We start from the raw sequence: 57,671 nt of genomic DNA, 5'->3' as shown, positions 1-57,671 counted from the left end.
AAGGCATGAGCATCTTCCCAAGTCGGGAATCCAGCCTGAGCCATTAAAGGGCTGCCTCCACCTTTTCCGTTGTAATTCCCTAAATGCTCTTTGAAGAATGCACCGCAGGAATGCCCAGCGTCACTTTTCTGAGATAGAACAACTTTATTCTCGGCAGCGGTAGCCAGTAGTACCGGTACATTCGTATGTGGTGTGATTTTCGCGGCCAAGCTTTGCAACTCTTTCATATTTTTATCTTCAAAAACATGTGCAATAAGAGGGCCATCTTGTTCTGCCAGTAATTGCTTTGCCGTATACTCAGCATCTTTTTCCTTAAGAATGGCGAGTTCAGCCTGAAGCTGTTTATGCTCCTTCTCCCATTTTTCAATTCGATCCATAATTTCATCTTTGCCGGTATTGAACTTGGCAGATACCGTACCCAAGATTTGCTGGCAATCATTAAATTCCTCTAGAGCCCGGTATCCGCATTTAAAATAAATCCGAGTATTCCCCTTATGCTTTTCCGTTCTGAGCAGCTTGATCATTCCAATTTCGCCGGTTGAATGGACATGTGTTCCACCGCAAGCGTTATGTTCAACATCTTTGATTTCTACAATTCGTATATTCTCCGTCACTTTAGGTTGTTTCACAAGGCTTAGCTGTTTAACCTCATCTTCGCTAACACAATAGCTTAAAATACTATGGTTCTTGTAAATGCGCCGATTGACTTCGCGCTCTATAGAATCCAGCTGACCTATGTTCAGCTCGGCAGCTTCCACATCAATCGTGCAGTAGTCGGTACCAAGATGAAAGCTTAATGTCATGGCTTGAACCAGTTCCCAACAAACCGCGGATAACAAATGCTGTCCACTGTGCTGCTGCATATGATCAAATCTTCGATTCCAGTCTATCGAGCACGCTACATTCATCTCTTCGGGCACACGCTCAAGCTTATGAAAGATATGCTCGCCTTCATTAAAAACATCCAGAACCGGAACATCTTGAATATATCCGTAATCACAAGGCTGCCCTCCCCCATGCGGGTAGAACGCCGTCTCCTCTAATATGACATAATAACCGTCATCCTTCTTTACCGTCTCTAAAATCGTAGTATCCCACTGCGTAAGATAAGAAGAATCGTAATATAGCTTTTTCGTCATGGCGAAGTTCCTCTCTGATTCCTTGGTTTTAATCTTTAACCTTTAATACTTAATCCTAAATATATAGCTGTTTGATTTCACAGTCAAAAGAGAGAATATTTTCCCCAAGCTTTATAAAAAGCTTGACATTGATCTAATATTGAATTAGATGAGTTCCTTTTTATACATGCATAAGTTTTTAAGGATATTTATTATGTGGTTTTTTGAAGGTATGTTCAAAGGAGAGTTAAAATATGATTTTACTATTATGAATTTTTCATATGTTGTAATTTTCGAATGGATAATCCGTCAATATAGACCCAAGAAAAAAGCCATCCCTCAGTCAACTTAAGTGACTTCTGGAATGGCTTTTTTAAGAAGAACATTTATTCCTTCATAATGTTTTATTTCACTGGAATTGTCATTTCCAGATCCTTCAGGTATGTCTTATCGCCAACACTGTCCTTGTCTTGTCCAACTACGCTCCAATCCTTTTGGTTAACAGTCAAAGTAAACGGCTTGATTGTAATCGATTTTGGCGTTTCGTTAAAAGGACTGTACAGCTTATCGATCTGGTATTCTGTTTTTGGCTTGCTGTGGAAATATTCAAATCTGCTAGGCGTCAGTACATTTCCTTGGTCGTCCACAATATCGTAGTAAACCATGCTAGGACCGTACTCGCCCTTTTGCTCTGGAGATGCTGGAACCATACCTTTACTATCCAGTACAAGACGGGTAGATACTGGTGAAATCTTCAGTTCTTTTATCGTATAGCTGAATTGTCCATCAGATTTGGTTGCATTTTTCGGCTTCACAACTACCGCTTTATTGTCGATATTGACTGGAATTTTGAACTCGAATGTTTCCTTTACGCCCGTAACATTCGCTTGAATGGTCAGTTCAAATTGGTCAGGCAGTTTCAAGCCTTTTGACAGCTCTACCCTGTAAGCATTATCCTTCACCGGATAATCACCAAACACAGCTTCGCTGTACTCCATTTTTTTACCGTCAGCGAGTAGAGTCGGAGTTTGGATATAGCCTTTCTTCTGATCCTTTTCAGGAATCATTCTGGATTTAACATATTCGCTATCCGGATCACCAATGAACTTGGTTCCTTCAGCAATATAAGGAGAAGCTGTCGCCTTCAAGTCCACCCCTTCACGTTCCAAAATGACTGACAACCGATCTCCGTCATACAGTAATTCAGCTACTGTCAACGTCACTCCGTCATGCGTTACGCTCATGTTCGGCTCAGATACAATCCCTTGTTGCTTGGCAGCTTGCAAAGATTTTTCACTAGTTCCTTTATAAATCGTTCCAACCAGTGGAACATTTTTCAAGCTGTCCGCCATTACCGGCGATATAAATCCTGACCCTATTACGCCTGCACCAAGTACTGCTGCGGCAGATGCCACCATAATCGTTCTTTTCATCAAATTAGGCTTTTGTTTGGATGCTGTTCTTGTCAATGTACTTCTCTCCAATCATATTTTATAGTTTTTGCAGTTCATTTTCCTATTAATTAGCTTCGGCAAATGCTGCCTGTGTCACGACTTCGGTTTGACTAACATGCTCCATCAGTCTTCGACGCAATCGTTAATATTTTGTTCGTACGGTAACAGCCTCAAGATCCATAATTTCACTGATATCATCAAAACTGTTCTGTGCAGCCGCATAGTAACAGTAAGTGTACATTTGCCGCTCAAACTGGATAATGATCTTCCTGTAAGCCTGTTTGTCTCCTGCTTTGACCTGCTTAACAAGCCCTTCAATTCCTTCAACTGCGTTTCTGGTTTCATCCGCTTCCCCGGGGATGGGTGACTGCAAGAGTACACCTCCTCTCTTCTTTACTTATATAACAATCTAAAGCCCATCATTTGTGACACCCGCACATGAATGTGAGAAACAGATATTCTTATTTTCTTTTAATCATTCGATTCTGAATCTTATAAAAAAAGAATCCACACTGAATATCAGTACGGATTCCCCTTAAGCAACAAACGGTCGTTATTTAACCTTAATTTTCATTTCCAAATCCTTGTAGTACGTTTTGGCCCATCTAATTGAACCACTCTCTTCCACAATCTCACCTTTTTTGTCTATGGTATATGTAAACGGCTTAATTGTGATTGTTTTTGGCACGGCTTTGAAGGATGTATATTGTAACATCACTTTATTGGTTGCACCGGGCTTTTTCTTGATCTCAGTATCGCTAAGGTTAGCCTGAATAACATTTCCTTTTTCATCTGCAATATCATAAAACATTTGGCTTGGCTTGCCCTTCGACTTCGTTTTTGCAGCGGCCGGAACTTTGCCTTTACTGTTCACAGTGAGCTTCGTCATTAAAGGCGTCATCTCAAAATAATCAACGGTATAGCTAAAATCTTTACTCTTTTTAGTGATACCCGGCTGTAATTTCACAAGAGTACCCAGCTTTTTTACCGGCACCTCAAAAACAAATGGTTCCTTGACATTTTTGGCGTTCATTTTTAATGTCATATCGAACCGATCCGGGGCTTCTGTTTACCAGTCGTTGGGTAAATCCACAGTCCCCCCCACTTGTCGAACCGTTATATCCAGACGGTTTCCGTCATACATCACTTTCGGCAAGCTGAGTGTCACTTTGCCATGTTTTATGCCTTTTGTAGCAGAGGTAGTGGAACTGGCAGTAACGGCTTGATTGTAAGCATCGGCACTAACGTGTGTAGGATATGCACTGCCTATAACCGTCACGCCCATCGTTACCACCAATGAAGTTATTGCAATTTTATTTCTAATGTCATGGAATTTATTGGTCAATAGTCTCTCTCCGTTTCATATTGGGAATGAATCATCAAAACATTATTGTCTAACCGGGATGGTCAATTCCAGATCCTTCAGGTACGTCTTATCGCCCAAGCTGTCCTTGTCTTGACCAACAACACTCCAATCCTTCTGATGAACAGTCAAAGTAAACGGCTTGATTGTAATCGATTTTGGCGTATCATTTAAAGGACTGTACAACTGATCGATGTGGTATTCTGTTTTGGGCTTGCTGTGGAAATATTCAAATCTGCTAGGCGTCAGTACGTTTCCTTGGTCATCTACAATTTCGTAATAAACCATGCTGGCACTGTAATCGCCTGTCTGCTCTGGAGATACAGGAACCGGACCTTTACTGTCCAGAACAAGACGTGTGGAAACTGGTGAAAGTTCCATCTCTTTAACGGTGTATGTGAATTGACCGTCCGATTTGGTCGCATTCGGCTGTAGAACAAGTGATTTATTCTCTACCTTTACAGGAACGTTGAACTCAAACGTTTCTTTTACTCCTGTAACGTTAGCTTGTACCGTCAGATCAAATTGATCTGGTAAGTTCAAATCTTTGGAATATTCAATAATATAGGTGTTATCCAATATGGCTTGATCTCCATACAGGGCTTCACCGCTTTCCACTTTTTGTCCGTTAACTAAAATAGTTGGTGTTTCTATATACCCTTTTTCCTGATCTTTTTCAGGAATCATTCTGGATTTAACAAACTCGTCATCCGGATCTCCTATGAAATGGGTACCTTCTTTAATATAAGGAGAAGCTGTCCCCTTCAAATCTACCCCTGTACGCTCCAAAATGATAGATAAGCGAGTTCCATCATATAGTACATCGGCTACTGTCAGTGTGATTCCATCATGCGTAACGCTCAGATTCGGTTCCGATACGATTCCTTGATCTATAGCAGCTTGCAGCGCTTGCTCACTCGTGTCCTTAAACAGCATTCCGATCATTGGAACCTTTTTCAAGGCATCTGCCATGACCGGAGATACAAATCCTGTGCCAATCACACCAGCACCGATTATTGCCGTAGCGGCTGCTGCTAATACCGTTCTTTTGACTACACTTGGCTTTCGTATGGAGGTTCTTCTTGACAACGGACTATCCCCGATTTTGTTCATAATTTGATAACTCATCGTATTCTTCGGTAATGAAGATTCACGAATCATTTGTTCAATGGCATCCATATCAGCGAATTCCGTCGGTTTTCGCAATTTGTCCATGCATTACCTCTCCTTTCTGGCTTGTGCGATCCATCAATTTTCTGCGTAATCGTTCATATCTCTTCCGTAAGGTGGCTGACTTAACGCCCATGATTTCACTGATTTCATCAAAGGTATACTGCTCTACTGCCTTTAGAAGCAAAATATGACGCTCTTCCACTGTAAGATAAGTCAAAAGTTCACTAACAACGGTCTCATGCTGGGAGATTTGCATGACAGGCTGCGATTCTTTATAATGCTCAACCAATTTGAGCCAGCGGCTCTGCTTTTTCTTTATATTGATCAAATGGTGATAAGCCATTTTATACAGCCAGGCAGAGAAGGATACTTGCCTACGGTACTGATAAATATTTTCGTAAGCGCGGATAAAAATTTCCTGAACGGCATCTTCCGTTTCCGTATGATTTTTCAAAATATAATAGCAGTATGTATACATTTGCCGTTCAAACTGGATAATGATCTCTCGATAAGCCTGTTTATCCCCTAATTTGACTTGCTCCACAGCTGTTTCGATTGCCTTTCTCTTTTCATCGACTCCCCCAGGGGTGGTTGGCTGCAAAAGCTCACCTCCTCTCTTCTTTACCTATATAACAATCTCGAACTATCATTTTGTGACACGATATGAAGATCAAGCTGATCTATAAATAGAATTTACTTTCGCAAGAACAAAAAACCCGCCATTTGCGGGTTTAAATATATGCTTTCTCATGATCGTTAGTTCGTTCTTCAATGTATCTAAAACTTGCTCTTATTTCGTATGTATCAAAAATCTGTTCAATTTAGCCTGGGCAGCCAGTATAGTTGAACTCAAACTTTCCCTGCGGCTAAACGGCTCTCTTCTAAAATAAAGACTCCGCAGAAAATTTTTGCTGTTCACTCTAGCAATGTTCTGATTACGGCTTCTAGGCCACTCACTGCATTGTGCCAAGCCATGAATCCAGTTCATGATCTCCGGCTCTGATAACAGCTCTTGATCAATCATTACATCCACAATGCTTGCGATTCTCTCATCTTCCTCTTCATTAAAAATATGAATGCCATTATGCAGCATCCCTTGAATCGATTCAAGAACTTCAAGCCGCAGCTCTATATCACATTCCGGACATTGTACAAGCTCCTCCAAAGCATCTGCACCGTGGGCCGCGCTATGCGCCCATCCTCCTTCCGGTAAAAAACCTCTGAGATCTTTCTCCTCCCTATAATATCGAAGTAACGAATCTTTTAGGTTATAAAAATCTGCAGTACTTAGAAAAGGCTTTTGATTGTGACGATGCACAATTAATGCTAAGGGCAGCACGGAAAAACTTCTCGTAAATACTGACGGCTCCCCAACACTGCCGATTCGATAGAACAAATGCTGATCGTCGGTCAGGATTGGCAGAAGGTTGCGAAGCTCCTCTTCCGTCATCCTGTTCTGTACATGAATCCACTCATAAAATGTCGAATAAATAAGATTATCCCGCAATACGGGATCAGCATCGCCGATATATTGGAGCATCAAAGTTACGTAATCCTGCATTCGTTCACCTTCACGAAGCTGGTAGTTTTCCTGCTCGATTCTTTGCAAATCCAATATAAATTCAGACCTTGATTTGTTCATTCCTGCTTCCCCCTTCAGCATGACAATAATCCAGCTATATAAGCTGAACAAAAATAAATTTATTTAGCTATAGCATCACTTCTAGCTTTCAAATGCGAATTATTCTTTTAATCGCTCTTGTCCCCAGATTTCTTATATGTATGCATATAACGTTGAAATGAAAACGATTCTCCCGTCTGGAAACTCCCTTAAAAAACCGTTCTTCCCAGAGGAAATGGCCCTGTTAACAGTATACTTAACACCATATACCCTTACCAGCAAATGATTGGGAGTCATCGATTGTAAGGCCATATTATATGTTGAACCCGAAATGCAAAAAAAGTGCTGGCAACAAAAAACGAACTGCTTTCGTATAAATAATCAATGGAGAGATCATATTTAATTGTTTGTTACTATGAATTTTTCATATATTGATATTTTCATTTATTTCTAAAAATGAATTTAGCAAAACAATATGAGTACCAAACTAGCTGCATCCGAAAATTGAAACTAAAAGTTATTTTTCGAAATTGGACGTGAAAAAGAAGGAGTCTCGCTCCCTCTTTGTTAAAAACTAGTATTCCTCCATTGCTGCCTGAATCGGTCTTGCTTCAACACCCTCCAGGGTCATCTGAACGGGCCTGATCGTTCCATCCTCATCAAATATCAGGCGGTCTATGCACACGACACGATGGTTTCGATCCGTTTCTCCCAGCGGTCTGCGATGATAAACGATATACCATTCATCGGTACCCGGAATTTGGAGCATGCCATGGTGACCGGCGCTTGTTGCGATCTTGGGGTCCTGCTGAAGAATTTTCCCGATCCGTTCAAATGGCCCCAGCGGCGAATCCGATATGGCATAGGCAACAGAATAATCCGGGCAACCCCAGCCTCCTTCAGCCCACATGAAATAATAAACGTTATTGCGCTTTATCATACACGGACCTTCAACGAAATGCTCTGGAGTAACCTCCTTATATATTTCTCCGTCATCAAAAGTGCCGAGACTGATCATATCGTCATTTAATTTGACCACGTTGCAGTGTCCCCAACCTCCATAATAGAGATACGCTGTGCCATCGTCATCCATAAATACATGAGGATCAATTGGCTGTGCTCCGAAATGGAACTGATTGATCAATGGTTTGCCGAGCGCATCCCGGAACGGTCCTTCCGGTTTTTCCGAAACTGCAACACCGATACCGCCTACATCCTGATCGGATTGAATATCGTTGGCGGCAAAATAATAATAGTATTTGCCATCTCGTTCAATAGGTGAAGGCGCCCATAATGCTCGCCATGCCCAGGAAATGTCCTCCATTGTCAATATTCGTTCCACCTTCGTCCACTCCACCAAGTCAGTCGAATAAAAGGCATCAAAATGTCTCTGCTCTTCATAGGGAGCCGAATACGTCGGATAAATCCAGTAACGGCCTGCAAATACTCTAGCCTCCGGGTCTGCATACAAGCCTGGAAACAAAGGATTGCCCGATCTCTTTATTTGTTCTTTCTTCATTTATAATTCCTCCTATAAGTTAGAATTTAGCGGGAGTACAATGTTTCTTCTTTTGTCTCCGGTATCCACACCTGCATGAAGCCTGGCTCCCGATTATCCCAGGCATAATAGGGGATCATGATCACTGGTTTGCCGTTCTGATCGCGGCTGGATAACGCAACCACTCCTCCCAGCAGGTCAGGACGGTAGTTCACCGCCAACGGCAGGCGAGCCGACAAAGAGAAAGAGTCATAAGCTAGCTGCGGGTTGTCCACTGCTTCTATACAATAGACGATCGGACCACGCTGGATGGCGATCCGTCCATGATTCGCTTTTACTTCTTCTCTTGCCCTTATGGTCTCAACTGGCATATCAAGCTCAAGCACAACCGTCTGACCGTGTGCCCATTGACGCTGTAACACGACATACCCCCGATCAGTTAAGCACTCGTGGCCCTCAAGAACGACACCATCTACAGATAACTGATAGCTTCTGCACCAGCCTGGAATTCTTAGCCTTAACGCAAAAGCGGTCATGTGTTCCGGATGCACCTCCAGCTCGATCCTGCCGTTCCAAGGGTAGTTGGAGCGCTGGATAATCCGGACAGAAATTTCATCACTGCCGAGATCGAGGTCCATAGCTCCTTCACCTTGAATATATTGATTAACAACAATACCGTCGTCGGTGAGCGCATAAGCATATTGGCCGATGGACGGCAGGAATCGCACCAAATTCGTTGGACAGCAAGATGTATCATACCAAGCCGTGCGATGATGATCGCCATTAGAGCCCAGCGGATTGACATAGAAAAATGTATCGCCCGACAATGAAATGCCTGCCAGAGCCCCGTTATACATCTCCCTTTCCACCACATCAGCATATTTGGCATCACCGAACAGCAGGTTCATTCGATGATTCCAAAATACCATGGCGATGGCCGCACAGGTCTCACAATAGGCCGTTTCGTTCGGCAGATCATAATCCTGCGTAAAGCCTTCATTATGCTGAGAAGGCCCAATACCGCCTGTAATGTACATGTTTCGCTCAACTGTATTCGACCATACTCTTTCAAGAGCGGCCACATACGTCTCATCTGCAGAAGCGAGCACCACATCAGCCATCGCTGTATACAAATACATCGCTCGAACGGCATGGCCCGTCACTTTTTCGATATCCTTAACAGGAATATCATCCTGACAGTATGCGGGGCCCCATTCCTCTCTGTCCCAGATCGTGCCGACACCATGACCATGTCCACGCTCTTCAAGCAGCCACAGGGCTAGCTTCCAATAACGTTCTTCACCCGTAATTCGGTACAGCTTGACGAGTGCCAGCTCAATTTCTTCATGTCCTTCGACCCAGTGACGTTTGCCAAGACCGAACAAGCGATCATAATGATCAGCGAGCTTGCAAGCAACATCCAGCAAAACCCGCTTGCCCGTCGCCTCATAATACGCGACTGCGGCTTCAATCAGATGACCGCCATTGTACATTTCATGCCGCTCCATATCCGTCCATTTCTGATCTGGCGCTTCAAGCGTAAAGTAAGTGGACAGATATCCGTCCTCTTCCTGAGCTGCTGCAATCAGATCAATAATCCGGTCAAGCTCCTGCTCCAGCTCCGGATCAGGATCGGTCATCAGCGAATAGGCAGTGCCTTCGAGCACTTTATACACATCCGAATCATTGAAATATATGCCTTCAAAGCGGCCCTCCATCAACCCGGCAGCTTTGGCAAAATTCGAGATGCGCCCCGTCTGCTCGCATTTATCCAGACAAGCCTGCAGCGTCACCTGCTTCACCACTTCCAACCGGGGACGCCAAAAGCCGTCCTCGATGTGAACTTTGGTAAAAGGAACCGGCTGCCAATAAGACAACCCTTGTGCCGCTTGCTTCATTTTCGCTCTCCTCCTTCATCGCTAGCCTATAGCTCGACAATCTTTAACTTGACAGTCCTTAGCCTTTTAATCCGGTTAGCGTAATTCCTTCTAGGAAATAACGTTGCCCGATCAAAAACACGATCACACAAGGCAAAACAACGACGGCAGAAGCGGCCATCAGTAAATCCCACTGCGCACTGTATGAGCCCTGAAACATTTGCAAACCAAGTGCCAGTGTAAACCGGCTTTCGCTTTTCAAATATATTAACGGTCCCATAAAGTCGTTCCAAGATGCCAGGAAAGTAAACAAGGCAACAACAATGACCGCTGAACGGCTAAGCGGCAACATAATTCGGGAATAGATTTGAAAATAACTCGCACCATCCACAAGCGCCGCTTCGTCGAAATCTCTAGGAATCGCCATATAAAATTGACGCAGCAAGAAAATGTTAAACATCCCTCCGCCGAAAAAAGCAGGAACAATGAGCGGATAGAACGTATCGTAAAAGCCAAGCCATTTCCATCCCAGAAATGTCGGAATCATCGTTACCGCTGACGGCAGCATCATGCTGGATAGCAAAATGGAGAAAACGACATCCCGGCCCTTCCACTTGATACGTGAAAATCCGAACGCACAGATGGTGCTTGTCACGACGGTTCCAATCAATGTTGCAACAACGATAATAATCGTATTGATAAAAAACTGTCCAAACGGCAGCACCGTCAACGCTCTTTCGAAGTTATCCCAGCGGATCGGCTTTGGAATCCATTCCGGTGGCATAATGAAAATTTGCGATAAATCCATCAGTGCGCTGCGAATGAGCCAGACAAACGGTAAAAGAAACATGATCGAGATCAATATCAAAACGGTATATCCGGCCGCCAGTTTGATTTTAGAATCTTTCATCAGCGTCCTTCCCCCTCGTAGTAAACCCAAGTTTTAGAAGATCGGAACACGATAAACGTAAAGAACAGAATGATAACGAAAAGCACCCAGGCCAAGGCAGAGGCGTAACCCATTTCCGTATTGCTGAACGCCGTTCTCCATAAATAAAAGACGTAGAACAAACTCTTGTTATTAGGTCCCCCTTGTGTCAATATGTACGCTTCGTTAAACACTTGAAAGGACCCGATAATCGTCATAATCGTATTAAAAAATATCGTCGGTGTGACCATCGGAATGGTGATGGTGAACAGCTTGCGGAACCAGCCGCCTCCGTCAACCTCAATCGCTTCATAATAGGATTTCGGGATGCCGGACAATCCTGCAAGGAAAATAATAACCGTACCGCCAATCCCCCATAACGTAGTCAGCACGATGGATGGGATAACACTCTCTTCACCGAACAGCCAGTTGCTGGTAGGCAAGTTCAGCCATTCCAAGATCGTATTCACAAGTCCGAGATCGGGGTTAAGCAGCCACAGCCAGATCATAGCTGACGCAACAGCTGGTACAATACTCGGTAAATAAATGATGGTGCGGAACAAAGCCCGTGCCTTGATGTTCATATTAAGCAGCAAGGCGATACCAAATGAAATAATAATAACAGCAGGGACCCGCAAAATTACAAAGTAAAACGTAGCGCTGAGTGATTTATAAAATAAGTCATCCTGCCCCGAAAACATCGTTTTAAAATGATCAAACCCTACAAAATTGATGTCATCTCTAAACACGCTATAGTCTGTCAGACCTAGCACAAAACTTGCAATCATCGGCCCGGCCGTGAAAAGGATAAATCCCAGAACGGCCGGAGCCGTAAACAATATGCCGTACCATAAAGCTTTTCGTTCTCGTATATTAGACTTATGTCTTACAGTAACGGTATTCACAGATGTCTTCATTCAAACCCTCCTAACTTCAGATAAAGGAAGGTGGAAGGCGTCTTAGATTCAGCAATTCAACGCCCTCCTCTCCATGTAGAAATGAATTATTCTATATCCCGGCGCCCTTTGACCTGAGCCTGTGCTTTCTCCGCAATGGAATCCATAGCCTCCTGAGCGGTCTGCTGTCCAAGCCATACCTTATCCAAAGCCGGGGTGACAATATCCATGATCTTGTTGAAGTTTTTCACATATCCTGTCGGTGTCTGATGGCTGTAATTCAGCATGACGTCAATAACGGCATCCCGATAGCCGGACGGTCTGGACTTCAAGTTATCGGTCCATCTGGAAATAAGCGCTTCGTCGGTATACCAGGTTTTCAACGAAGGCATCCATATGCCATCTTGCAGCATGTCAATGGATGATTCCGGATCGATCAGCGCCTTTACAAGCTCCCATGATTCTTCAGGATGTTCAGTCGATGCGAAGACAGAGAACATGGCAGCCACAACCGTTGACACCGGTTCCTTCATGACCGGAAGGACTCCGACATTAAAATTGACGTTGGAATTTGCCAGCGCGCTACTGTGCCATTGCCCATCAACGACCATCGCCACTTTTCTCGTTTGCAGCGCAACGTTCGTCGCTGGAATGTTTTTGGATTGGACTGGAGACGGCGCCACATGGTGGACGTTGACAAGGTCAGCCAGCATTTGCAGTGCCTCCACAGCTTCCGGCTGATTCAGGCCAAAGGTCTTGCCATCGGCCGAGATAAAATCTCCGCCATTCGAATAAATAAAGTTGCTGTACTGCCCCCATGCGGTACCAATGTTAACCCCATACTGTTTAATGTTTTTTGGATCGAAATTCGGATCGGTTGCATTGCGCCCTTGATTATCGAGCGTAAGCTGTTTGGCTACCTCGACAAACTCATCCCACGTCCAGGCTTCGTTCGCTTTGGAAGGCGGCATCGGAAGTCCCGCATCCTTGAAGGCGTCCTCATTATAGAATAGGGCATACGTTTCCGGCCCTGGAGCAATCCCGATGATATTGCCAACTTCGGTAGAGTACGTAATATTTGGAACGAGACTGTCTAAATTTAATTCCGGATCTTTGTCTAGAAACGGTTTCAAGTTCAAAAATTTTCCTTCTTCTGCAAGCGGATAGGCGATAGTTGCGGATTCCATCATAGCCACGTCCGGCTCATCATTGCCCGCAATCATCGTTGTCAGCTTCGTATCATAATCTGTTGGAATGAACTGCATATCAACCTTCACATTAGGATTTTCAGCTTCAAAATTCGCCACCGCTTTCTTGTTCACTTCCACTTCACTCGGTGATCCCCACAGTGTCAGGCGGAGAGTAATCTGTTCCCCTTCTTCCGCCCCCCCTCCACCTGAAGCACTTTTACCTGCATCCGATTTCGTGCAAGCAGTCAGCACCGTGGTCGTTATAAAAAGCATAGCGAGTAATACAAATATGGCTTTCTTGCTTCGTTTAACGTTCATATTGATGATCCCCTCTTTCGACTATGCACTCTCACACAGCTGCAGCCTATATGATGCCTTCATTATAAAATTTAGAATGCGCTTTCAAAACCCGAACATCTTTGGAATGGTGGACTTTTATTGGGACTTCTACGGAAGTCTGATTTTCACCGTCGTTCCTTGATCTGGGGCCGATATAATTTCAATGCCGTATTCTTCACCATAGGTCATCTGAATGCGGGCCATCGTATTTTTGATGCCTACCGACGTCGATTTTTTGTCCAAAATACGCTCTATCATCTCTTCGCTCATACCACGCCCGTTATCCGTCACTTCAAATATGCGGTATCCGTCTTCCCTTCGTCCGCTCACCGTAATTAGACCGCCAGACTCTAGCTGATCAAAGCCGTGAAGAATCGAATTTTCAACAAACGGCTGGAACAGAAGTCTCGGAACCTTCAATTCATACATTTCCGGTTCGAATTGGTACTGAACGTCAAATTTATCCTCAAATCGGGTCGTCATAATATAAAAATAATGGGTCATCCATTCGATCTCCTCGGACAAATGAACCGCCAGCCAGTCTTTCCGTGACGTATAATGAAGCATGGTCGATAATCCAACCAGCATTTTGCTAAGTTCCTTCTGCCCTGCTTCTATCGCCATCCAGTTCATAATGTTCAGCGTATTGTACAAAAAGTGAGGATTCATTTGCATATTCAGTGCCTGTATCTCGGCTTCCTTTTCCTTGAGTTGAATTTCATAATTTTCCTGGATCAGCATTTGAATCCGGTTATTCATCCGGTTGAAACGAAGCAGCAAAAAGCCAAACTCGTCCTTGGCCTCAATCTCTACCCGCGTGCCAAAATCCCCCTCTCCAACCGACTTCATAGCGGCAACTAGCTTGCGAATCGGCCCGGTAATTTTCCCGAGAATGAAATAGGCAAATATCGCCGCAATCAGTCCGAGCAGCCCCGCCGTAACTATCGTCGAAATCTTAACCGTGCTCACAAGCTGGCCGACGAGTGCAGATTCCGGCGTCATCACAATCGACAGCCAACCGGTAACCGATGAGCGGTCAAAACAAACAAGCACCCGCTCGCTGTCCATCTCTATAGTGCGTGTGCCTGTGCCCGCCTCCCTCAGTTCATCCAGCCAGGCTTCATCCAATGTATTTGTAATTTGAGCGGAGTTGGAACTTGCAACCACACGACTTTGCGGATCAACGACCAAAAATTGCGAGTCTGATGGAATGCTGTTGTTGAACAGCGATTGAAATACATCCGCTTTGAAGCTTATATTCAAAACCGGACGCTCAACATCCGGCTTCATACTGACAATCGAGGAGTTGTCTAAATGCGAAAAATTCAGCAGCCGGGCAACCGAAAACATATGCCGGTATTCAATATCACTTTCAGCAAGCCAAGGCTGGTTAAACATGCTCGTAAAATCATAGGTCGGATACCAGACGATTTTTCCCCCGGCGCTTACCGCCTCTTGGTAAATATCCGAGCGGGTCGGGTCGCCATAGGGCAGCACACGCTGTGTACCAAACGAATAGTATGATGTCCACAGCTGGTATGCATAGACATCCTCATTCTGCGTAAAATACTTGCTCAGAATCGAAGATATTTGCCGATCCGCATTCAATAATTCTGCATTGTTGGCAGGGTCCAGCTCATTAAAGATCCGGTAGAGATCCTTGTCTACAAATAGCCCCAATGTGCCCTGCTCCACTTTTCGCAGCTTGGTGTCCATCACTTCATTGCTTTTTTTGACAATCTCATATACATTCTGCTGTGCTTGCTCCGTCACCATACGAAGGCTTGTACGGTAATAGACGATCCCCAAAATAAGCAGTGGAAGTGCAATCAGTACAATATAGCTGGCCAGCAATCGAAAACGTAGTTTCATATGTTCTCATCCTTTTGTATGTCAAGTCTGGAGAGATGCCTGAACTTTTCCGGGGACACCCCCGTATGTTTTTTAAACACCCGTGCAAAGTACTTCGTATCCCTGTAGCCGCAATGAGCGGCGATTTCGTAAATTCTCATATCGCTTTCTGAAAGGAGTGCCTTGGCTTTCTTCATTCGAACTTCGATTACATAATCGGAAAAGTTCTTCCCCGTATAGTTTTTGAACATGGTGCTAAAGTAGGAAACGTTAAAATGATACCGTGCGGCAATCGCCTCCAGGGTCAAGTTATCCATGAACCGTTCATGAATCAGCTCCATACAGCTATCGATGACCAGCTCCCTCTTATCTTCCTTTTGCCTTTGCCAATAGCGGTGAGCCTCCGTCAGATAAATATCCAAGATCGTCATTAAATTGGAAAATGACTCACACCCGGATATGGATACTAAAGAACTTTCCGTAAGATTCTGAAACGACTCTGTGCCGAGACGTCCTTGCAAGCTGCTGCTCAGCTTTAATAACATCCCGGAAGCATATTCTCTCATCGTATCCGGATCGGTGTGACCTTTTCTGGCAAGCTTTTCAAAAGAATTGCGCCAAAGGTTCAGCACTGAGCTTGTTTCCCCGTACTCTTGAAGCGACTTGCTGAGCATCTCTTCGTCCAGCTCCAATCGGAACTCTGTGGAGATGTTATCGAGCTCGTCGCAGAACAGCACTCCACTCCAGCATTCATAAAACAAATATCGGCTGGCTGCCGTCACCGAGCGGTAAACGTCAGGAGCTTTGATATCCAAGTTTGAGACGATCACTCCAACGGTATGCGTCAAATTTCCATAGCTATCCCATTTTATAGAAAGCGCTTCCAGTTTGGATCGGATATCGTTTCGATTTTGGTTCAACTCATGCTCTCTTGTATAAAGAACTGTGATTACCTTGAGAGTATAGCTGTGATCGTCTAGGGAACCTGTTGCCTTCAAAATAATGCTGAGTGCCTCACCAAAATCAGACCAGGTTGATTCGATATCCTGTAACAGCTTCTCCGTACCCACACTGATCTCAGCTTGTTCAAAAGACTGAAATCGGCTATAGATAACAGTCCCCTCTTCTTTTAAAAGCCCGGCTGAATCAAGTTCCCTTCGCCCTTCGGCTGATAAGGTTCCGAGCAGCCATTCCTGGATCAGCTGTTTCCGATATGCCGTAGAGGCAATCAACAGCCTGTTATGTAACCATTCAGCTTTACTGCGTTCTGCGTTTTCTTCGGAAAGCTGAATTTCGATTCGGGTCAGAACATCCTCCAGCTTGTCGATATCTACAGGCTTCAGTAAATAATCATAGGCGCCGTGGCGCAGGGCTTGCTGTGCGTATTCAAACAGATTATAAGCGCTCAGCATAACCACCTTAGGCTTGTAGTCGCCTTCGACAAGCTCTGATAGCAAGGTAAGCCCATCCATATTGGGCATGCGAATATCGGTAAATATTACTTCTGGCCGTTCGGACCGCGCCACCTTCAACCCTTGAACACCATCCTTGGCAATGATCACCTCGACATAGGATCGGGTTGATTGGATCATACGGGCCATTCCTCGGCAATGTCTTGGCTCGTCATCCACAATTAATATTTTCATTACGCATCGTCCTTCCCTTCTGTACACATCATGATGTTAATTTACTATGAACCAACTTATCACAAAATCTAAAATATAACGTTGATTATATGTATACGTAGCCATAGAAAAAGGCCGATGTCGGTGACATGGCCTCTCTATTCATCTTTTAAAAATAATCTAACTTCGTGCTCGCCTCAAATTTATCAGCCTTAACTGTCTAAGTTCCATCTGTCCATTTCATCTCTTCCAAAATTCCCTAAAATATGTTATTGTCATCCGGTATTTTGGGTATAATTAATAATTGTATAGCTGATGAAAATTACTCCGGGAAAAAATTATAACAAACTTTTTGTAAGTTACTTGACAATGTATACTTGCAGAGTTTATTATGAACTCATGCAAGAAAACAAATTCACATGTGAGAAGATTCAGGAGGGAAATTTAGTGTCTAAGTTGAACATTGGTATTATTTTGGGAAGTACGCGTGAAGGTCGTTTAAGTCCGCAAGTTGGTCAATGGGTAAAAAGCATCGCTGATCAGCGTGGGGATGCCAATTATGAAATCGTAGATATTGCAGATTACAAACTTCCACTTCTGGGAGAAGCTGACGCTACAGAGCAAGCAACTGCGTGGAACGAAAAACTTGCTAGCTTGGACGGCTTTGTATTTATCGTTCAAGAGTACAACCACAGCATTACAGCAGCATTGAAAAATGCTATCGATTACGGACGCGAAGCATGGAACAATAAAGCAGCAGGTATTGTAAGCTACGGGTCAGTAGGCGGTGCTCGTGCTGCTGAGCATTTACGCGGCATTTTGGGAGAATTGTTGGTAGCCGATGTTCGTGTACATGCAGCGCTTTCCATCTTCACTGATTTCGAAAATGCATTTACACCTGATGCTGTGTTCAAACCGGCTGACCTGCATCTCACCAATGTTAACGGAATGCTTGATCAACTCCTCGCTTGGAGCGGAGCCTTGAAAACTTTGCGTTAATCTAAGTTAATAAATTTATGAAGTTCGACAGGATCTTACACAATCCTTTCATGATAAAAGAGAGACCCGCAATGTACGCGCGTCTCTCTTTCATTTTATTTGCCGTGTAATTTTTGGTCCCAATCATTTCTTTGTCTTCTAAACTATGAAACTATTAAGCATCCGTTTATGAATATCAACCGCTTGATCATAGAGCGATTTATCAATACCGAAACGCTCCGTAATCCAATACTCAGTTTCTTCCTCGCTTAGCTCGCTCTCCAACTTTTCTGACTCGAAATGTTGCTTCAGCTTATTGTTCTTGAGTGAAACAGGAACATCATCAATATAACCAAAGATCGATATTTCTCTAATAAATGCAGCGGTCTCCCAGTCGTTGGAACGCTTGATAACGTGCTGTAAATCCTGTAATGTAACCGGTTTTGGACTTAACGTTTTTACAGGCCCCGGCTCTCTCTCAATCCTTATCGTCTCATCCGAAACAATATATTTAAATACTTCTCTTTGGTCTTCGGCTTGAAAAGATTCAAACATCGGATACGCCTGGAACAAAGGCGCACCAAATCCTACATCCACATAATAAGCTTGGTCCAAATCTACTCGCAAGCAAAGATGTCCAGGGTCCATATACACATAATGTACTGAAAATCCAAGATTCGAAAGCAGCCAATGAAAACCTATAGAATGAGTCCAGCAAGTGCCGCCCATCCCCTTATAGATGACACGCTCAAACACGGTTTCAGCCGAGGGAAGGTATTCCCCCGTTCCTCCCCCTTCTTCCCAATCGATGATTTTAGTAAGCGTCTCCCACTTCACTTTCTTTTGGTAATTTTCAATTAATTTATTTAAAAATTCGAGGTTAGCCTCACTTCGTTCTACCGAAAGAAAGGCCAATAAATCACGGATCAAATGATCATTCTTCATAAACATCACCTTCCTTTTTTATACAATTATAGATTGTTTTCCATCATTTTGCCTATTATTAATAACATCTTCATCTTATGAAAATTGTATGAATTTTCAAGAATAACCGCTTTAGTCTCCTAAAATATAGAAATCAGAACTTAAACGGAGTCCGTTCTCGAAAAAATTCGATGTATTCGTTTTCTTGCTCCATACCGGGATTTTACATCTGTGAGCCAAATAGGTAGTTTATTACATAAGAATATTTTGTCTTTATATGGAATGTAAGTATTTAACTGGTTTCAACCTTTGAAGAAAATAGAGATAGAGAAAAAGGAGTGAGGAGTTTGCATTATTTTTTTTATGGGTTAGCGGGTGTATTTCTTGTGTTTCAATCTCTGTATACGATCATCCCTTTACTTTTCAGCAAAGTAAAGAAGCTGGATTCGGAGCTTGACGAGAAATCGATATCCGTGCTTGTTCCGGCCTATAACGAGGAGCTTACGATTCGTAATTGCATCGATGCCATGACCGGACTGCATTACGAAAAATACGAGGTTATCATCATTAACGACGGCTCCAAAGATGATACTTTGTATGAACTGAACGACCTGCTCGATCTAGAGCTGGACGACCGGAAGCCAGGACGCAAGCTGTCCTACAAAACGATAAAAGCATTTTATCGTTCAAACCGCTACCCCCACATCTATGTGATCGATAAACTCAATGGCGGTAAAGCAGACTCACTCAATGCTGGTATTGATTACGCTGACACGGACATCGTCATCACGCTGGATGCAGACAGTATGCTGGAGATCAACTCGCTGAAGTATGTCAATCAATACTTTCATAATGACAGCATCGTCGCACTTGGTGGTACGGTCAAGATTGTACAAGGAGCTGAAAAGGAAAACGGTGTTATCGTTGAAAAATTCCGCGGAAAAGGGTTGATTAAAAGCCAGATCATCAATTATACGCACGGATTTTATGTTCGTAAATTAACACAATCGTTCTTTAACTCTATCGTCGTTATTTCAGGCGCATTCGGTGCTTTTTACAAAGATATTCTGATTCAAGTTAACGGCTTTCGCAGTACCGTTGGCGAGGATATTGATATTACGCTAAAAATTCATGAATACATAAAAACGAATCGATTGAAGAAAAAGCTGGTTTATGCTCCTGAAGCGGTGTGCTATACCGAGTGTCCAGAAAACCTCCGAAATTTCTACAAACAACGAATCCGTTGGCAAAAGGCTTTTGTCGATTGTATCCTGATCTATTGGTCCAGACTTTCTCAGAAATTCAGCGTTCGGGTCAGTCTGTTTTTTGCCATTGACGGATTTATGCTGGGAACGTTCTCGGCATTTACTACGATATTTTATCTTCTCCAAGCACTATTCGCTGGCGGAAATATTTTAATGGCCTTCCTGTTCCTTCTCATTAGCGTACTTCTCAATGCCGTTCAAATCATCGTCTCTTTACATTTATGCCGAAAATACGGCAGCACTTATAGATTCAAAGATTATATGAAAATGTTTATTTTCAGCCAGCTGGAATTGCTGACCTATCGGAATTTACTACTGTATATCAACATTGTCGGAACGTTTAAATATTTTGACAATGATGAAGAGTGGGGATTCGTTGAACGAAAAGGTGTCGCTGCGATCAGTCAAAATATTGCGGCAGGATCAAATTAATCAAATTGATACAGGGGGTCATTATAAACAGTGGTTCAAAATAAAAGAGTTATATACATCGATATTCTTAGAATTCTTTCTATCATTGCCGTTATTATTCTGCATTACACGGCAGAGGTGCTGACCAGCTCAAACAACTTCAATACATCTTCGTGGTGGATCAGCAACGGTTTTAATTCGATTTCCCGCTTTGCTGTACCGGTATTTTTCATGATCAGCGGAGCGATGATCCTTAGAACGAGAATCGCTTCCTATCGGGAGTTCTTTGTGAAGAGAGTGGTCCCTTTACTCATCCCCCTCTTAACCTGGTCACTCATTTATGGCTTGTACAATCAATATTATGTCATCAAAAGTCATATGAATGCCTATGAGTTCATCATCGATTTCGGTTACAGACTGCTCACCGACAGAAACTACATCCATCTCTGGTTCCTGTATGCCATTATCGCTATTTATTTGACAGTGCCGCTAATTCATAAATTCATAAAATCATGCACCAGGAAGGATCTCCAGTATTACTTGCTCTTATGGTTTATCGTGAGCATTGCCTATCGGCTAATATCCGACACTGTATTTCGTGCCACCGATCAGCACATGTACATTCCGATCATGAACATTCCGTTCTTCATGGGATATTTAGGCTATTTTATTTTGGGATATTATCTTTTCCATTACGAACTGTCGCTGAAAGCGAAAAATCTTTTATACAACTTGGGAATCATATGCTTCCTTCTAACTCCGGTAGCTACCTATTTTGTTTCACTCCAGAGCGGTGTGCTGGATGAAATGTTTTACAGCAACTATTCTATCACCACGTTCTTCATGGCAGTCGGATTATTTATTTTTTTCAAAGAGAAGGAAGCCTTGATCCATGACAATGTAAACTACAAAGTCCAAAAACTAATCAGTTCCATTTCCAAAGCGAGCTTCAGCATCTATCTCATTCACTTATTGGTTGAAATGATGCTCGCAAGTAGAACAGATCTGGAAGCCTCCTTTCTGGAGGGCAGCCTCAATCTTGTCGTAAATGTCGGTCTTATTTTTGTTATTAGTTATGTCACCGTTAAGATTCTGAACTTAAGCAAAGTCGTAACTTATATTTTATTTGGCGGCCGGGGGTAATCAAGATGAAAATCAGTATATATACAAAGATATTTGTCATTATATTGCTCGCAGGTATGGGGCTTTATTTCTACCAAACTACTGCAGCGGAAGAGCGAAAAGTGACGGCCGTATATGTTGAAGCTTGGCAAGACTACCGGAACATTAAACTGTCTGAAAAAGGGGTTGATATCGCATATATCGCATTTGCCAAAATTAACGGAACCGACATTTATTTTCATGAGGACCCGGAAACGAATGCACAAATTAAAAAAAATGTTAAAAAGATGAAAGAGCAAAACAAGACAACCAAAATGGTATTAGCCGTTGGCGGTTATGGCGCAGATGGATTTTCCGACGCCTCACTGGACGGGAACCGTTATCAGTTCACTGAAAGCATTATCAATATGCTCAAAGAGTTGAATCTGGACGGGGTTGATATTGACTGGGAATATCCGGCATTCCATGCTTGGAATACACAAAAGGCACGGCCCGAGGATACAAAAAATTTTACAAATCTGATGAAGGAATTAAGAGAGAAACTGTACAAACTGCCTCATAAAGATAACAAAAAGTATTTGTTGACCTTCGCCTCAGGGACACAGGATTGGTACTTTGAAAATGTAGAGGTCAAAAAAGTAGAGAAATACGTCGACTTCATCAATGTCATGACCTACGACCTAACCGGAAAATGGTCGGACACAACCGGCTTCAACGCCAATTTGTACGCGGACAGTCAAGGCAAATCCCAGCACAATGTTGATGATATTATCCAGATGTATCTGGACCATGGAATCGACAGCAAAAAGCTGCTGCTTGGCATACCCGCCTATTCCTACGGCTGGGATGATGTGAAAACGGACACCAAGGAGGAGCAAAGCAGCAAGAATAGTCAAAAAAGTACACAACGTAAAAGTAATAAAGGCACTACAAGCGACCATGATGGTCAAAAAACAGCGCGAAAAAACCCGCTTTTTGCGCCCGGAAAACCGATCGACATCGATCAAGTGGATCTAAGCTACAAACAAATCGAGAAGGATTATTTGAATAAGAACGGATTTAAGCGATATTTTGACAACAAAGCCAAAGCCGCTTACCTCTATGACGGCAATACCTTTATCAGCTATGAGGATCAGGAGGCGTTAAAAGAAAAAGTCCATTATATCCAAAGTAAAAATCTCGGAGGTGCGATGGTCTGGCAGTATGCCCAGGACGCCGAAGACGGAATTGTGACATATTTGACGGAACATTTAAATAAATAAGCTGCGGCAGTATTTTAAAAAAGCCGTGTAACATGAAAAGCCGAAGATCGTGTGCGATCTTCGGCTTTATGGCTTATTAAAACAGAGGAGCACTGCCTCATAAGCCGGGTATCAAGTACCGCAAAAGGTGCGATATGGACGGCTGGATGGCTCAGGCATGGCGGCGTATTCGTCCTGTTCCGGTGTATAAGCGTAAGGCTGAGATAAAACCGCAAGCAGCTGCTTCAGGACACTATAATCTCCTTGTTCCACAGCCGCTTCGAGCGCTTCTTCAACCCGGTGGTTGCGCGGGATCACTGCTGGATTGCTGCTGCGCATCAACTGACGCGAAAGATCCCTTGATTGTTCCTGCCGCTCGAGCCTGGCCTGCCACTGTACTTGCCATTGCTCGAATTCTGGAGTATCAAACCAATCCATTTCCTCCCATCGATCCAGTGTCAATGCACGGAAAGTGTTGGTATAGTCCGCACCATGTTTCTGCATCATCGAAAGGAGGTTTTTGATCAGTCCTTCATCCTCCGCCTCCTCATTAAAAATACCAAGTTTCGCCCGCATACCTGACAGCCAGTAGCCGTGATACAAATCTGTGAATTTCGAAATCACATCCTCAGCTAGAGCGATGGCCTGATCTTCGTCTTCATGCAAAATCGGCAGCAAGGCTTCAGCCAATCTGGCAAGGTTCCATGCCGCAATATATGGCTGGTTGCCATAGGCATAGCGGCCTTGTAAATCAATGGAACTGAACACCGTCTTTGGATCGAATGCATCCATAAAAGCGCATGGGCCATAGTCGATCGTTTCACCGCTGATGGTCATATTATCGGTGTTCATCACCCCGTGTATAAAACCGACAAGCTGCCATTTGGCAATCAGCTGAGCCTGACGCTTCATCACTTCTTGCAACAAAGACAAGTAGCGGTTATCACCTGAATCAGCATCGGAATAATGTCTTTGCCAAGCATAGTCAGCCAAGGTCCGCAAATCATGAACTGAGCACCAGTTTCTGACATACTGGAAAGTGCCAACGCGCAAATGGCTCGCGGCCACACGGGTCAAAACAGCACCTGGCAAGGCGGTTTCCCGAATGACTGGCTCCCCGGTCGTCACCACAGCCAAGCTGCGGGTAGTAGGGATTCCGAGTCCATGCATAGCTTCACTGATAATATATTCACGCAGCATCGGTCCAAGGGCTGCACGGCCGTCACCCCCTCGGGAGTAGGCGGTTCTGCCCGAGCCTTTCAGCTGGACATCGAGCCGTTCGCCGCTTGGCGTTATTTGCTCGCCAAGTAAAATAGCTCGCCCGTCGCCCAGCATCGTAAAGTGTCCGAACTGGTGACCCGCATAAGCCTGAGCAAGCGGCAGAGCGCCCTCCGGTATTTCATTACCGGCAAATACTGAAGTAGCTTCGCCTGATTTCATCGCCTGAACATGAAGCCCCATGAGAGCTGCCAGCGGCTCATTCAGAAGAACCAGTTCCGGTGAGCGGACGGGGTCGGCATCTTGTCTCGTAAAGAAAGAATCCGGCAGCTCGGCATAACTGTTATCAAAGTTCCAGCCTGAAGCTGGCATTGCTTTTTTCTCGGTCATGGTACCTCCTTTTTTATAACGTTCTGATGATATCATGTGCTACTTATAATATAAACACAAGTCTCTCTTCCATAGAGTTCACTGCTGTAAAATTTATTATTCCCATTAAATCCACAGTCAGACTAGCGTTTGTTTAATATTGTCCGCGCTAGCTTCTACTTCTCGAATATAATTCATGATCAGGTGATCATCTCCTGTCATCGTTTCAATCGAGGCGCTAATCTGCTGCAAACTTGCAGACGCCTGTTCAATAATAGCCGCAAATTCGTTAGTGGAAAACTCCACATTGCCGCTGTTTTCACCGACTCTTGTTGACAGATTTTCAAATTCAATGAACTGGGCATTTAATTGGGTTAACATTTTGTTAAGCTCAACGAAGGTATGACTCACTTCACTGCCTGATACGATGCTTTGCTCCAGGCTTTGACTGCTGCTGCGCATATTTTGCTGTGCCATTTGATAAGAGCTGTTGACCTCATTTAAATTGTTAGTGATTTTAATCGTTGCCTCGTGTGTTAAATCAGCCAATTTGCGAATCTCTTCAGCTACGACCGAGAACCCGCGTCCCGCTTCTCCTGCGCGCGCCGCTTCAATGGATGCATTCAAAGCCAGCAGATTCGTCTGCGCCGTAATATCTTCAATATCATGCGCAAACTGGTTCGTTTCCTCAATGGTGCGGGATAATGCTTCAAAGCTATCGCTCAGCGAGGAGACCAGTTGTTGCAAACGATCCATTTCCTGACCAAGATCCCCCATTTTGCCAAGCCCTGTTTCAGAAAGTTTGCTAGATGTTTGGGAGTTACGGATCAATTCCTGAGAAATCGAGTTCATATTGCGCACCACATTCAGGTTGTTATGCGCATTCTCAGCAATCGCTGAAATTTGTTCACTTTGAACCTGGCTGGTCGAGGACAGCTCGTTGATGACGATCCGCATTTCATCCTTTGAATCCACACTGCCTTGCGCCTTCTCGCTAATTCCCGTGATGCTCTCCGCAAGAATGAGTATTTCTTTCTCTAGAAAGTTCTTCTGCTCCTCCTTCACTCTGGCTTCCTCTTCAGACTGCATAACCATTTCCTGCAACTTTCCAAATTGCTGTTGATTGAATTTAATGATGATGCCCAAAAGCACTCCGGTAAATATATAGACAAGTACAATGATCGCTGAATCCACTCTCAGAAAAGCATATTGCGCCACGGCCAATCGCGCATTGATAATAAGCAAACCAAGTCCCAATGCATGACCGATGCCAAATAACAACCTATTGAATTGAGAAGCAGCAAATATACTGAAAAAGAACGGAAAGACGGTCATCAATAGGTTTCCGCCCCATTCGAATACTACGAAAAAATTGTAAATATAGACTCCGACGACAATCACATATGAGAATAGATATTCTTTTCCATATCGCTTCAACAAAAAGTAAACAGCCGGATAAAAGACCATCTGAATAACAAATCCGAGTATGAGCATATCAAGCTGCTGCATAAATAGGCTGCCCATCAAAGAAATGAAGGCAAAAGCGAGAAAGGTCATCAACATCAGTCGATTCTTACGCCTGATTTCCGTCCGTTTTAATTGGTCAATGGTGTTCAAGTTCATGTTGATCCTCCTAGACTAAGTGTTTTTATGTATCCAGTAAGTGACCTTGAAAAGATCAGCATACAGGCAAAGTTGAGAATGTAGCATAAATAAACCACCTCGATCAAAAGGCGTTTTCGCTACTTAATTGCGCGATAAGACGTTGTATAACGAAGTATCGTAGGCAGGCTTGAAAAAGCACATAGCTTCTACTATCAGCTAAATAAAATAGATTTGTATATAATAAATATTTATTATAATAATTTTTCGCATCGAACCAAGCTTCCTAAAACCTCCTGCTTATAACTTTAGGACATTTTCACCCCTAAAATATCTTTATATTAAGATATATGCTACCACACTATTTTGTTTCCGTAAAGAAAACAAACGCTCAACAACGAGTGAACTAGCTTCGAGCAAATTCCTCTTGCCTGTTCGCAGTTTTTCGTGTATCATCTAAAAACGATACGTACCGTTTCGAAATTGTTCGTGGAAAGGAGTTGACCCTTATGAAAAGCCGGGCTATAAGCACGGGCATCTTTTCAATCCAGTGGTTGGTATTTCTTATTGCCAACTCACTGATGCTGCCGATCGTTATAGGGACTATATTTCAAATGTCCCCTGAAGAAACGATCGGATTGATCCAGCGCATGTTTTTTGTAGTGGGACTGTCCTCGCTGTTATCTGCCTGGTTAGGACATCGTCTGCCGATTCCTGATGGACCCGCAGGAATTTGGCTTGGCATCTTTGTCCTGATGGGCCAGCTCGCTGTATCGCAAGGTGGGAACCAGGACGAGACATTGCGGCTTCTAGAAGGCGGTATGCTCGTTACCGGTATAACGGTTATCCTTATCGGAAGTGCTAAATGGATGCAAAAGCTGCTCCGCATTTTCACCCCGCTCGTCACCGGCGTTTACTTGATTATGCTGACCCTACAGCTAAGTGGTACCTTACTCAAGGGGATGATCGGTGTCAGCGATACAGGCGCACCCGTTCTCGGAACGAGTGTAGTCATTTCTTTTTCCGTGTTTCTTCTAGTGCTCTCACTCTCCATTTGGGGAAAAGGCTGGATGAAAAGTTACGCGGTGCTCTTCGGGGTTATTGCAGGCTGGATCGCTTATGCCCTCGTCTACGGTACAGGTCAAGCGCCCGCCTCCGACTCGCTCATTAAATTCCCGCAGGTGTTCGCATGGGGGCTGCCAACGATCGATGCCGGGATGTTTGCAACAGCCATCATGGTTGCCTTTGTATTGATCTCCAGCGTTATTGCTTGTTTAGTTGCCATGCAGCAGGTGGTAGATGACTCCGGGAAAAAACAAACACCCCGAACCGGAAAAACCTCGCCGCTGGACAAAGCTGGCATCGTATCCGGCTTCAGCAATGTGCTCTCCTCTCTCTTCTCAACGATTGGAGTTGTGCCATTGTCTATCTCCGCCGGTTTCGTGCGACTGACCGGTCAGATTCGCCTGGCTCCCTATTACATTGCTTGTGCGTTGCTTATCATCATTTCGTTTATACCCGGCATCTATTCGATGCTGTCGCTGCTGCCCGCTCAAGTGGCCAATGCCGCCATGCTCGCCTCATTTGCACAAATGATCGGGATTGGCATTCGGTCCATTTTGAAGGAACCGCTGGATGAGCGGCGCATGACCATTCTAGGTTTGGCACTGTCGTTTGGAACCGGTGTAATGTTCTTGCCGCAAAGCCTGTTCTATGGACTGCCTACAATTTTCCAATATCTGCTTGGCAATGGTGTGATGGTCGGCATGCTGGTAGCCTTGCTGCTAGAGCAAACCTGGAGAGAAAAAGCTGCAAAGGCAGCGACGCTTTAATACAAAATTGGACTGTGTTACTCTAATAGCATCTACCCGTGGCTTAAGTTAGGAGATTTTATGATGACAAACAAAGTTAGAGAAAGCGCAGGGCGTCCTCGAAGTGCAGAATCCAAAGATGCGATTTTGAATGCAACTGTAGAGCTGCTTGAAAAAAACGGCTACTCCGCCTTAACGATTGAAGGAGTAGCCGCAGCTGCTGGAGTCAGCAAAGCGACCATTTATCGCTGGTGGAGCAACAAAACGATGTTAGTGATGGATGCTTTTCTGATGCTTCTTACACCACAAGTCAAGTTGAATGAAAATGCATCGGTAAGAGAAAACTTCATGAATCAGTTGAAAGGCATGGCTAAAGTATTCAATAGCACCCTTGGCCGATCCATGCTGTATGTGATTTCGGGAAGTGAGTCCGATTCTGAAGTAGTCGAGACATTCATGTCGCAATACCTGATCCCAAGAAGAACGGAAGCGAAACGCATCCTAGAGAACGGGATTGAACACGGAGAGCTTCGACCGAATATCGATTATGATATCGTGCTGGATATGATCTATGGCCCCTTATACTTTCATGTGTTAATCCATAAAAAGAAGCTTGATGATTCGTATATCGAAACGTTCATCGAATATATTTTAAAGACCGTCCAGCCTGAACAAAGTTAAAAATGAACCGGGAACTCCGGGTGAACCAAAAGATACTTAGGTGGACAGTAAAGCAAAAAGGCTGAGTACGGGAGCAAATTTCGCCATAAAAAACTGCACCTCCAATAGTTAGTTGTGTCTAACTATTGGGGTGCAGTTCACCCCTAACTCGACCTTTTTTTCTAGCGGTCATCCCATTTATAATAAATCGATGACAAGTGAATGATCACCATCGATCGTATGTGGCTCTGCAAACTGTATTGCAGTTTCGACCATTTCATACGATAAGTCCAAATCATTCATCCGAATCCGATTTATCGACCCAAGCACTTTCACAGGAAGTTTTAGCACATTCAAGTCCAGCTTACCACCTAACACTTGAATACAAATTTGCTCTGGGTTCATCTCAAATGTCCCCCAGCCCGTATCAAGCGACCAAAGAATGCGGAATGCATCCTCTGTCGATTGCACCGGATGAAATCCAATCATTCCTTCCACCATATTGTATTCAAAGCCACTAAATGCCTGCAGCAAAGAATAGCTGGCCATCGACCTTGCATAGTTGCTGCCGCACTCAATCTCATTCCAAGGATTTCTCTTTTCACCATCATAACGATCTCGAATGGCATGTACGATCGAAAGCCCTTCTTCGATCAGACCTTCCTGAATCATATGTGATGCAGCTTGATATTCAAAGCCTGTCATCGTTTCCGAATTATAGGTTAACGGAATCGTCGGCTTCTTCACCTCTTCCGGCCATGTACAGATCACAATTCCGCCCTCATCGTTCAGTGAGAACAACCTCCACGTATTCGCTTCATGCCTCATACTGGATTTGAAATTATGTTGGTATAACGATTTTAATGCTGTACGGGTTTGATCCTTGTCGAAAACCTCGCCCAATCCGCATAGATTGGCATGCCATTGAGCAACAACCTGATCGATTGCACAGCCTTCAGCGATCTGATATTTAATCTCGCCAGCTTCCTCGTTCCAATAATAGCGTACCGCTTCTTCGCCAAATGACTCGACCATCGCTTGATCCGATAAGTCGATTTGCTGCACATAATACTTGCCGTTGAATAAATGTTTATCTGCCCACTCTTTTCCCCGGATATAAATCTGTTTATATTCATCTGCAGTCTCATGTTCTCCCAGGAACGCCGCCATTTCCGCTCCAGCCTTGAGAGCCGCCAAATAAAATCCGCTCAGCCAGGAGTTAGGCCCATAAAGTTCCATATCCAAAGTGTGATGCTGTCTGCCTACAAGAACTCCCTTCTTTTCCGGGTCCCATTTATCCTCATTGCTTTCAGCCCAAGCATACTCAATCGATTGCTTGACTGCTGGCCAAACGGATCGGAGCCAATCCGAATTTCCAGATATTTTCCAATCACGATAAACCTTAATAACCCCGCCGAGTTGCCCGTCCGCACAGGCATGAAAATCACTTCGATCACGTCCGATAGGCAGCATGAGACGAAATGACATTTTCCCATCCCCGCGCTTGTTGTATTTATAATCCAGATTCCTCATGCTGCGCTCCAATCGAGGGAACAAAAAAGGAAGGGCATAGGCATAATTCCACACATGTGTACACGAGCCTTCGCAACAGCCGGTATCGTCAATACAGCCCTCGAATCCGTAAAAAGAACCGTCAGTTAAACGCAGGCTTGTCGGGGATTTGATAACAGACAAATTCGCGGAAACCGCCTCTTTTACAACGGCAGGCAGCGTTGAAGAAAACAAAGCTTCTTTAAATTTAAGGGTGTCTCCGTATAGACGGTCCCAATGATCAAATGCATATTGGGCACTTGCACTCGAATCCTCAAACAAGGTTGCATAGTAATTTTTCCAGGATTCATTTCTTACCGGGTCTGGATTCCAGTAGTTGTTCATATTCGGGAAATTCCAGCTGATCGTAAATCGGATTGTTTTCTTCTCGCCAGGCATCAGCCCTACGTGAGCAGCTAGCGACGCTGTATCTTTTCGTGTTGCAGGCGCCTCATCTTCACGATACCTTCTGTTCTTCATACGTCCAGGCTGGTTAAAATCATGCCAGAACATCTCAAGACCATCACACCACCCACCGCGGTACCAGTATTCCTGGTAACTGATCTCTTCTGCATCGGTAGCTATCGTAATATCTCCAAACTGTAGGTGCTCTGCACTATATTGATGAGATCCCAGCTTGATCATATGTAAATTTCGGGTTGACTCCCTGCTGATCTCCTTGTATCTGTAAACAATTTTCTCTGTCGGAATGGGGTTGCCAGCGGAAAGACACAAAGTATAGGTAATAGGTGCTTTCTCTGTATTGTGAATCTCCCATTCAAAAAAAGCAGCCGGGATACTTGAATCATCCTCTTGCAGTGGAATAAGCGGATTAAAAGCTCTTAATTCAATATCACCCGGAAACGAAGGTTCTCTAAACGACATGGCAGCTAATGGGAACTCTCCTTTGAATTCCACCTCTTGAAAATGAGGCATCCCTGCCATCGATTGGCTTTCCGGCCCGAATCCATATCCGCTATGCAAAGGACCCCCACGAATATGCTCTCCTACGTATGGTGCTTGCATATCTCCGTTGAGTACACGTGCATCCAGCACTTTTCCACCTTGCTCCGCCTTGACAGCAAAGTGGCTAAAACCGTTGAAGCTTCTCTTGTTCGGACGATTGAAAATTTCCCAGTCGATTAATCTTCCGTTTCCAGCCAGGCCAATGCTTCCGCTGCCTATCCCTCCAAGAGGAAAGCTGATTTCCCGCGTCTTTACGCCCTTATACACATGTTCCATATATTTAGCCCCACCTTCGAAAGTGATATACTAGAACTACATGACGTCTTCAGCATAAGAGATAAAGACATATAATGCTTTATATAATTGACCTATTTTTTTTGTAAAAAACGATTGTTATTTACTACTAAAATGATGAAAGAGGGTTCATCCCGGTGATATTAGAAGAACATACGATAACTCCCTACATCCGCATCGCAGATTATGCAATTCGTCCGCCATTTTTTCTGGGTGAACGCAACTTGCTGGATTACATCATTTTTTATGTGCAGGAAGGGTTGTTTGAAATTCAGCTGAATGGACAGCTTCATACGCTCAAAGAAGGTGATCTTTGCCTCCTTCAGCCTGGCGATATACATACCATCAAGGGTGTTACCAATACGATCAACCCGTATATACACCTTGATTTTTTCTATAATCCATTCAGGGAGAACAGTTTCGTTACACTTCCCGGTCAATTGGACATGACTCCTTTCACGGCTTACATGCAGCCGAGATTGCATGACAGCGAAATGGTCCGAATTCCCTTTAAACTAAAGACATCCCATTCTAGTAAACTGAGGGATCTTGTCTTAAAAATGATTGAATGTTGGCAGCTGCAAACCTACTTGGGGGTTCAGGAAGCGAATCAGCTTGCTCATGAATGGCTGCTCATACTGTTCAAGGAATACATGACGCCTCAGCCAGGAGCACTGCCTCACAAACCTTTCTTGAACTGGATTACGTCTTATTGTGCATTTCATATTTCCGAACCCATTAACGTTACTGATATGGCCAAAAGAGCCGGACTTTCGCCTTCGAGATTTACCGTACTGTTCAAACAGCATTTTAAGACAACACCTTATCAATATCTGTTAACATTACGAATTGAACACGCCAAGGAATTGTTAAAGGAAGGCCTTTCTATCCAAAAAGTTAGCGAATATTGCGGCTTTACAGATGTACATCACTTCTCGAAAGCGTTCAAAGCAGCAACCGGAGTAACTCCGGGGTACTACAAAAGAAACACCGTAAAGGGGATATGTGATCAAGAGTGAATCACGTAAAGGCCTAGCTCCAGTACGTTATCGTGTCAGCTACACCTAATATGAGGAAAATGACACCTGCAATCTTCTGAATCCATATTCCCCACTTTCTCGATTTTTTAAGAATAGCTGTATCGACACCCAATGCGATGTTTAATCCGATAAACAAAAGAAACGGCATCGCTGTGCCCAGAGAAAACACGGTCGGCAAAACAACTCCATAAGAGGAAGTGAACACCAGGGGCATAACCAAGCCAAAAAAAAGCCATACCATCGTTGGACAAAATCCGAATGAAAAAGCAGCCCCTAATAAAAATGCCCCCCATTTACCACCGACTCTTGTTGAAACACGTTTGAGCGATGCCGATACCCGAAAACCAAAATTACCAGGCAGTTTAATCCAGCCCAGAAAAAACAGCCCGATCAAAATAAGCAGCGGGCCTAATAACTTTCTCGCGATGACAAACAAGGGAATCATGTCCTGAGATAACCCCTGACCGAATAACCAAAACAAAGCCCCGAGCAAGCTGAAAACGGATATTTTTCCGGCCAAATACATAACCACTTCCATCCAGGAAAGCTTCTGTGTCAATTGTCGGTTACCAAAGTACATCATGGCCCCGATATTCGCTGAAATTTGACAAGGTGCTACCGACCCGATAAGCCCAAAAAATAAAACGGAAAAAAGAGCGATATTCGAGGAATAAGCCACTTCAGATAATGGACCAGCTACAGCATTCGTTATCCAGCTAAAAATCTCGTACACGAGTGATCACCGCCTTATGAAAAATGACAAAACTACAAGTAGTAGTGCTCCTATGAAAAAAAGAGAGCAGATCAGCAGCTGCCCCAAATGATCGCAATAATAAGAAATAATATCATCATCGATCCGAGAAGTGACTTACCGAAAGAAAAAGGAACCTTTAGTGTTTCATTCGGCTTAAGAACTTGCAGGATACGATAATTGATTCCTGTATTTGCAAAAGATACTGTGCCAGAAACATGACGAATATGAACGATTGAGGTTAATCTTAACAATACACTCCCCAGGTAATACGCCGTATTCATATGCTTCAATGCAAAACGGTCAGCTAACAGCTCTTTTTGTATCATAAATTGATGGCTCAATTTCTTTATAAGCGGAATATAGCCCATACTGTCCGTCATTAAAACGACCAAAAACATGAGAAGCGGGTCTCTTGCCTTGCAGTGATACCATTCGTGAAGTAAAATCGCCCTGGTTTCCTCAGCACTAAACATGTTCAGCAGGCCTGTAGAAACAATGATGCGCGGATGAAAGAGCCCCATCGACAAAGCGATAAATGCATCATCTTTGACAACGATAATTTCAGTGTCCCAATCTCGATATATATCATTAAGAGCCCTGGATTGCTGCTGATCTGTACATTGCCGAAAAACACGCGTCCATTTTATGGACAGGTATAATTGCCTTACGATTCTCATAAACATTCGCAAGACGGTGTATGCAATAACAAGATTGAATAAAAACTTTAGGATATCGTACCCGAATGAAAGCTTCTGTAATGCGGTAAGACAGTATGAAAACAGGTTCCACTGAAGAGAAACACCTGTAATTTGATGCACAACATACCATCCCATTTGCATCATTACAAAAGCCCCTATAAGTAACATGCTCGCTAAAATCAAATTCACTTTTACAGCTGGCTTCATGTTAACTCCCGTTGTCCATCTGCTTTAATTTTTCCTGCAGCTTCGAAATCAGCTTCGGGTCCGCTTCATCCAATGTATCGATCATATGCCCGACTACCAAATCTCCAAAATTCCGAATAAGACCTTGTGTTATTTCCTTTGTTTGTTCGGATAAAAATTGTTCCTTCGTTTGTACAGGTTTAAATAATGTTGTTCTTCCCCTACCTCCCTTTTCCGTTCTTTTTTGCAAAATGCCCTTTTCTAGCAGCCGATTCATCACGGTCATCACGGTATTAAAGGAGAGGGATTCTTCTTTATTTAAAATCGTCTGTACATCACGGATCGTTGACTGCTCTTTCTGCCATAGAATATCCATAATCTTGGCCTCAAGCGGACCGAAAAATTGATTCAAGCCCTGCTCATGTATGTTTAATTTTTTGATTTTCAAAGTCAATTCACCTCATAACAGTAAAAGGATGAAAAACGAGATCACCTGGCCACAGATTGTCCAAAACAACTTGAAAATAAATTAATTTTCTGAAACCCTACATAATGTAGTATATTTAGTACCTCTTGTCAATCATATCCTAAAAAACCATTTATTTCGCCTGACTACATATGAAAATGCTTGTAAGTATTACGAAACAATATTGTAACTATTATCGTTAAAGGACCCTAAACTATATATCAGACTATTGATTTATATCCTTGTTCTTCCATAACCCTGCGTTATATTATGGATATTAAGGGTAATCATACTACATAGTGTAGTTATTAATTTCAGAAAATAGAGGTGAGTATCATGCACAAAAATCCTCCCCATGATCCGAAGCATCAGAAAATGCATCACCATAAAGCTGCTCACGATCATAAGATCGACTCAGAAGATTTGCATCATGAACATCCATCCAGGGCACATGGAAAAAATCACGAGCATCATGAGCACCATGATGATAAACATGCAGGTCATCATATTGATGATTTCAAAAGAAGATTTTACATTTCGTTAATTCTTACTGTCCCTATCCTGCTCCTCTCCCCTATGATTCAAATGTTTCTTGGAGTCTCCTGGCGCTTTCCTAACGATTATATCGTGTTATTTCTTCTTTCCTCAATTGTGTTTTTCTATGGCGGAAAACCCTTTTTGGTAGGCGCTTATCGAGAACTGAAACAAAGGGAACCGGGTATGATGACATTGATCTCACTAGCCATTATTGTAGCTTACGGTTACAGTTCGCTCATTGTTTTCGGATGGACTGAGGTTGATTTCTTCTGGGAGCTGGCAACGCTGATCGTTATCATGCTGCTAGGACACTGGCTGGAAATGAAATCGATTATGGGTGCTTCGAATGCACTGGAGGAACTGATTAAACTCATCCCTTCCGAAGCTCATTTAGTTACCGAAAATGGTGAGATCAGAGATGTAAGCGTCTCCGAATTAAAACCGGAGCAAACCATCCTCATCAAGCCGGGAGAGAGAATTCCGGTTGATGGCGTCATTGTGAAGGGGCAATCCTCGCTAGATGAATCCATGCTGACAGGTGAATCCGTACCTGTTGTGAAACAGGCCGGGGATCGTATTATCGGAGGGGCTGTCAATGGCGAAGGTTCATTAACCGTTACGGTGACCAACAGTGGGGAAGAAGGTTATTTATCACAAGTCGTCTCTTTGATCAAAGAAGCCCAAGAATCTAAATCCAGAACCCAGAACCTGTCTGATCGTGCAGCCAAATGGTTGTTCTATGTCGCCTTGGGGGCAGGGATCGTAACGCTGGTTGTGTGGCTGATGCTCGGCTACAGCTTCAATTTTGCCGTGGAGCGTATGGTTACCGTTATGATCATCGCTTGTCCACACGCACTTGGTTTGGCTATTCCCCTTGTTGTATCAACGACAACATCTATAGCAGCACGTAAAGGATTATTGATTCGGAATCGAACCGCCTTTGAAGATGCCAGGAAATTGAATGCGGTCGTGTTCGATAAAACGGGTACACTTACACAAGGTAAATTTGGAATAACAGACATCCTGCCTGCAACCGATTATTCAGAAGAAGAAATTCTGTCTTTGGTTGGCTCACTCGAAGTACAATCAGAACACCCTATATCTAAAGGTATTGTGGAAGAGATGAAAAAACGCAGCATGACCATCCATGACCCGGATGCATTTGAAGCTATGACAGGTAAAGGACTGAAAGGCAAGGTTAACGGCAAAGACGTTAAAGTGGTAAGCCCTGGTTATATGAAATCGGAAAATATACACTATCCGGCTGAAGAGTTTAACACACTTTCCTCGCAAGGAAAGACGGTTGTTTTTGCTGTCATTGAGAATCAGTATGCCGGAATGATAGCTCTAGCCGATCAGGTGAGAGAAAGTGCAAAAGACGCAATAAGCAAATTGAAGGAAATCAATATTCAATCGATGATGTTGACCGGAGATAACAAAAAGGTCGCGGAATGGGTTGGAAAAAGCCTGCATCTGGATGACATATATGCCGAAGTACTTCCTCATCAAAAGGCTGAGAAAATTACAGAAATTCAGCAGGAAGGCTACAAAGTCGCTATGACAGGTGACGGGGTAAATGACGCTCCAGCGTTGGCCAAAGCAGACTTAGGCATTGCTGTAGGTGCGGGAACGGATGTCGCGATCGAAACCGCAGATATCATATTGGTCCGCAGCGACCCTGAAGATGTCGTATCCATTATCGACCTGTCCAGGAAAGCTTACAGCAAAATGATTCAAAACCTGTGGTGGGCTACAGGCTACAACATTGTTGCCATCCCCTTGGCCGCAGGCATATTGTACAGCGCAGGCATTATTTTAAATCCGGCGATCGGTGCCGTGCTCATGTCGATCAGTACCATTGTTGTAGCCATTAATGCCAAAATGCTAAGAGCTTAAAATTATAAAAGCGGCAATTCTGGATAATGCGGATATCCTGAATGCCGCTTTTATATGTAACGGTTAGGCAGAGAACTGTTCCTGCAGCGATCGGCTGAGCTCGTTCAACTTTGTAACTTCTTGATCAACCTGCTCGGCAGATTCGATCTGATTGTTGCACATCACCGTAAGCTCTTGCATCGAAGCCATACCTTGTTCAATGAATGCTGAAATCTGGTTCATCTCATCGGTTACACTGTATGTATCATCCTTAATCGCTGTCATCATCTGATTCATAGTAACCATGTAATCCAATATCCGCTGGATCATCTGCCGTACTTGTTCAAAATTAACTGCAAACGCCTCGACTTGCAAAGCGGATTGTTTCATCGCTTCTTGTCCGCTCTCCACTTGAACATAATTCAGTTCACTTTCTCGATGAATGGTCATAATAATCGCTTCAATTTCTTCCGCAGCACTGCGACTTTGATCCGACAGCTTCCGGATCTCGCTGGCAACTACAGCAAAGCCCCTGCCATGCTCCCCTGCTCTTGCCGCTTCAATGGAGGCATTAAGCGCAGGCAAATTCGTTTGATTGGCTACTTCCTGAATCATATTTACCATGCTTTGTGCCCGCACAGCCGATTCTTTTAAGGCGCTCATGCTTTCAAAAGTACCCTCGATCACCTGCAGCACTTGTTTATTTTGCTCCTTGAGTTCCTGAATCTGCTGATGACTTGACGCTACGGCTTGTTCCGTTGAGACTGCGTTGCCCTTCATATCTTCGGAGGACTCAAAAACGTTTTGAATCGCCCCGTTAATTTTTCGAAGATTTTTTTCCATATGCTCAACAGATACGACCTGCTCCCCAAGCCCTCCGCTAACTTCATCATATGCCGAGCGCATTACCTGATTCATCTTCACGTTTGCTTCAGACTTGCCAGAAACGATCGCAGATGTGGAACGGATATGATCAGACAGCGCCTCTACCTGACTAATCAGGTGGAGCGAACTTTCATCTTTGCTCTTCTTTTCCGCTTCCAACTGTGCTGTTATTTTTTCTTTAGAAATAATTTGCAAGGTCGTGGCGCTTGATGTTAATAGTAAAAACACTGCGTGAATCATTACCATAAGAAATGGATAGGACTCTGTTCCAAATACAAGTTCAGGTGTAAAAAAGTAACCGACAAGATGCTGTATGGCAAACAAAACCGTCATCATCGCAATCAGACGGATGCTTTCATAATAAGCAGCTGCAGCGATAACCATAAAGATCGAAAAGTGAAATTCCACTGCCCCCCGCCACCACTGATCATTCCCATACTCGAAAAGGTCAGCGTCAACGTGTTCATCAAGCGTAAAAAAACCATAGCCGCTGATCCTTCAATACACAAAGTTGTCAAAGGAAACCGCAGCTATGGCGTTTTATCATTTCAAGTTTTTCAAATTAATTCTGCATTAGGATTTCGAAATATTTTTAAAGGCTTCCGTTTGCTGTTTGATACCAACTTCAGTTGCAAAGCGCTCAATACTGGAAGCACCAAAAAATCCTTCAACTCCCTTGGTTCTTGAGAGCACATACTCTGCATCCTGTGGTTCCGCAATCGGTCCGCCGTGACACAAAATCATAATATCCGGGTTGATAGCTTTGCCCGCGTCACAGATCGCCTGAATTCGGTCTACACAATTATCCAGTGTAAGTGCCGTTTTCGCACCGATCGTTCCTTTTGTCGTCAGTCCCATATGTGCGACCAAAATATCGGCCCCTGCTTCAGCCATCTTTCTTGCTTGATCTACATCAAACACGTACGGGGTTGTCAACAGATCCAGTTCATGCGCTTTGCGGATCATGTCTACTTCCAGATCATAGCCCATTCCAGTCTCTTCAAGGTTTGCACGGAACACACCATCGATCAAACCGACAGTTGGAAAGTTCTGAACACCTGCGAATCCCTGATCTTTAAGCTGTTTCAAGAAAATATCCATAATCCGGAAAGGGTCTGTACCGCATACACCTGCCAGCACCGGTGTCTCCTTAACAACAGGCAATACTTCATTGCCCATCTCCATTACGATTTGGTTTGCATCACCGTATGCCATGAGACCGGCAAGCGAGCCGCGACCAGCCATACGGTAACGTCCTGAATTATAAATAATGATCAGATCCACACCACCTGCCTCGGCGCTTTTAGCGGAAATTCCGGTTCCTGCACCTGCACCCAACAGCACGTTTCCATTGGCTACCTCTGCTTTTAACTGGGCTAAAATTTCTTGTCTTGTCTTCATCGTTTTAACATCCTCCTTGATCATTCATCATCTTCAGCAAAAATTGACATACCTATTTTTCTTGCGCTTCATGTTCCTTCATCATCTCTACCAATTTTTTGGCAGCCGCAATGGCAAAAGCTTGATCATTGATGTCCGTATCGACTTCAATTAGTTCAACCTTCTGAGTATCGATGTTCTGTCTAAGTGTATTGAATAACATTTCATCCTCTTCAACACCTCTAAACGGCTGTCCTTCAACATCAAGCATAGAAACACCTTCTAAAGGAAGCATTAACACCGTTGGACCTTTGGTTTGATTCAGTTTCTCCGCAATAATCTCACCAAGCTTGCGGTTTTCCTCCACGGTAGTCCGCATTAAAGTTACGGACGGATTATGCTTATATAAATTTCGATCTTTAAAGGCCGGCGGCACGGTTTCATAAGGGCCGAAGTTAACCATGTCGAGTGCTCCGGTGGAAACGATCTGCGGAACCTTGCAGCGTCCGGCAGCTTCAAGCCGATGCGGACCAGCTGCTAACACGCCGCCCACCAGCTCATCACACCATTCGGTTGTTGTAAGATCAAGCACGCCATCAATAAAGCCGCCTTCAATCAGGCTTTCCATCGTTTTTCCGCCTGTGCCGGTAGCGTGGAATACCAGCACCTCATAACCCTGCTGTTCCAAATATTCTCTAGCGTAATTTACGCATGGTGTAGTGACACCAAACATGGTGGCAGCAACGAGCGGTTTCTTGTCCTGTGGCGGAGCCGATTCAAACTGTACCATTCCCGCCATGGCATGAACAGCGTTCGTAAATATTTTGGTAGAAAACGAGTTGAGACCCGACACGTCAACAATCGATGGAAACATCATAATATCACTAGTTCCCACATAAGGTTCCGTATTTCCCGAAGCTACGGTCGATACCATCAACTTAGGAACTCCGATTGGCAATTTCCGCATACCTGCAGTAACAATCGACGTTCCTCCCGTTCCTCCGAACGACAGAATGCCATCAAATTTGCCTTCCGCATACAATTTCGGAATGATCACTTCCATTCCTCTGGCCAGTGCATCTGTTCCAGCCGCCCGATCCTTCCTGGCAGCTATCTCATGAATATCGATGCCCGCAGCTTCTGCAATCTCGGTGTTGGATACATCCGGTGTAAACATCGGCTCAAAAACACCGCAGTGTATGGTAAATACGTTCAGGCCCAAGCTTTCAATGACAGATTTGACGTATGAAAACTCTGCACCTTTGGAATCCAATGTTCCCGCAATGGCTATTGTTTTCACGAAAAATAACCTCCTCTTCATTTAACAAGCGGTCAGGGCGCTAACAGCCCTGTCTAAAACATCTGCAGTGGTTCGTTACAACCTAATGGTACAGCGCTTTCAACGCAAAGTAATCGTATGTTTGTCCGATGTTTATGTATATTTGTCTGATGTTTGTTTACGAAAGTTTTGCGGAGTCATTCCGGTGTATTTTTTAAATGTTTTACTGAAATGAACATAGTCAGGGTAGCCGACCATCTCTGCAATTTTCGATAAAGAAAGCTTGGTATGCTTCATCACGTCCTGCGCCTTATGAATTCGATATTTCGCAAGGTATTCAGGAAACGTACAGCCGACTTCTTTATTGAACAATGCGCTCAAATGCGTGCGTGAAACATGGATCTGATCTGCAAGCTCTGTCAGAGAAATGTTGTTCATATAATGATGAGCGATATACTCCTTGACATAGCCCACATAATCATACGATTCATGGATGGCATTCAGCTTATCAATCAGCTGATGATCCTGATCGAAATAACCAGTCACTTTAAAGCGATGAGTCGTGTCAACGATCGCTTCCTCTGTCGGAATCCGCTCAAAGCTGGAACCACCGACATATCCCATTGCAGAAGTATTGTCATACATATACTGCACATCGATCGGAGTATGGACCGGCCCACCGTATACAAGTTTGATAGGATTGCGCGCGGAAGCGTCACATACCGCAAAAATTTGTCTCGCAATCTCCGCCCCTTTTTCCAGAGACCATACTTTTTTTGTACCTAACATTCCACCTGCGGTAACGCCCAAATGTGCACAAATAACGTCAGCCCCCGCATCCAGCATGAAAGCCGCCTGCTCTGCATTAAATACAAAGGCCATCGTAAATATATCCATTTCATGCGCGAGCCGGACTGCCTCTACTTCCTGAAGGAAAGAGATGCCTTCTTCCTCTAAGGCTTCACGAAATTGTCCGTCAATCAATCCGACTGTAGGGTAATTGATAATGCCCGAAAATCCACTGCTTTGAATATTCTCCAAAAACAACGGTAGTGAAATCGTAGGATCGGTTCCACAAAGTCCGAAGATGACGGGCTTATCTCCTACGACGGACAAAAGCTCACGCGAACCATATTCCAACACCATTTCATTGGAGTTCGCATACGGCATCAGCCCTGCAATAGAACCGAGGCCCATTTGTCTAAAGCGCCCTGAATTTAGCGCCAAGATAAAATCGGCTCCGCCCTTCACAGCATATTTGGCCGATATACCTGCTCCAGCTGCGACACCTATGATATGTTCTCCATTGATGGATTGTTTATGCATTTGTTCTAAAATTTGCTTTCTATATGCTGCCAAATCAATAATCCCCTTCATTCAAGTAGTGAAGATGACGTTATTTCAGAATATCGTTAAGGACACTTTAATTATAAATAAATTGAGTGCATTCACAAAATGTGAGGATTTTATTCATTACATCAGGAATACGAATACAAAAAAACACCCTGCAAGAAAAGTCTGTTGACCAATCCTGCAAGGTGCTTCACCCGCACTTCTAACAACTGTTCTGTATTTTAATTGCGGCTGGAACGGAATTTAACAAAGGATGAAACGATAAGGATGAGCAGAACGCCAAGGCATACTCCGATGCTAACCCGGTTCTGGCTGTCAACGAGAAACATAATTGCTATTACGGTTAGACAAAAGGCGGTAAACCCCGTTACATATGGAAATCCCCATACTTTAAAGCTGGGTTTTACAGGGTACTGATTGCGAAGCTTCAGCTGGGATAATGCAATACAAATCCACACGAGCATGACAACGAATCCCGGAACCGCCATCAGTATGCGGAAAAGCTGATCCTGTGCAACCAACCCCAGCAAAGAACCCGCAAGCAAAATGATCGCGCACAGCATTAACGTATTGACCGGACTGCCCTGTTTATTTGTTTTTGTCAGAAATTTGGGGGCCTCTCCAGCACTAGCCATGGAGTACAGCATTCGAGAAGCTCCGTAAATCCCTGAATTGGCCGCCGACAGTACAGCCGTAATCAGAACAAAATTCATAATATGGGCCGCACCCGAAAGTCCTGTCGCCGAAAGCACCTGTACAAAGGGACTGCTCTCCGGTCCAAGCTGATTCCACGGAATTAATCCGCAAATGATTAAAATCGGCAAAGTAAAAAACAGAATGACTCGCAAAATAAAGTTACCGACGACCTTGGGCAAAATTCGTTCTGCATTTTCCGTTTCCGTCAGTGTGAGTCCGATCAGCTCGGACCCGCCATAAGAGAACATAACGACAAGCATTGCCGAAAATATGGAGGTCCAGCCATTCGGGAAAAAGCCCCCGTAACTTGTATAGTTTTGCAGGTAAGGCCCCTGGGCACTGGGGATGATACCAAATAGTAAAGCTCCTCCAAGCAGGATAAAGATAATAATCATAGCAATTTTAATTCCAGCCAACCAAAACTCAAACTCACCAAATGTTCCTACATTCATTAAATTGACAAGAACGATAAAGGCCGCACAAGCCAGACTCAACAGCCATAGCGGCACGTCCGGGAACCAATATTGGAGGAAACTGCCTGCAGCAATCACCTCTATTACGCATACGGATAACCACATGAAACAATACATCCAGCCCATGATAAATGAGATCTTCTCCCCGAAAGCTTCGCGGACAAAATCTTTCATGTTACGGTTCGGATACACCGTCGCCATTTCCGCCATCGCTGCCATCACAACAAGCAGCAGCAGTCCTGCAAAAACGTAGGTTACAACGACCCCTGGTCCAGCCAATCCAATCGTTTCGGAACTCCCTTTAAAAATCCCTGTTCCAATAACGCCCCCCATAGCCATAAAACTGATATGTCTAGGTTTTAGTTTTTTCTGTAATGATCCTTCTGGTTGTCCCATTCCTACCCTCCTGATTTCTTTACGTCCATGACCATATTCATTTAAATGCATATCTCAGTATAACCTATTGTCAAGCTTTGTGAATATACTGGAAGTTAGCAATAGAACATGAAAAACGCTTTCTGCTGCCTGCAAAAAGCGTCTTTGCACCTTGAAGTTAAGGGGATACCATTTATAAATGATCAATACTGTTAAGGAATAAAATAATTCCGGCAATGCTCATAACCCAGGAAAGAACGGAACCCGAGCTATTGGCTAATTTCACCCGCAGCCTCTCCAATGGCTTTTGCATCAAGCGACCAAAAACAGCGTGAAGTCCAAACAGCAGCAATGGCGGAAGAATCATAATGAAATTGTATGCGACCAGTATCGGAACCCATTGAAAAATCTTCAACTGAGCTGTAGTCATAAGACCGATCGCCGCAAAATAAGGCAGTGCGGTCGCTACTTCCAGCAATGCAGTCGTAAAGCCAAGAGCAACCATTGCGCCGATGCTGCTGGATTTCGGACGGCGTGGTTCAGTCGTCTTTTTTGTAGGAACGTAAAAGCTGGCGATAAACAAAACCGCTCCGGTAATCGCCATGATCCAGCTGACCGCCCGATTTTGTAAAATGCCGGATACCGATTCAAAAATAGCATCCAGCCCCAGCATAAGTGAAGCGCCAACGAAGAAATAAAATCCGGCAACGGTAAGCAAATAGACCATTAAACGCGGTACAAGCCGATCTCTTGCTGAAAGCAGCAAGTACACGGTCACTCCAAGCATTGCCGGACTAATTGTATCTAACAGAGATAATGCTCCAACGGAGATAAGCAGTTCTGTTGTCAAGGTTTTTCCTCCTGTTCAGTACAATGTGAGTCCAATTCTCTATGTCATTTTTTCGAAAACGAATATTTAATAAGATATCCAACACCCAAACCGACAAGAACACCTGGAAATGGGTGATCAAGTAACAATCCTATACCGGCTCCTATGATGACACATGCGTAAATAACGATATCTTCCTGCTTCATCCTAAGCTCCTCCTCTCATCATTTTCCTACCCTTACTTGTTTTCTTTTGTATTGATTTGACAGGACTTTTATCAGCATACAAGATGACGTTACGTCACTTTCAAGAATATTTTGAAAAATAACTTGAAGACGACGTTACGTCATCTTTTACAATAACAACTAGCAAACCAAACATAAGAGGTGGTCAAAAAATGAAATGGACGACTTATTTTCTTTTAATGTTCGTCATGCTTTTTCTAAGTGCTTGCGGAAATGAAAACGGCGAGGGAGCTAATGGTTTACAAGAGGTTTCTCTAAATGATATCAACGTTCTTCATATCGATCATGGCAGTGTCAAATTAAATGTGGAATCGGCGGATATTGATTCGCTTGAAGCTTCCCTTCTTTATCAAAATAAGGGGCCAGGGATTGTGCTGGATAAAGGTAAACAGACATTAAAAATCGAATTAGAAAACGATATTACCCGTTTGTTTAATATCGGAAAAATGCCTCAGCTCAACATAAGGATTCCTAATGATTATAAAGGTGAGGTGCGAATTAGCGGTTCATCCGGTCATGTTGCGGGAACTGAGCTGCAAACCCATAACCTTGTAGTCAAAGGTAAAAGCGGCAATGTTTCTCTTGCTTTCGCAAAGTTCCACAGTGATATTTCTGTTTCAGTGACAAGCGGCAAAATCAAGCTGGACCTAAACGATGATAAACCGGATGTCAAATGGCATCTGCAATCCGGCAGCGGTAGCAGATCGATCACAATTCCTTTGGAGGATCACGAGCAGAGCAATAAAAAAACGACAGGGCAGTCGGGTAGCGGCACATTCGAGGTAAATCTTAAAACCGGTTCGGGAAATATAGTAGTCGAGTAGACTAAGCCGCTTTTACTACGGAACAGCGATTATAAATTGACAAATAAAAAGGGGAGCGACTCTTCGCTTCCCTTCATTTGATTAGACCGCTTCATCACTTGACTAATACCTCTCCAATCTTTAATGCTGCGTTATATTCTTCGCCTTATCGTATGCGAGGAGGAAGATATAATACCTTCCTGCCATAGCTTTCTTATGTAAACTATAATAGAATTTCTGCTATAATTCTACTGTAAGTACATATCAAAGCATTTAGGGGGAAATCATGGTTTCGATCGTTCAAATGAAACTCGAAGATTCTTACAAAATTCGTGATATCGACCGTTCAGAAACGATTAATCTGATTTACAAATGTAAGGACGGCATTCTTGAGGAAGTGAAAGCAGGACATGAATGCCCGAATTGGAGGGAAGCTGATTATCAAGAAATCATTTCACGATTCGAATATGAACTGAAAAACAACGGGACAGCTTTTGGAGCATATGATGGCGATAAATTGGTTGGATTCGGTGTCTTAGCCCATAAATTTAGGGGAAAAGAGAACAACCAACTGCAAGTCGATCTCATGTATGTTACTCAAGGATACCGAAGACAAGGAATTGGCAGCCGAATTATGGAAGAACTCAGTAAAGCGGCCGTTGAAAAAGGAGCACAGTACCTTTATATATCTTCAACGGAAACGGAATCTGCGGTAAAATTCTACTCAAGTCAAGGTTCTGCGATTACTTCAGAAATTGATAAGGAATTATTTGAAAAAGAGCCTTATGACATTCATATGCTCAAGAAGCTTTAGCAGGGACAACACTTTCCATTTGCACTTGAAGGCATGTTAACGAAACAAAACCGCCTTACTAAAGGGCGGTTTTGTTTCATCTAACAATACGTTATATACAACAACATGATACTTACCCTACCGTTGGCGGTTACCGAAAGTCACGCTCAATCCTCTCACTGTTTCGTTCGATATCTAACGTCAGGGACAACGGAAGCGGCTGAATGGCATGTTTGTGCTGCGCAAGCCAAGCCTGCCAATTGTGGCTATCCGGTCCGTAATCTTCATTCGTTAATCTTCTTAATTCACCAAGTGCCTGTAAAGACAGCAATGAGCGTACATCGGATATATAACGTATAAGAATTTCATATCCTTCAGGTGATCCGGAACGCGCAAGCGCTCTTCCGATAGCAAGTTCAAGCATCGACCTGCGTTCCAAGAAATAGTCCGGCTGAATTCCTTCTTTACATTCCTGTCCATAGAGAAACGGGACTTGATGCAGTTTTAAGAGTAACGGTATGGCTTGACGCGACCCAAGCCGTTCAGCTCCTTGACATACAGCATCAATATAATAATAAATGCTTTTCCAAGTATCTTTAAAGTCCGCTTCCGTTGGCTGGAGCAGTTCAGCTACCCGTTCCCATACTTCAATGGAACGCTCGTCCCGAGCTGCCGCCAACGAGTAGATTTCATACGTTACATCAGGCATCGCACCATGATCTGGAGGCAGCTGCACATACATGATGTCGGCGGTGCGAACTGGCAGTTCATTCCCGCTCAGCTGCTTCATAATATCCTCTACCAGAACGCTAACCCCTGAAGTCGAGCCAAGCATCGATAGTGCCTGTGCCAGCACGATCTTTTTGCGCCCTTCCGTTTTTAACAACGCTTTTTCCAAATAAGGAACGACCTTGGACCCCAGCGAGCATATTTCTACAAATGGGATCCGGCGATCATAAACTTCGTTCATCCTCATATTGGAATATTCGTATAGCGGAGCGTCCGTTTCAATAGAATCTACCAGACATTCAAGCTCTTGATCACTAAATTCTACCTTTTCTAATGATCGATGCAGAGAATCTGAAGAAATTAACCCTTCCTGAATAAGTCTTCCTTGAAGCTTTCCAAGATCAATATACCTTGGTCGCTTCCCGGAAGAAATAGCTTCAGCTGCGGCCAGAGCTGCTACCCCGCCAAGATTCTCCAAGTCGGACTGCATTCGAATAGCCGGCAGAGCATCGTGTGTGGCAGACAAGGCTTTCCCCACAACAAGAATTCCTTCAAGCCCTTTCGGCAGAAGCATCCGATACGGGATTTCTATCTCTAAATTTGGTGGAATCAATCCGATGTTCACCCAATCAGCACCGCTGATTCCTTTTACATCATGATTACTGAAATGGACATTCACCACATCAGGCCAGCGTCTATGAAGAAGTTGATCGGTCAGCTGCATGACAACGTCGCCCATGATATGCCTGCTTTCCCTTGTTGCAATATAGATCCCATGATCATGGCAATCCGTTCCTCTTCTCCGGCCTGTAACCATCGCTCTTGTGTAATCCAAAATGCTTGCCACGTTTACCATGCTTGTAAAGTTGTTTTGCAATTTGGCAGGTGTCGTATATTGAGCCAGCGAGTACCACATCACGGTGTGATCTTTTTGTGAACCATACACATATTCCGCACCTGCAAATGCAGCGACATCTCCATCTCCTGTTGCATCGATAACGGTATCTGCCAAAATAATCTGCGGGCCCCACCGGGTCGCAACAGCGGCCCCGCACACTTGATTCCCTTTACGAACGGCTCCCCAGGTAATACAGTTAAACATGAGATCCGCTCCCGCTTTACTGGCTTCCAGCAGAAGGGCATGCATTTTCGCTTCAATGTTCCACTTATGTCCTTTGTAATGAATGGATTGCTGTACTTCCTTAACCCATTGCTCAATCCTGGCAGCATATCCGACTCGGCGACCGAACCAGTAACTGTCCACACCACCAAACGTACCCGTGCCGCCAAGACCCGGATTCAACTCCAGAAGAACCGTGCTCATCCCTTCTCTGGCTGCTGTAATTGATGCGCAAGCACCGCTAGTTCCTCCTCCAACTACGAGAACCTGTGCCTTGCGCCCGACGGGGATCGCTGTACTTCTTGCAATTTCAACCTCTTTATCCCACATGTCTTGAAAAGCCGAAGCTGCCGATATCTCCAAATCATTCTCTGTTATCACCGAATGGACCGAATTCGAATTGGATATCCAGCCATCTGCGGACGCCTTTAATGGATGTTGGATCATCCACTTGGCTACTTGCTCCCCTAATCGAAGCGCATGAACGGGATGAAGCACCTCTTCATTGCCATCATGATACAGGTCTTTATATAAACAGATCACCGAGGGGTGGCCAACTGCGAGTTGCTCGAAATCACTTCTTTGATTCAGGTGGCTGCTTTCGGTTACCAATGAAAAAGGACCGCTAAGTTCGTAGGAAGCAGCACTTAACACCGATTTTTTAAAAGAGCTGACATGCTTAGTCAAATACGCAGCCAGTTCCATTCCCGCCATCCTAGCCCTTTCTTCACGTCTATGGGACATTTCGATGCTGTTGTCACAGTCAAGTTCCATGCCGTATTGTACATATACATGATTTCGTCCGCTATACCCGTACCTAACATTGACCCGGTTAGAAAGAAGATTTAATTCATGCGGTACTTCTATCTCTCCATCTTCAAACTCGCCATTGGCCGAAAAAAATTCAAGGCTACGGTCATACCTCGCCAATGTGGCTCTCCTATGTTTTTGCAGAGGACAACCGAGCAACGACGCAGAAATTGCCGTTTCTGTTGTGTCTACAATATTTCGGACGCGTATAATCTGCCTTCCCGATTTATTGGCGACTATAACACCCGATACTTCTCCATCATCAAGCAATATCTCTGTTGGAAGCGTTGCATACACAAAAGGAATCTCGCGATTCATTAACAGATCTTCCAGACCGCACTTCAGCTTGTCCGGATGTAAAGCTGTATATCCCGGATGCTGCGCGAATCGCACATGATCTATAGCCGATGTATCACCTACGCTCTTTTCGTCACGTTGAAGACACTGCTTTATTAATGTAGGCAATTCGGCTTCAGATGTTACGTCTATCCATGGGCGAAGAGTAGCAGTAAGCTCAGCACCCAGGTAAGTTCTTGGTTCGATGATAACAACTTCTTTTCCGGCTTCGACCAGCTTGATAGCTAAGGCGATGCCAGCAAGCGTACCACCGATCACAAGCGTATCGCATTCATGGAGGACTGGTAATTCTTCGAGATTGGTCAAACATTGCACGTTGGCTCTCCCCTCTCCTCTTAATCCATGAACTTATTTTCTATGAATGAACGATTTCAATAATCGGCTGTACTTCAGCGAATTCACAATTTACCTCATACCAGCCATCATGTTCAGTGATAGGAGTTTCTTCTCCATTAACCAATACCTTATCCGGCTTGGCATTGGCAACAAAACCGAAAATACCACCTTCTTGAAGATAAACGCTCGTTTTCTCATTTACAGAATCCGTGCGAAGTACAGTTCCTGCACTCAAATATTTATCCATCAACCCGATCGGAGTACATTTTGATTGTTGAGGAATGATATTGTACAAGCTTGCTTCATCTTTTTTCAATTGAATTGGCTGTACTTCCTTCGCTTCCATCGTATAAACCCGCTTTTGAAGCGGCTCGTATACAATATACGATCCTTCTTCATAACCTGGTACGTCGCTTGGGCTCAAAGTCCCTGCAACCTCATCGTCTTGAAGGCACACATGAAATGCCGCGATGACAGCATTGTCCCCAAGCCTGTTCCATGCTTTCAAAGGAACACTCTCATGCATCGGGTCTCGAAGCAGACAATCCTCCGTTGGCATGGCCGGGAGGTCAGGCTTGATAATCAAACCATTCTTATAAATGAGCGGCCATATATACGTCGTGTCCGTTTTCCCGACAGGGTCACTGAAATAAACAGGTCCTCCGCTTACAGCCCGAAGCACGGCCCCACGAAGTGCATCCTCATGCTCTGTCCAGTACATATCCCAATCTCCCCAATAGAACTGACCATGGTAGAAGGAATTGTATACATTTTGCAGTGCATGTTCTTTAAAACTTCCCGCAACTTCTGGTACAAAATCGTCGCTGTTTCTGGATACTGACGAATTCGGACGATGCCATATGTTCTCCGAACCCATGCCCATGCAATTGATGATCGTACCGTCAAAATGCGCTTCAACCGATTTTTCCAACGCCCGGTGTCCTCCGGAAGCCGCTTCACCTGCGTTCAAATCATACATCGTCATCGTAGTGATTGAATTTTGGCTGTCAACTTTAACAAAATCGATACCTTGCTCGCCCAAGTAACGATGCCATGTATCCCAAAATCCAAAACCTCGTTCTTCATCCGGATATGGAATCAGCTTCCCGCTGCTCGTTTCAAAGAGCTGACCGGCAAATTGCTCGGCAACCTCACCGGTTTTGTCCATGCCGCCCCAATATCCGGCTATTGTATGCCAAACACCGACCTGTGAAATACCGTACGTTTGTTTTAACTTTTCAGTTACAGCTTTTAACCCTTCGGGGAACTTCTCTTTATCTGGTTGAAGAGACCTGAGCTTCATATCCTTCACATCAAGCCAACCATCATCAATGATAAACCAATGAACAGGCAGCTTCTTCTCAATAAACTCTTGGGCCTTTTGAAGTAGCCCTTCCGCATGGACCTGATGATAAAAAGCATCCCAGGAACACCAACCTAAATATTTCATCATCTCCGGATATTCTTTCTCACTCCGATGTTTAAGTTGAAGCTCATGCAGCGCGGTTTTCGTCCCTTGATCAGCCAGCTGATATGGATCTTTCCCCGTTGCTATTGAAAACGCAAGTGTGCTTACGGTCTCATAACCGAGGATTAATGGAGATACAACCGCTTGCAGACCGTTTTCATGACCGACAAGATCTGTTCGGCACGTCTCGTCACAAACTGGAAGCAAGTAAACATAATCTTCTTCCGTCGTTTTCCAGATCAGAGATTGCGTCCTTTCAGGCAGATCACATAGATCCGGACCGAAGAAAGGACGAGTCCACCAATCTTTATGACGGTAGTTCGCCATAAACCCTCGATGCTCCACCATTCCAAAATTTAAAATGACGGCATGGTCAGGGCTCAGATATGTCTGTTTTGCAAATAAACTTTCATTTATAACACCCGCCTCAACATATCCCAATATGCCTTCGGGCTTCATTTGAAGTCTTAGCGTTGCATATGCGGTATCCTTCGAATCACGGTAACGGTATACCAAGTTGTTGTCTTTTTGTTTATCTGTCTTTTCATCGGTATCCGAGATTCGTTCGAGTGGAATCAAACCTTTATCATACGTTTTGATCGTAATGTTTACACGCTCGAAAAGCTCGAGCAAAAAATCTTTTTCTTGATTAGTCATGATGAATCCTCCTAAGTTGTTATGTTCATGTTCACAGTTTGTACTGGCTCCTGATTGGCCTAAAGTACATTTAATGCTACGGAAAGTCCCGCATAATCACCTACGCGCTCTCCGAGCGCCGCCGGCCGTATTTTGCAGACGGATAAAGATTCCGGTAAAGCTTCCCGCTGCAAAACTTCCATGGCAGTCGGCTCAAGCAGATCCAGCTGACGACCGTAGATGCTTCCGATGACGATCACCTCCGGATTTAAAACATCTACTAAAATGGACAATCCGCGGCCCAGCTGTTTACCGACTTTTTTATAGATTGCAATGGCAAGCGGATCTCCAGCCTGAGCTGCCTCGCCCACACGAAGAGCTGTAATATCAGACAACTCGTCAACACTTGAGCAAAAAGAGGTGCTTCCGCCACGCTGAAATACAGCTTCTGCCTCCGCTTGCGCCAAACGGGCGATGCCGCCGCCGCTGCAAAATCCTTCAAACGATCCATGCTTCCCATATCCAAGCGGTCCATATTCCTCCAGCCTGATATGACCAACCTCTCCGGCCATATCATTCGTACCGGCATATAATTTTCCGTTTATAATCAATCCGGCACCCATCCCTGTACCAAAGGTCAGGAAGATCATGTTCCGGGTCCCTTTACCAGCACCCCATGTCCACTCGGCCAGTGCACATGCATTCGCATCATTCTGAAGCCCAACCGGTACACCATAACGCTCTTTGAGCGGTGACACGACATCAATATGATCCCAATGCGGCAAATTTGGCGGGCTCAGAATCGTTCCTTTCTCACTGTTTAAAGGACTTCCACAGCTGATTCCAATCGCACTCACCTTTGAAATTTGATTGCGCAGCAGCAGTTGATCCAGCTGAATCATAAATTGTTGAATAGCATCACTCGGAAGATGGGGTGTTGGAAACTTCTGTTTATCCACGATTGAAAGGCTTCCATCCGATTTTATCTTGCCGACCGATACCGCACATTTGGTACCTCCAATATCAATCCCTGCTATGAAAGTCATTGAAAGCTCGCCTCCTTTTGCACGAGGCATCCAGATAATTGATCGTCTGTACATATTTCAAGCTCTGGGTAGTTATCAAGCATATTTCTGAAGATTGTATTCATTGTGCTTTTCTCTCCTCTGTCATCCTGTCTATTTCACAATCTTGTATCTATATCGATCATGAGTTCATCCAATATCCTAATCCATAGTTTTATGTTTTTAATAGGTAGATCATTGTTCTCAAGCTTCGTAACCATCACTATGCTTTCATCACCTTAGCCTTTAAGCGCTCCGTTTAAATTCATTCCATCCAGGAAATAACGCTGGAACGCGAGAAATACAACGATGATGGGAAGCAGAACCAGGCATGATGCAGCCATCAGGAAGTTCCATTGTGTATTCATCTGTCCAATAAACACTTTCAACCCGATAGGAAGTGTAAATGTTGCCGGGTCCGTCAAATAAAGAAGGGGTCCAAGAAAGTCATTCCAGCTCCAGTTAAAGGAGAGCACGCCAACCGTCGTTAATGCCGGAGCAGACATTGGAATAATAAGCTTCCGCCAGATGTAAAAATTGTTAGCCCCATCGATGTACGCGGATTCGATCAACTCGGTCGGAATCGTCATATAAAACTGACGCAGCAAAAAGATAAAGAACGCCGATCCTAAAAATGGCGGTACGATCAACGGAAGAAACGTGCCCACCCATCCGATTTCCGAAAACAAAATATACTGCGGAATCATCGTTACAAAACCGGGTATCATCATCGTAGCCAGTATGATTGCAAACCAGAAATTACGGCCTACAAATCTCATTTTGGCAAAACCATAGGCCACCAGAGAGTTGGAAAACACAGAACCCACGATAGCAAATGAAGCTACCAAAGCAGAGTTTCCTAAATACCCGCTAAAAGGTGCCGCCTGCCAAGCCTCACTGAAATTACTCCATACAAACTCGGTCGGCCACCAGGTCGGTGGATAGGCGAACACTTCCTTTGATGTTTTGACGGCCGTAATGAACATAAACCACATCGGTAATAACACGGTTAATGAGAACAGGCACAACAAGATAAAGTTCAATATCTTTAACAGCAGATTCGTCCTTTTTGCACTGGACAAGCGCTTTGGCTTCTCTAATGACTTTACAGCACTCATCAATTGTCACCGCCTTCGTAATGAACCCAATGTTTTGAAGCTTTCATGTTGATCAGCGTAATGATCATGACAATGACGAACAAAAACCAGGCCATCGCAGATGCATATCCCATTCGATAGTTCACAAAGCCCTCGTTAAACAGATGCAAGTTGTAGAACAACAGGGATGAAGCAGGTCCGCCCAGACCGTCCTGAGACATGACGTATGCTTCCTGGAACACCTGGAATGCGCCGATCATCGTCGTGATGACGTCAAAGAAAATAATCGGCGTAATCATCGGCAGGGTGATTTTAAAGAAACGTCTTAAACGTCCGGCACCGTCGATTTCAGCAGCTTCGTAAAGCTGTTTTGGAACGGAGTGGATAGCGGACAAATACAGCAGCATACTTGTTCCGATTCCCCACAGTCTCATCAAGATCAGGGAAGGCTTCGTCCATGCCGGATCGGTCAGCCAGGCTGGACCCTCAATCCCGAAAAAACTAAGGACATTGTTAACCAATCCGGTTTGCGGCCCCAATATTTGCATCCATAGCATGTACATGGCTACACCCGCAAGCACAGTCGGCATATAGAACAACATGCGGAAGAAACTGCCGCCCCATACTTTTTGACTCAGTAGTGCAGACACGGTGATCGCTGCGACAGCCGAAAACGGAACACCGATGAGAACGTAAAAGAGGGTGTTGTATACGGAAGTCCAGAACACCGGATCTTGAAAAAACATCTCATAATAGTTGCTAAACCCGATCCAATCCTGACGAGAGGTAATATTGTAATTTGTAAATGAAACGTAGAGTGAAAATAACAATGGACCGCCAGTTAGTACAAAAAATCCGAACAGCCAGGGTGATATGAACAAATACCCTTCCAGGTTTCTTTTTAGCCCGACTCTGGACATTCCTGGTCTTCGCATGATGATCACTTCCCGCATCTTGTATTGGCAGGCCTAAGGGGTTGCTCGGTCCGAAGGCCTGCATGTTGCCAATATGTAGATCCGCTTACTTGTTGCGCTCCACCAGCTCTTCAACTAATTTCTGAGCTTCACTCAACGCTTGCTCAGGCGTCAGTTTGTCAATCCAGACCTCTTCGATTTTGGCTTTAACGAGATCCATATGACTCGGCGCAAATACCGGGTATGGCGTCAATACGGTCCACTCCATATTTTCCGTTGCTTTCTTATAGACCGGATGTGCCAATGCAGCTGCGCTTTCAGCCGCTTCAATGTTCGCAACGCTGTCATATACCTCAGTTGCCCAAAGCGTCTGAGCTTCCGTGCCTGTCAAATATTTAATAAACTCCCAGGAAGCATCCGGATGTTTAGCCCCTACAGGAATCTCCGCTGTAAAACCACCGCCCCAGGACCAATGCCCGCTTCCCTTTTTAAATTCAGGCAGAAAGGCCAGGCCATAGTTTTTATCCGGGGCAAAATCCCGTACTTTTGTAAATTCGGTTGCAGTCTGGGCAATCATCGCAACTTTTCCGGATACGAACGGATTTGTCATCCCGTTTCCAAACTCCGAAGTAAACGTATCTAATTTGCGTTTTCCGTAATAATCAAAGATGTTTTCTTTCATCCATTTCAAAGATTCCAGCTTGTTCGGTGTGTTGGTCGTTACAGTACCGTCCATTTGCAGGAAGGACTGACCTCCATCCGCATTCAACGCCCAATCATTCCAATCCATATGAGAGAGCGGGTAAATGCCCAACCGTTCGATGTTACCGTTCTCATCCACCTTGTCTAGCTTTCTGGCGATCTGAAGCAGTTCTTCCCATGTTGTTGGCGGCGACTCTGGGTCAAGTCCCGCTTCTTCGAACATGTCTTTGTCATAAAACAGCAGCCTCGTATCGGTCGTAAACGGAACGGCATAAGACTCGCCTTTATAAACCGTTGCATCCCATAGCTGTGGATAGAACTTATCCTTAAAGCCGGGCTCCTTATCAATATAAGGCTGTAAATTCATCGCCTGCTTGGCTTCAGCTCTTGTAGGAACAGTCATAATATCTTGGATAACGATGTCCGGCGGGTTCCCTGCCGCTGTCGCCGCAAGTGCTTTTGTCCATACATCACCCCAAGGATAATTAATATGCTTTACAAATATTTCATCCTGAGAGGTATTGAAGTTGCTAACAATTTTCTCAATTGCTTCATTGTAAGCTCCACTTCCCCACCAGTCCCATAACTCCAATGTAATTTTTCCAGCAGCTGATTCTGCAGCATTGTTTTCTGTTTTTGCACAGCCGGTCAATAGGGTGGTTATCATAAAAAGAATACATAGCCATACAATCATGCCCGTCTTTTTACCGTTCATCGCACTTTCCCCCTGCAAATGTAGTGTTGTTGCAGCTTAATAATTTATTGAACATAGTTTAATAAATATAGAATATTACCATAATATAAAAACTAGATCCGCAAAATATAGCTTTAAAACGAAACTAATCGCTTTATTATTAAATCTTATTCAATAATGTAGTGCAAAAAAGAACCTATTCCCTTTTAGTACATCTTCAACCCGCTATTTATTTCGCTTGACCAGATCTTCAAGCGTTTTCTGCGCTTCTTGCAATGCTTGTTCAGGAGTTAACTTGTCGATCCAAACTTCTTCAACTTTGGCCTTACTCTGCTGTAAACGTATCCAGCTTCTTTTTACCGTAATAATCAATAAAATGATCGTTTACCCATGTAAGAGACGCCAACTTGTTTGGCGTATTGGTTGTTACTTTACCATCATCTTGAAGGAAAGACAGCCCTTGATCTAATTCAAGGCCCAGACATCCCATTGTACAATTCGTTAAAGGATAAAAACCCAAACGTTCGATTTTTCCAAACATCACCCCATGGATAATTGATATGCTTCACAAATATTTCATCCTGGGAAGCGTTGAAATCGCTAACAATTTTTTCGATAACCTTTTTATGTGTGCCGTCTCCCCACCAGTCCCATAGTTCCAACGTTATTTTTCCTTCTGCGCTTTCGATTGAAGTACTGCTTTTTCCCTTTCATCAGACTAACCCCCTAAAAGAATAATTTGAAGAAAAGTAATCCAGTTAATTATTAATGTATATTCAATAATTAACTGTATAATTGGGATTATAAACGCTTACACGCTTGGATGTCCACATGTTTATTATATTTCTGTTTATTTTATTGAACATCGTTCAATATTATGACATTTGAGGGCGCTGTTCCCCTCTATATGATGGATTCATTAATATATTTCGCTAAAGATACAGTACCAGCACCGATCACACCTGCATGCTCACCTAATTGAGATGGCATGAGCAATGTTTTGTCTTTGAAAACTGCCAAACAACGACTAAGAGCTATTTCCTTTGCATTTTGAAAATAATTCAGATCATAGTTTGGCAGTACACCGCCAATAATGATCATTTCCGGAGTCAGCAAATTGATTACATTCGCTAAGGATATGCCGATGTAGCGGGCCGATTCATTCAAAACTTTTTCAGCCAAATCATCATGATCTAATGCCGCCTGAATGACATCCATCACCTGTAATTCCGTCCCTTTGTTAAAAACAGGTTCCAATGAACTGACAGCACCTCTTCGCAGTTCCTCTCCGACTCGTCTGACAATAGCCATTCCTGACGCAACAGCTTCAAGACAACCATAATTGCCGCAATTACAGCGTGGACCATCCAGATCAATCGTTCCATGACCAATCTCTCCTGCTCCATAGGGATGGCCTTGGTAAATTTGTTGATCAAAAATAAGCCCGCTTCCGATTCCAATGTCTGCATCTACAAATAATACATTGTTATGCTGTCTGCCGTTGCCATACCACAGCTCTCCAATCGCCATCGCATTGGCATCCTTCTCAATTTTTACAGGTATATGAACCGATTCCTCTATGATATTTTGCAACGATACACCTTGCAGCCCTGGTAAGTTAGGAGGAGACAAGACAATACCTTGATCCGGGTCCAAAGGACCGGGCGCGCCGACACCAATTCCGATAATTTCTGACTTTACACCGGATTCATCCAAGATGGTATGAATTTCC

The 57,671-nt window shown here is 44.0% G+C and carries 47 protein-coding genes (2 of these 47 cut by a window edge); 10 read left to right on the top strand and 37 right to left on the bottom strand.

Annotated features, from left to right (window positions below; genetic code table 11):
- From C8268_RS09380 to C8268_RS09310, 15 genes are all read right to left on the bottom strand, one after another.
- Positions 1–1,139 carry the 5' portion of an alanyl-tRNA editing protein gene (locus C8268_RS09380; RefSeq protein ID WP_106767418.1) on the bottom strand. The gene continues 37 nt to the left of window position 1, outside the view, so 1,139 of the gene's 1,176 nt are visible here — the first part of the coding sequence; the start codon lies at positions 1,137–1,139; its stop codon lies beyond the left edge, outside the window.
- A 383-nt stretch (positions 1,140–1,522) separates the two neighbouring features.
- Positions 1,523–2,587: a DUF4179 domain-containing protein gene (locus C8268_RS09375; RefSeq protein WP_234032721.1), complete on the bottom strand. Its 1,065-nt coding sequence runs from the start codon at positions 2,585–2,587 to the stop codon at positions 1,523–1,525.
- Positions 2,588–2,714: 127 nt separating this feature from the next.
- Positions 2,715–2,945, bottom strand: a complete 231-nt coding sequence (locus C8268_RS09370) for a hypothetical protein (RefSeq protein ID WP_106767417.1) — start codon at positions 2,943–2,945, stop codon at positions 2,715–2,717.
- Between the two features lie 180 nt (positions 2,946–3,125).
- Positions 3,126–3,617, bottom strand: a complete 492-nt coding sequence (locus tag C8268_RS09365) for a DUF5643 domain-containing protein (RefSeq protein ID WP_106767416.1) — start codon at positions 3,615–3,617, stop codon at positions 3,126–3,128.
- 24 nt (positions 3,618–3,641) lie between these two features.
- Entirely contained in the window at positions 3,642–3,857 is a 216-nt protein-coding gene (locus C8268_RS09360; RefSeq protein ID WP_158702705.1) for a hypothetical protein, read from the bottom strand.
- A gap of 102 nt (positions 3,858–3,959) precedes the next feature.
- Positions 3,960–5,150 carry a DUF4179 domain-containing protein gene (locus C8268_RS09355; RefSeq protein WP_106767414.1) on the bottom strand — a complete coding sequence of 397 codons (1,191 nt, stop codon included), beginning with the start codon at positions 5,148–5,150 and terminating at the stop codon, positions 3,960–3,962.
- Positions 5,116–5,709: an RNA polymerase sigma factor gene (locus C8268_RS09350; protein WP_106767413.1), complete on the bottom strand. Its 594-nt coding sequence runs from the start codon at positions 5,707–5,709 to the stop codon at positions 5,116–5,118. The genes C8268_RS09355 and C8268_RS09350 overlap by 35 nt, the downstream gene beginning before the upstream one ends.
- Before the next feature lie 189 nt (positions 5,710–5,898).
- Positions 5,899–6,750, bottom strand: a complete 852-nt coding sequence (locus tag C8268_RS09345) for a DUF2785 domain-containing protein (protein WP_106767412.1) — start codon at positions 6,748–6,750, stop codon at positions 5,899–5,901.
- Between the two features lie 553 nt (positions 6,751–7,303).
- A complete protein-coding gene (locus C8268_RS09340) occupies positions 7,304–8,248 on the bottom strand; it encodes a glycoside hydrolase family 43 protein (RefSeq protein ID WP_106767411.1) in 945 nt (314 codons plus the stop codon).
- A gap of 26 nt (positions 8,249–8,274) precedes the next feature.
- The gene (locus C8268_RS09335; RefSeq protein WP_106767410.1) at positions 8,275–10,125 is read right to left on the bottom strand and encodes a glycoside hydrolase family 127 protein; all 1,851 of its coding nucleotides are present in this window, start codon (positions 10,123–10,125) and stop codon (positions 8,275–8,277) included.
- A 58-nt stretch (positions 10,126–10,183) separates the two neighbouring features.
- On the bottom strand, positions 10,184–11,014 hold the full coding sequence (locus C8268_RS09330; protein WP_106767409.1) for a carbohydrate ABC transporter permease: 831 nt from the start codon (positions 11,012–11,014) through the stop codon (positions 10,184–10,186).
- Positions 11,014–11,949, bottom strand: a complete 936-nt coding sequence (locus tag C8268_RS09325) for a carbohydrate ABC transporter permease (protein ID WP_106767408.1) — start codon at positions 11,947–11,949, stop codon at positions 11,014–11,016. Before C8268_RS09325 ends, C8268_RS09330 begins: the two co-directional genes overlap by 1 nt.
- An 86-nt stretch (positions 11,950–12,035) precedes the next feature.
- Positions 12,036–13,436 carry an ABC transporter substrate-binding protein gene (locus C8268_RS09320; RefSeq protein ID WP_234032720.1) on the bottom strand — a complete coding sequence of 467 codons (1,401 nt, stop codon included), beginning with the start codon at positions 13,434–13,436 and terminating at the stop codon, positions 12,036–12,038.
- Positions 13,437–13,565: 129 nt separating this feature from the next.
- The gene (locus C8268_RS09315; RefSeq protein WP_106767407.1) at positions 13,566–15,329 is read right to left on the bottom strand and encodes a cache domain-containing sensor histidine kinase; all 1,764 of its coding nucleotides are present in this window, start codon (positions 15,327–15,329) and stop codon (positions 13,566–13,568) included.
- A complete protein-coding gene (locus tag C8268_RS09310) occupies positions 15,326–16,954 on the bottom strand; it encodes a response regulator transcription factor (RefSeq protein WP_106767406.1) in 1,629 nt (542 codons plus the stop codon). The genes C8268_RS09315 and C8268_RS09310 overlap by 4 nt, the downstream gene beginning before the upstream one ends.
- 426 nt (positions 16,955–17,380) lie before the next feature.
- Between C8268_RS09310 and C8268_RS09305 the strand changes: the two genes are divergently transcribed.
- A complete protein-coding gene (locus C8268_RS09305) occupies positions 17,381–17,932 on the top strand; it encodes an NADPH-dependent FMN reductase (protein WP_106767405.1) in 552 nt (183 codons plus the stop codon).
- Between the two features lie 138 nt (positions 17,933–18,070).
- On the opposite strand, the gene C8268_RS09300 is transcribed toward C8268_RS09305, so the two are convergent.
- Positions 18,071–18,856 (bottom strand): arylamine N-acetyltransferase, encoded by a 786-nt coding sequence (locus C8268_RS09300; protein WP_106767404.1) that lies wholly within the window; start codon positions 18,854–18,856, stop codon positions 18,071–18,073.
- Between the two features lie 326 nt (positions 18,857–19,182).
- Here C8268_RS09300 and C8268_RS09295 point away from each other — a divergent pair, with 326 nt between their 5' ends.
- Genes C8268_RS09295 through C8268_RS09285 form a run of 3 tightly spaced genes read left to right on the top strand, consistent with a single transcriptional unit; the run spans position 19,183 to position 22,895 of the window.
- The gene (locus C8268_RS09295; protein ID WP_106767403.1) at positions 19,183–20,532 is read left to right on the top strand and encodes a glycosyltransferase family 2 protein; all 1,350 of its coding nucleotides are present in this window, start codon (positions 19,183–19,185) and stop codon (positions 20,530–20,532) included.
- Between the two features lie 30 nt (positions 20,533–20,562).
- Positions 20,563–21,654: an acyltransferase gene (locus C8268_RS09290; RefSeq protein WP_106767402.1), complete on the top strand. Its 1,092-nt coding sequence runs from the start codon at positions 20,563–20,565 to the stop codon at positions 21,652–21,654.
- A gap of 5 nt (positions 21,655–21,659) precedes the next feature.
- The gene (locus C8268_RS09285; RefSeq protein ID WP_106767401.1) at positions 21,660–22,895 is read left to right on the top strand and encodes a glycoside hydrolase family 18 protein; all 1,236 of its coding nucleotides are present in this window, start codon (positions 21,660–21,662) and stop codon (positions 22,893–22,895) included.
- Between the two features lie 111 nt (positions 22,896–23,006).
- Here C8268_RS09285 and C8268_RS09280 read toward each other — a convergent pair whose 3' ends face one another.
- Together C8268_RS09280 and C8268_RS09275 are read right to left on the bottom strand one after the other, a co-directional pair.
- Positions 23,007–24,482, bottom strand: coding sequence for a protein adenylyltransferase SelO (locus tag C8268_RS09280; protein ID WP_106767400.1), 1,476 nt, complete (start codon positions 24,480–24,482; stop codon positions 23,007–23,009).
- Between the two features lie 117 nt (positions 24,483–24,599).
- The gene (locus C8268_RS09275; RefSeq protein ID WP_106767399.1) at positions 24,600–26,084 is read right to left on the bottom strand and encodes a methyl-accepting chemotaxis protein; all 1,485 of its coding nucleotides are present in this window, start codon (positions 26,082–26,084) and stop codon (positions 24,600–24,602) included.
- Positions 26,085–26,572: 488 nt separating this feature from the next.
- Between C8268_RS09275 and C8268_RS09270 the strand changes: the two genes are divergently transcribed.
- Both C8268_RS09270 and C8268_RS09265 read left to right on the top strand, forming a co-directional pair.
- Positions 26,573–27,895, top strand: a complete 1,323-nt coding sequence (locus C8268_RS09270; RefSeq protein ID WP_106767398.1) for a purine/pyrimidine permease — start codon at positions 26,573–26,575, stop codon at positions 27,893–27,895.
- 60 nt (positions 27,896–27,955) lie between these two features.
- Entirely contained in the window at positions 27,956–28,555 is a 600-nt protein-coding gene (locus tag C8268_RS09265) for a TetR/AcrR family transcriptional regulator (RefSeq protein ID WP_106767397.1), read from the top strand.
- Between the two features lie 177 nt (positions 28,556–28,732).
- Here the strand turns inward: C8268_RS09265 and C8268_RS09260 are convergent, their stop codons facing one another.
- Positions 28,733–31,327 (bottom strand): GH116 family glycosyl-hydrolase, encoded by a 2,595-nt coding sequence (locus tag C8268_RS09260; RefSeq protein ID WP_106767396.1) that lies wholly within the window; start codon positions 31,325–31,327, stop codon positions 28,733–28,735.
- A 155-nt stretch (positions 31,328–31,482) separates the two neighbouring features.
- Here C8268_RS09260 and C8268_RS09255 point away from each other — a divergent pair, with 155 nt between their 5' ends.
- Positions 31,483–32,364: an AraC family transcriptional regulator gene (locus tag C8268_RS09255; RefSeq protein WP_106767395.1), complete on the top strand. Its 882-nt coding sequence runs from the start codon at positions 31,483–31,485 to the stop codon at positions 32,362–32,364.
- A 13-nt stretch (positions 32,365–32,377) separates the two neighbouring features.
- Here C8268_RS09255 and C8268_RS09250 read toward each other — a convergent pair whose 3' ends face one another.
- The 3 genes from C8268_RS09250 to C8268_RS09240 form a co-directional block, all read right to left on the bottom strand.
- Entirely contained in the window at positions 32,378–33,118 is a 741-nt protein-coding gene (locus C8268_RS09250) for an urease accessory protein UreH domain-containing protein (protein ID WP_106767394.1), read from the bottom strand.
- Positions 33,119–33,189: 71 nt separating this feature from the next.
- Positions 33,190–33,981: a M56 family metallopeptidase gene (locus C8268_RS09245; protein ID WP_158702704.1), complete on the bottom strand. Its 792-nt coding sequence runs from the start codon at positions 33,979–33,981 to the stop codon at positions 33,190–33,192.
- A gap of 64 nt (positions 33,982–34,045) precedes the next feature.
- A complete protein-coding gene (locus C8268_RS09240) occupies positions 34,046–34,471 on the bottom strand; it encodes a BlaI/MecI/CopY family transcriptional regulator (RefSeq protein WP_106767392.1) in 426 nt (141 codons plus the stop codon).
- Between the two features lie 354 nt (positions 34,472–34,825).
- Between C8268_RS09240 and C8268_RS09235 the strand changes: the two genes are divergently transcribed.
- Complete coding sequence (locus C8268_RS09235) at positions 34,826–36,922, top strand: heavy metal translocating P-type ATPase (RefSeq protein WP_234032718.1); 2,097 nt, start codon at positions 34,826–34,828, stop codon at positions 36,920–36,922.
- A 63-nt stretch (positions 36,923–36,985) separates the two neighbouring features.
- Here C8268_RS09235 and C8268_RS09230 read toward each other — a convergent pair whose 3' ends face one another.
- The 7 genes from C8268_RS09230 to C8268_RS22945 all read right to left on the bottom strand — a co-directional run bounded on the left by C8268_RS09230 (position 36,986) and on the right by C8268_RS22945 (position 44,377).
- Positions 36,986–38,194: a methyl-accepting chemotaxis protein gene (locus C8268_RS09230; RefSeq protein WP_106767391.1), complete on the bottom strand. Its 1,209-nt coding sequence runs from the start codon at positions 38,192–38,194 to the stop codon at positions 36,986–36,988.
- Between the two features lie 165 nt (positions 38,195–38,359).
- Positions 38,360–39,187 (bottom strand): phosphoenolpyruvate hydrolase family protein, encoded by an 828-nt coding sequence (locus C8268_RS09225; RefSeq protein WP_199794829.1) that lies wholly within the window; start codon positions 39,185–39,187, stop codon positions 38,360–38,362.
- A gap of 52 nt (positions 39,188–39,239) precedes the next feature.
- A complete protein-coding gene (locus C8268_RS09220) occupies positions 39,240–40,466 on the bottom strand; it encodes a Tm-1-like ATP-binding domain-containing protein (protein WP_106767389.1) in 1,227 nt (408 codons plus the stop codon).
- 132 nt (positions 40,467–40,598) lie between these two features.
- Positions 40,599–41,804, bottom strand: a complete 1,206-nt coding sequence (locus C8268_RS09215) for a phosphoenolpyruvate hydrolase family protein (protein ID WP_234032716.1) — start codon at positions 41,802–41,804, stop codon at positions 40,599–40,601.
- A 215-nt stretch (positions 41,805–42,019) separates the two neighbouring features.
- Entirely contained in the window at positions 42,020–43,363 is a 1,344-nt protein-coding gene (locus C8268_RS09210) for an amino acid permease (RefSeq protein WP_106767387.1), read from the bottom strand.
- Between the two features lie 172 nt (positions 43,364–43,535).
- Positions 43,536–44,192, bottom strand: a complete 657-nt coding sequence (locus C8268_RS09205; protein WP_106767386.1) for a GAP family protein — start codon at positions 44,190–44,192, stop codon at positions 43,536–43,538.
- 44 nt (positions 44,193–44,236) lie between these two features.
- A complete protein-coding gene (locus tag C8268_RS22945) occupies positions 44,237–44,377 on the bottom strand; it encodes a hypothetical protein (RefSeq protein WP_199794828.1) in 141 nt (46 codons plus the stop codon).
- A gap of 191 nt (positions 44,378–44,568) precedes the next feature.
- On the opposite strand from C8268_RS22945, the gene C8268_RS09200 reads away from it, so the two are divergent.
- Positions 44,569–45,240, top strand: coding sequence for a DUF4097 family beta strand repeat-containing protein (locus C8268_RS09200; protein ID WP_106767385.1), 672 nt, complete (start codon positions 44,569–44,571; stop codon positions 45,238–45,240).
- A 265-nt stretch (positions 45,241–45,505) separates the two neighbouring features.
- Positions 45,506–46,033, top strand: a complete 528-nt coding sequence (locus C8268_RS09195) for a GNAT family N-acetyltransferase (RefSeq protein WP_106767384.1) — start codon at positions 45,506–45,508, stop codon at positions 46,031–46,033.
- Positions 46,034–46,163: 130 nt separating this feature from the next.
- Here C8268_RS09195 and C8268_RS09190 read toward each other — a convergent pair whose 3' ends face one another.
- The 8 genes from C8268_RS09190 to C8268_RS09155 form a co-directional block, all read right to left on the bottom strand.
- Complete coding sequence (locus C8268_RS09190) at positions 46,164–49,343, bottom strand: FAD-dependent oxidoreductase (RefSeq protein ID WP_106767383.1); 3,180 nt, start codon at positions 49,341–49,343, stop codon at positions 46,164–46,166.
- A gap of 40 nt (positions 49,344–49,383) precedes the next feature.
- The gene (locus C8268_RS09185; protein ID WP_106767382.1) at positions 49,384–51,489 is read right to left on the bottom strand and encodes a Sip1-related alpha-galactosidase; all 2,106 of its coding nucleotides are present in this window, start codon (positions 51,487–51,489) and stop codon (positions 49,384–49,386) included.
- Between the two features lie 59 nt (positions 51,490–51,548).
- Complete coding sequence (locus C8268_RS09180) at positions 51,549–52,514, bottom strand: ROK family protein (protein WP_106767381.1); 966 nt, start codon at positions 52,512–52,514, stop codon at positions 51,549–51,551.
- 257 nt (positions 52,515–52,771) lie between these two features.
- On the bottom strand, positions 52,772–53,650 hold the full coding sequence (locus tag C8268_RS09175) for a carbohydrate ABC transporter permease (RefSeq protein ID WP_106767380.1): 879 nt from the start codon (positions 53,648–53,650) through the stop codon (positions 52,772–52,774).
- Positions 53,650–54,564 (bottom strand): carbohydrate ABC transporter permease, encoded by a 915-nt coding sequence (locus tag C8268_RS09170; protein WP_234032714.1) that lies wholly within the window; start codon positions 54,562–54,564, stop codon positions 53,650–53,652. Before C8268_RS09170 ends, C8268_RS09175 begins: the two co-directional genes overlap by 1 nt.
- Before the next feature lie 85 nt (positions 54,565–54,649).
- Positions 54,650–55,960, bottom strand: a complete 1,311-nt coding sequence (locus C8268_RS09165) for an ABC transporter substrate-binding protein (protein WP_106767379.1) — start codon at positions 55,958–55,960, stop codon at positions 54,650–54,652.
- A 304-nt stretch (positions 55,961–56,264) separates the two neighbouring features.
- Positions 56,265–56,480: a hypothetical protein gene (locus C8268_RS22665; protein ID WP_158702703.1), complete on the bottom strand. Its 216-nt coding sequence runs from the start codon at positions 56,478–56,480 to the stop codon at positions 56,265–56,267.
- A gap of 362 nt (positions 56,481–56,842) precedes the next feature.
- Positions 56,843–57,671, bottom strand: partial view of an ROK family protein gene (locus C8268_RS09155; protein ID WP_106767377.1) — the 3' portion only. The gene runs 389 nt beyond the window's last position; 829 of the gene's 1,218 nt are visible here — the last part of the coding sequence; its start codon lies beyond the right edge, outside the window; its stop codon occupies positions 56,843–56,845.

The organism is Paenibacillus faecalis (genome assembly GCF_900289175.1).
Lineage (GTDB): Bacteria > Bacillota > Bacilli > Paenibacillales > Paenibacillaceae > Paenibacillus_AQ > Paenibacillus_AQ faecalis.
The sequence above is the reverse complement of the archived record's forward strand: the minus strand, read 5'-3'. Positions and strand labels throughout refer to the sequence as shown.

Excerpts from the sequence above, each read along its gene's own strand:
- C8268_RS09360 (WP_158702705.1), bottom strand. The coding sequence starts at position 3,857 with ATGGGCGTGACGGTTATAGGCAGTGCATATCCTACACACGTTAGTGCC.
- C8268_RS09335 (WP_106767410.1), bottom strand. The coding sequence starts at position 10,125 with ATGAAGCAAGCGGCACAAGGGTTGTCTTATTGGCAGCCGGTTCCTTTT.
- C8268_RS09210 (WP_106767387.1), bottom strand. The coding sequence starts at position 43,363 with ATGGGACAACCAGAAGGATCATTACAGAAAAAACTAAAACCTAGACAT.
- C8268_RS09275 (WP_106767399.1), bottom strand. The coding sequence starts at position 26,084 with ATGAACTTGAACACCATTGACCAATTAAAACGGACGGAAATCAGGCGT.
- C8268_RS09180 (WP_106767381.1), bottom strand. The coding sequence starts at position 52,514 with ATGACTTTCATAGCAGGGATTGATATTGGAGGTACCAAATGTGCGGTA.
- C8268_RS09285 (WP_106767401.1), top strand. The coding sequence starts at position 21,660 with ATGAAAATCAGTATATATACAAAGATATTTGTCATTATATTGCTCGCA.
- C8268_RS09280 (WP_106767400.1), bottom strand. The coding sequence starts at position 24,482 with ATGACCGAGAAAAAAGCAATGCCAGCTTCAGGCTGGAACTTTGATAAC.
- C8268_RS09330 (WP_106767409.1), bottom strand. The coding sequence starts at position 11,014 with ATGAAAGATTCTAAAATCAAACTGGCGGCCGGATATACCGTTTTGATA.
- C8268_RS09235 (WP_234032718.1), top strand. The coding sequence starts at position 34,826 with ATGCACAAAAATCCTCCCCATGATCCGAAGCATCAGAAAATGCATCAC.
- C8268_RS09185 (WP_106767382.1), bottom strand. The coding sequence starts at position 51,489 with ATGACTAATCAAGAAAAAGATTTTTTGCTCGAGCTTTTCGAGCGTGTA.
- C8268_RS22665 (WP_158702703.1), bottom strand. The coding sequence starts at position 56,480 with ATGTTTGGAAAAATCGAACGTTTGGGTTTTTATCCTTTAACGAATTGT.
- C8268_RS09320 (WP_234032720.1), bottom strand. The coding sequence starts at position 13,436 with ATGAACGTTAAACGAAGCAAGAAAGCCATATTTGTATTACTCGCTATG.
- C8268_RS09260 (WP_106767396.1), bottom strand. The coding sequence starts at position 31,327 with ATGGAACATGTGTATAAGGGCGTAAAGACGCGGGAAATCAGCTTTCCT.
- C8268_RS09315 (WP_106767407.1), bottom strand. The coding sequence starts at position 15,329 with ATGAAACTACGTTTTCGATTGCTGGCCAGCTATATTGTACTGATTGCA.
- C8268_RS09245 (WP_158702704.1), bottom strand. The coding sequence starts at position 33,981 with ATGATGCAAATGGGATGGTATGTTGTGCATCAAATTACAGGTGTTTCT.
- C8268_RS09365 (WP_106767416.1), bottom strand. The coding sequence starts at position 3,617 with ATGACATTAAAAATGAACGCCAAAAATGTCAAGGAACCATTTGTTTTT.
- C8268_RS09170 (WP_234032714.1), bottom strand. The coding sequence starts at position 54,564 with ATGCGAAGACCAGGAATGTCCAGAGTCGGGCTAAAAAGAAACCTGGAA.
- C8268_RS09225 (WP_199794829.1), bottom strand. The coding sequence starts at position 39,187 with ATGAAGACAAGACAAGAAATTTTAGCCCAGTTAAAAGCAGAGGTAGCC.
- C8268_RS09310 (WP_106767406.1), bottom strand. The coding sequence starts at position 16,954 with ATGAAAATATTAATTGTGGATGACGAGCCAAGACATTGCCGAGGAATG.
- C8268_RS09165 (WP_106767379.1), bottom strand. The coding sequence starts at position 55,960 with ATGAACGGTAAAAAGACGGGCATGATTGTATGGCTATGTATTCTTTTT.
- C8268_RS09265 (WP_106767397.1), top strand. The coding sequence starts at position 27,956 with ATGATGACAAACAAAGTTAGAGAAAGCGCAGGGCGTCCTCGAAGTGCA.
- C8268_RS09355 (WP_106767414.1), bottom strand. The coding sequence starts at position 5,150 with ATGGACAAATTGCGAAAACCGACGGAATTCGCTGATATGGATGCCATT.
- C8268_RS09175 (WP_106767380.1), bottom strand. The coding sequence starts at position 53,650 with ATGAGTGCTGTAAAGTCATTAGAGAAGCCAAAGCGCTTGTCCAGTGCA.
- C8268_RS09300 (WP_106767404.1), bottom strand. The coding sequence starts at position 18,856 with ATGAAGAATGATCATTTGATCCGTGATTTATTGGCCTTTCTTTCGGTA.
- C8268_RS09325 (WP_106767408.1), bottom strand. The coding sequence starts at position 11,949 with ATGAAGACATCTGTGAATACCGTTACTGTAAGACATAAGTCTAATATA.
- C8268_RS09270 (WP_106767398.1), top strand. The coding sequence starts at position 26,573 with ATGAAAAGCCGGGCTATAAGCACGGGCATCTTTTCAATCCAGTGGTTG.
- C8268_RS09200 (WP_106767385.1), top strand. The coding sequence starts at position 44,569 with ATGAAATGGACGACTTATTTTCTTTTAATGTTCGTCATGCTTTTTCTA.
- C8268_RS22945 (WP_199794828.1), bottom strand. The coding sequence starts at position 44,377 with ATGAAGCAGGAAGATATCGTTATTTACGCATGTGTCATCATAGGAGCC.
- C8268_RS09195 (WP_106767384.1), top strand. The coding sequence starts at position 45,506 with ATGGTTTCGATCGTTCAAATGAAACTCGAAGATTCTTACAAAATTCGT.
- C8268_RS09345 (WP_106767412.1), bottom strand. The coding sequence starts at position 6,750 with ATGAACAAATCAAGGTCTGAATTTATATTGGATTTGCAAAGAATCGAG.
- C8268_RS09340 (WP_106767411.1), bottom strand. The coding sequence starts at position 8,248 with ATGAAGAAAGAACAAATAAAGAGATCGGGCAATCCTTTGTTTCCAGGC.